The organism is Citrobacter sp. MGH110 (genome assembly GCF_001037515.1).
GTDB classification, from domain to species: domain Bacteria; phylum Pseudomonadota; class Gammaproteobacteria; order Enterobacterales; family Enterobacteriaceae; genus Citrobacter; species Citrobacter portucalensis.
Map to the genome: position 1 here is coordinate 1 of NZ_KQ089832.1, position 52947 is coordinate 52947.

73 protein-coding genes, 1 rRNA gene and 1 pseudogene are annotated in these 52947 nt (G+C 51.6%); 15 read left to right on the forward strand and 60 right to left on the reverse strand.

Going from position 1 to position 52947, the window contains the following annotated elements; genetic code table 11:
• Nucleotides 1-20 precede the first annotated feature (20 nt).
• A 16S ribosomal RNA gene (locus SK38_RS19935) occupies nt 21-1562 on the reverse strand.
• A gap of 474 nt (nt 1563-2036) precedes the next feature.
• Between SK38_RS19935 and SK38_RS19940 the strand changes: the two genes are divergently transcribed.
• On the forward strand, nt 2037-2591 hold the full coding sequence (locus tag SK38_RS19940; RefSeq protein ID WP_003031171.1) for a gamma carbonic anhydrase family protein: 555 nt from the start codon (nt 2037-2039) through the stop codon (nt 2589-2591).
• On the opposite strand, the gene SK38_RS19945 is transcribed toward SK38_RS19940, so the two are convergent.
• The 6 genes from SK38_RS19945 to dprA are packed head-to-tail and all read right to left on the reverse strand — an operon-like array spanning nt 2567 to nt 6359.
• A complete protein-coding gene (locus SK38_RS19945; RefSeq protein WP_008786281.1) occupies nt 2567-2824 on the reverse strand; it encodes a DUF1488 family protein in 258 nt (85 codons plus the stop codon). The two genes, SK38_RS19940 and SK38_RS19945, sit on opposite strands and share 25 nt — an antisense overlap.
• Nucleotides 2821-3642: a shikimate dehydrogenase gene (gene aroE / locus SK38_RS19950; RefSeq protein WP_048236919.1), complete on the reverse strand. Its 822-nt coding sequence runs from the start codon at nt 3640-3642 to the stop codon at nt 2821-2823. The genes SK38_RS19945 and aroE overlap by 4 nt, the downstream gene beginning before the upstream one ends.
• A 1-nt stretch (nt 3643) precedes the next feature.
• Nucleotides 3644-4216 carry an L-threonylcarbamoyladenylate synthase type 1 TsaC gene (gene tsaC, locus SK38_RS19955; protein ID WP_048236920.1) on the reverse strand — a complete coding sequence of 191 codons (573 nt, stop codon included), beginning with the start codon at nt 4214-4216 and terminating at the stop codon, nt 3644-3646.
• Between the two features lie 4 nt (nt 4217-4220).
• The gene (locus tag SK38_RS19960) at nt 4221-4763 is read right to left on the reverse strand and encodes a DNA topoisomerase family protein (protein WP_008786284.1); all 543 of its coding nucleotides are present in this window, start codon (nt 4761-4763) and stop codon (nt 4221-4223) included.
• 26 nt (nt 4764-4789) lie between these two features.
• Nucleotides 4790-5263: a DUF494 family protein Smg gene (gene smg / locus SK38_RS19965; RefSeq protein ID WP_003031162.1), complete on the reverse strand. Its 474-nt coding sequence runs from the start codon at nt 5261-5263 to the stop codon at nt 4790-4792.
• Entirely contained in the window at nt 5235-6359 is a 1125-nt protein-coding gene (dprA, locus tag SK38_RS19970; protein ID WP_048236921.1) for a DNA-protecting protein DprA, read from the reverse strand. Before dprA ends, smg begins: the two co-directional genes overlap by 29 nt.
• A 129-nt stretch (nt 6360-6488) precedes the next feature.
• On the opposite strand from dprA, the gene def reads away from it, so the two are divergent.
• The 5 genes from def to mscL all read left to right on the forward strand — a co-directional run bounded on the left by def (nt 6489) and on the right by mscL (nt 11254).
• Entirely contained in the window at nt 6489-6998 is a 510-nt protein-coding gene (gene def, locus SK38_RS19975; protein WP_003828283.1) for a peptide deformylase, read from the forward strand.
• A gap of 14 nt (nt 6999-7012) precedes the next feature.
• Complete coding sequence (fmt, locus tag SK38_RS19980; protein WP_008786286.1) at nt 7013-7960, forward strand: methionyl-tRNA formyltransferase; 948 nt, start codon at nt 7013-7015, stop codon at nt 7958-7960.
• A gap of 51 nt (nt 7961-8011) precedes the next feature.
• On the forward strand, nt 8012-9301 hold the full coding sequence (rsmB, locus tag SK38_RS19985; protein ID WP_048236922.1) for a 16S rRNA (cytosine(967)-C(5))-methyltransferase RsmB: 1290 nt from the start codon (nt 8012-8014) through the stop codon (nt 9299-9301).
• Nucleotides 9302-9322: 21 nt separating this feature from the next.
• Nucleotides 9323-10699, forward strand: coding sequence for a Trk system potassium transporter TrkA (gene trkA / locus SK38_RS19990; protein ID WP_003031153.1), 1377 nt, complete (start codon nt 9323-9325; stop codon nt 10697-10699).
• A gap of 141 nt (nt 10700-10840) precedes the next feature.
• Entirely contained in the window at nt 10841-11254 is a 414-nt protein-coding gene (gene mscL / locus SK38_RS19995) for a large-conductance mechanosensitive channel protein MscL (protein ID WP_003031152.1), read from the forward strand.
• Here mscL and arfA read toward each other — a convergent pair.
• From arfA to rpsJ, 31 genes are all read right to left on the reverse strand, one after another.
• Nucleotides 11251-11469, reverse strand: a complete 219-nt coding sequence (gene arfA, locus SK38_RS20000; RefSeq protein WP_003828276.1) for an alternative ribosome-rescue factor ArfA — start codon at nt 11467-11469, stop codon at nt 11251-11253. The genes mscL and arfA overlap by 4 nt on opposite strands.
• A gap of 57 nt (nt 11470-11526) precedes the next feature.
• Complete coding sequence (gene zntR / locus SK38_RS20005) at nt 11527-11952, reverse strand: Zn(2+)-responsive transcriptional regulator (RefSeq protein WP_048236923.1); 426 nt, start codon at nt 11950-11952, stop codon at nt 11527-11529.
• A gap of 10 nt (nt 11953-11962) precedes the next feature.
• On the reverse strand, nt 11963-12331 hold the full coding sequence (locus SK38_RS20010; protein ID WP_048236924.1) for a DnaJ family domain-containing protein: 369 nt from the start codon (nt 12329-12331) through the stop codon (nt 11963-11965).
• Nucleotides 12332-12438: 107 nt separating this feature from the next.
• Nucleotides 12439-12822: a 50S ribosomal protein L17 gene (rplQ, locus tag SK38_RS20015; protein ID WP_001216370.1), complete on the reverse strand. Its 384-nt coding sequence runs from the start codon at nt 12820-12822 to the stop codon at nt 12439-12441.
• Between the two features lie 40 nt (nt 12823-12862).
• On the reverse strand, nt 12863-13852 hold the full coding sequence (locus SK38_RS20020; protein WP_003031139.1) for a DNA-directed RNA polymerase subunit alpha: 990 nt from the start codon (nt 13850-13852) through the stop codon (nt 12863-12865).
• A 25-nt stretch (nt 13853-13877) separates the two neighbouring features.
• A complete protein-coding gene (gene rpsD, locus SK38_RS20025) occupies nt 13878-14498 on the reverse strand; it encodes a 30S ribosomal protein S4 (protein WP_003031138.1) in 621 nt (206 codons plus the stop codon).
• Between the two features lie 33 nt (nt 14499-14531).
• Complete coding sequence (rpsK, locus tag SK38_RS20030; protein WP_003031137.1) at nt 14532-14921, reverse strand: 30S ribosomal protein S11; 390 nt, start codon at nt 14919-14921, stop codon at nt 14532-14534.
• A gap of 16 nt (nt 14922-14937) precedes the next feature.
• Complete coding sequence (gene rpsM, locus SK38_RS20035; protein ID WP_003031135.1) at nt 14938-15294, reverse strand: 30S ribosomal protein S13; 357 nt, start codon at nt 15292-15294, stop codon at nt 14938-14940.
• Between the two features lie 146 nt (nt 15295-15440).
• Nucleotides 15441-15557, reverse strand: coding sequence for a 50S ribosomal protein L36 (rpmJ, locus tag SK38_RS20040; protein WP_000868187.1), 117 nt, complete (start codon nt 15555-15557; stop codon nt 15441-15443).
• A 30-nt stretch (nt 15558-15587) separates the two neighbouring features.
• The gene (secY, locus tag SK38_RS20045; RefSeq protein WP_001118864.1) at nt 15588-16919 is read right to left on the reverse strand and encodes a preprotein translocase subunit SecY; all 1332 of its coding nucleotides are present in this window, start codon (nt 16917-16919) and stop codon (nt 15588-15590) included.
• Between the two features lie 7 nt (nt 16920-16926).
• Nucleotides 16927-17361 (reverse strand): 50S ribosomal protein L15, encoded by a 435-nt coding sequence (gene rplO, locus SK38_RS20050; protein ID WP_003031132.1) that lies wholly within the window; start codon nt 17359-17361, stop codon nt 16927-16929.
• 3 nt (nt 17362-17364) lie between these two features.
• Nucleotides 17365-17544 (reverse strand): 50S ribosomal protein L30, encoded by a 180-nt coding sequence (gene rpmD, locus SK38_RS20055; protein WP_001140434.1) that lies wholly within the window; start codon nt 17542-17544, stop codon nt 17365-17367.
• A 3-nt stretch (nt 17545-17547) separates the two neighbouring features.
• Nucleotides 17548-18051, reverse strand: a complete 504-nt coding sequence (gene rpsE / locus SK38_RS20060; RefSeq protein ID WP_003031131.1) for a 30S ribosomal protein S5 — start codon at nt 18049-18051, stop codon at nt 17548-17550.
• Nucleotides 18052-18065: 14 nt separating this feature from the next.
• The gene (gene rplR / locus SK38_RS20065) at nt 18066-18419 is read right to left on the reverse strand and encodes a 50S ribosomal protein L18 (protein ID WP_000358960.1); all 354 of its coding nucleotides are present in this window, start codon (nt 18417-18419) and stop codon (nt 18066-18068) included.
• Nucleotides 18420-18428: 9 nt separating this feature from the next.
• Complete coding sequence (gene rplF / locus SK38_RS20070) at nt 18429-18962, reverse strand: 50S ribosomal protein L6 (RefSeq protein WP_003031129.1); 534 nt, start codon at nt 18960-18962, stop codon at nt 18429-18431.
• A 12-nt stretch (nt 18963-18974) separates the two neighbouring features.
• Nucleotides 18975-19367, reverse strand: coding sequence for a 30S ribosomal protein S8 (rpsH, locus tag SK38_RS20075; protein WP_003031127.1), 393 nt, complete (start codon nt 19365-19367; stop codon nt 18975-18977).
• A 30-nt stretch (nt 19368-19397) separates the two neighbouring features.
• Nucleotides 19398-19703, reverse strand: coding sequence for a 30S ribosomal protein S14 (gene rpsN, locus SK38_RS20080; protein ID WP_003031125.1), 306 nt, complete (start codon nt 19701-19703; stop codon nt 19398-19400).
• A 14-nt stretch (nt 19704-19717) separates the two neighbouring features.
• Nucleotides 19718-20257, reverse strand: coding sequence for a 50S ribosomal protein L5 (rplE, locus tag SK38_RS20085; protein WP_003031123.1), 540 nt, complete (start codon nt 20255-20257; stop codon nt 19718-19720).
• Nucleotides 20258-20271: 14 nt separating this feature from the next.
• A complete protein-coding gene (gene rplX / locus SK38_RS20090; protein ID WP_003031122.1) occupies nt 20272-20586 on the reverse strand; it encodes a 50S ribosomal protein L24 in 315 nt (104 codons plus the stop codon).
• Between the two features lie 10 nt (nt 20587-20596).
• Nucleotides 20597-20968 carry a 50S ribosomal protein L14 gene (gene rplN, locus SK38_RS20095; RefSeq protein WP_000613954.1) on the reverse strand — a complete coding sequence of 124 codons (372 nt, stop codon included), beginning with the start codon at nt 20966-20968 and terminating at the stop codon, nt 20597-20599.
• A gap of 163 nt (nt 20969-21131) precedes the next feature.
• Nucleotides 21132-21386: a 30S ribosomal protein S17 gene (gene rpsQ / locus SK38_RS20100; RefSeq protein WP_003031120.1), complete on the reverse strand. Its 255-nt coding sequence runs from the start codon at nt 21384-21386 to the stop codon at nt 21132-21134.
• Nucleotides 21386-21577, reverse strand: coding sequence for a 50S ribosomal protein L29 (gene rpmC / locus SK38_RS20105; RefSeq protein WP_000644742.1), 192 nt, complete (start codon nt 21575-21577; stop codon nt 21386-21388). The genes rpsQ and rpmC overlap by 1 nt, the downstream gene beginning before the upstream one ends.
• Nucleotides 21577-21987: a 50S ribosomal protein L16 gene (gene rplP, locus SK38_RS20110; RefSeq protein WP_000941208.1), complete on the reverse strand. Its 411-nt coding sequence runs from the start codon at nt 21985-21987 to the stop codon at nt 21577-21579. The genes rpmC and rplP overlap by 1 nt, the downstream gene beginning before the upstream one ends.
• A 12-nt stretch (nt 21988-21999) precedes the next feature.
• Nucleotides 22000-22701, reverse strand: coding sequence for a 30S ribosomal protein S3 (gene rpsC / locus SK38_RS20115; RefSeq protein WP_000529945.1), 702 nt, complete (start codon nt 22699-22701; stop codon nt 22000-22002).
• A gap of 17 nt (nt 22702-22718) precedes the next feature.
• Nucleotides 22719-23051, reverse strand: a complete 333-nt coding sequence (gene rplV / locus SK38_RS20120) for a 50S ribosomal protein L22 (protein WP_000448832.1) — start codon at nt 23049-23051, stop codon at nt 22719-22721.
• 14 nt (nt 23052-23065) lie between these two features.
• Nucleotides 23066-23344 carry a 30S ribosomal protein S19 gene (gene rpsS, locus SK38_RS20125; RefSeq protein ID WP_001138115.1) on the reverse strand — a complete coding sequence of 93 codons (279 nt, stop codon included), beginning with the start codon at nt 23342-23344 and terminating at the stop codon, nt 23066-23068.
• A gap of 16 nt (nt 23345-23360) precedes the next feature.
• Nucleotides 23361-24182, reverse strand: a complete 822-nt coding sequence (rplB, locus tag SK38_RS20130) for a 50S ribosomal protein L2 (RefSeq protein WP_000301869.1) — start codon at nt 24180-24182, stop codon at nt 23361-23363.
• Nucleotides 24183-24199: 17 nt separating this feature from the next.
• Nucleotides 24200-24502: a 50S ribosomal protein L23 gene (gene rplW, locus SK38_RS20135; RefSeq protein ID WP_000617546.1), complete on the reverse strand. Its 303-nt coding sequence runs from the start codon at nt 24500-24502 to the stop codon at nt 24200-24202.
• Complete coding sequence (rplD, locus tag SK38_RS20140; protein WP_003031119.1) at nt 24499-25104, reverse strand: 50S ribosomal protein L4; 606 nt, start codon at nt 25102-25104, stop codon at nt 24499-24501. Before rplD ends, rplW begins: the two co-directional genes overlap by 4 nt.
• 10 nt (nt 25105-25114) lie before the next feature.
• Nucleotides 25115-25744, reverse strand: coding sequence for a 50S ribosomal protein L3 (rplC, locus tag SK38_RS20145; RefSeq protein ID WP_003031117.1), 630 nt, complete (start codon nt 25742-25744; stop codon nt 25115-25117).
• 32 nt (nt 25745-25776) lie between these two features.
• Nucleotides 25777-26088 (reverse strand): 30S ribosomal protein S10, encoded by a 312-nt coding sequence (gene rpsJ / locus SK38_RS20150; RefSeq protein WP_001181005.1) that lies wholly within the window; start codon nt 26086-26088, stop codon nt 25777-25779.
• A gap of 379 nt (nt 26089-26467) precedes the next feature.
• Here rpsJ and SK38_RS20155 point away from each other — a divergent pair, with 379 nt between their 5' ends.
• The gene (locus tag SK38_RS20155) at nt 26468-26935 is read left to right on the forward strand and encodes a prepilin peptidase (RefSeq protein WP_032945174.1); all 468 of its coding nucleotides are present in this window, start codon (nt 26468-26470) and stop codon (nt 26933-26935) included.
• On the opposite strand, the gene bfr is transcribed toward SK38_RS20155, so the two are convergent.
• The 11 genes from bfr to fkpA all read right to left on the reverse strand — a co-directional run bounded on the left by bfr (nt 26932) and on the right by fkpA (nt 35139).
• Nucleotides 26932-27408, reverse strand: a complete 477-nt coding sequence (bfr, locus tag SK38_RS20160) for a bacterioferritin (protein WP_003827773.1) — start codon at nt 27406-27408, stop codon at nt 26932-26934. The two genes, SK38_RS20155 and bfr, sit on opposite strands and share 4 nt — an antisense overlap.
• Before the next feature lie 71 nt (nt 27409-27479).
• Nucleotides 27480-27674: a bacterioferritin-associated ferredoxin gene (bfd, locus tag SK38_RS20165; RefSeq protein WP_003031111.1), complete on the reverse strand. Its 195-nt coding sequence runs from the start codon at nt 27672-27674 to the stop codon at nt 27480-27482.
• A 185-nt stretch (nt 27675-27859) separates the two neighbouring features.
• Nucleotides 27860-29044 (reverse strand): elongation factor Tu, encoded by a 1185-nt coding sequence (tuf, locus tag SK38_RS20170; RefSeq protein ID WP_003031109.1) that lies wholly within the window; start codon nt 29042-29044, stop codon nt 27860-27862.
• 69 nt (nt 29045-29113) lie between these two features.
• Nucleotides 29114-31228 (reverse strand): elongation factor G, encoded by a 2115-nt coding sequence (gene fusA / locus SK38_RS20175; protein WP_003023659.1) that lies wholly within the window; start codon nt 31226-31228, stop codon nt 29114-29116.
• Between the two features lie 96 nt (nt 31229-31324).
• On the reverse strand, nt 31325-31795 hold the full coding sequence (gene rpsG, locus SK38_RS20180) for a 30S ribosomal protein S7 (RefSeq protein WP_003023657.1): 471 nt from the start codon (nt 31793-31795) through the stop codon (nt 31325-31327).
• Between the two features lie 95 nt (nt 31796-31890).
• Nucleotides 31891-32265, reverse strand: coding sequence for a 30S ribosomal protein S12 (gene rpsL / locus SK38_RS20185; protein ID WP_003023654.1), 375 nt, complete (start codon nt 32263-32265; stop codon nt 31891-31893).
• Between the two features lie 125 nt (nt 32266-32390).
• Complete coding sequence (gene tusB / locus SK38_RS20190) at nt 32391-32678, reverse strand: sulfurtransferase complex subunit TusB (RefSeq protein WP_008786292.1); 288 nt, start codon at nt 32676-32678, stop codon at nt 32391-32393.
• Nucleotides 32679-32685: 7 nt separating this feature from the next.
• Nucleotides 32686-33045 (reverse strand): sulfurtransferase complex subunit TusC, encoded by a 360-nt coding sequence (gene tusC / locus SK38_RS20195; protein WP_048236925.1) that lies wholly within the window; start codon nt 33043-33045, stop codon nt 32686-32688.
• Complete coding sequence (tusD, locus tag SK38_RS20200) at nt 33045-33431, reverse strand: sulfurtransferase complex subunit TusD (RefSeq protein ID WP_048236926.1); 387 nt, start codon at nt 33429-33431, stop codon at nt 33045-33047. The genes tusC and tusD overlap by 1 nt, the downstream gene beginning before the upstream one ends.
• Entirely contained in the window at nt 33431-34153 is a 723-nt protein-coding gene (locus SK38_RS20205; protein WP_003023643.1) for a helix-turn-helix transcriptional regulator, read from the reverse strand. Before SK38_RS20205 ends, tusD begins: the two co-directional genes overlap by 1 nt.
• A 167-nt stretch (nt 34154-34320) precedes the next feature.
• A complete protein-coding gene (gene fkpA, locus SK38_RS20210; protein ID WP_003827768.1) occupies nt 34321-35139 on the reverse strand; it encodes an FKBP-type peptidyl-prolyl cis-trans isomerase in 819 nt (272 codons plus the stop codon).
• Nucleotides 35140-35371: 232 nt separating this feature from the next.
• Here fkpA and SK38_RS20215 point away from each other — a divergent pair, with 232 nt between their 5' ends.
• Entirely contained in the window at nt 35372-35590 is a 219-nt protein-coding gene (locus SK38_RS20215; protein ID WP_003023639.1) for a protein SlyX, read from the forward strand.
• Between the two features lie 113 nt (nt 35591-35703).
• Here the strand turns inward: SK38_RS20215 and slyD are convergent, their stop codons facing one another.
• The 4 genes from slyD to kefG all read right to left on the reverse strand — a co-directional run bounded on the left by slyD (nt 35704) and on the right by kefG (nt 38976).
• Entirely contained in the window at nt 35704-36315 is a 612-nt protein-coding gene (slyD, locus tag SK38_RS20220) for a peptidylprolyl isomerase (protein ID WP_008786294.1), read from the reverse strand.
• A gap of 94 nt (nt 36316-36409) precedes the next feature.
• Nucleotides 36410-36610: a YheV family putative zinc ribbon protein gene (locus tag SK38_RS20225; RefSeq protein ID WP_003023632.1), complete on the reverse strand. Its 201-nt coding sequence runs from the start codon at nt 36608-36610 to the stop codon at nt 36410-36412.
• Nucleotides 36611-36619: 9 nt separating this feature from the next.
• Nucleotides 36620-38425: a glutathione-regulated potassium-efflux system protein KefB gene (gene kefB / locus SK38_RS20230; RefSeq protein ID WP_003827759.1), complete on the reverse strand. Its 1806-nt coding sequence runs from the start codon at nt 38423-38425 to the stop codon at nt 36620-36622.
• Nucleotides 38425-38976, reverse strand: coding sequence for a glutathione-regulated potassium-efflux system ancillary protein KefG (gene kefG, locus SK38_RS20235; RefSeq protein ID WP_003023629.1), 552 nt, complete (start codon nt 38974-38976; stop codon nt 38425-38427). Before kefG ends, kefB begins: the two co-directional genes overlap by 1 nt.
• A gap of 132 nt (nt 38977-39108) precedes the next feature.
• Between kefG and SK38_RS20240 the strand changes: the two genes are divergently transcribed.
• Nucleotides 39109-41010 carry an ABC transporter ATP-binding protein gene (locus SK38_RS20240; protein ID WP_003827754.1) on the forward strand — a complete coding sequence of 634 codons (1902 nt, stop codon included), beginning with the start codon at nt 39109-39111 and terminating at the stop codon, nt 41008-41010.
• Between the two features lie 52 nt (nt 41011-41062).
• Here SK38_RS20240 and SK38_RS20245 read toward each other — a convergent pair whose 3' ends face one another.
• Nucleotides 41063-42553, reverse strand: a complete 1491-nt coding sequence (locus tag SK38_RS20245; protein WP_048236927.1) for a nicotinate phosphoribosyltransferase — start codon at nt 42551-42553, stop codon at nt 41063-41065.
• A 14-nt stretch (nt 42554-42567) separates the two neighbouring features.
• The gene (gene prs / locus SK38_RS20250; RefSeq protein ID WP_048236928.1) at nt 42568-43428 is read right to left on the reverse strand and encodes a ribose-phosphate diphosphokinase; all 861 of its coding nucleotides are present in this window, start codon (nt 43426-43428) and stop codon (nt 42568-42570) included.
• 191 nt (nt 43429-43619) lie between these two features.
• On the opposite strand from prs, the gene SK38_RS20255 reads away from it, so the two are divergent.
• The 4 genes and pseudogenes from SK38_RS20255 (at nt 43620) to SK38_RS20270 (ending at nt 46581) form a co-directional block, all read left to right on the forward strand.
• Complete coding sequence (locus tag SK38_RS20255) at nt 43620-44339, forward strand: NUDIX domain-containing protein (RefSeq protein WP_008786298.1); 720 nt, start codon at nt 43620-43622, stop codon at nt 44337-44339.
• A gap of 35 nt (nt 44340-44374) precedes the next feature.
• Nucleotides 44375-45443 (forward strand): annotated as a pseudogene (locus SK38_RS20260) (hydrolase).
• Nucleotides 45440-45658, forward strand: coding sequence for a YheU family protein (locus SK38_RS20265; protein ID WP_003023615.1), 219 nt, complete (start codon nt 45440-45442; stop codon nt 45656-45658). Before SK38_RS20260 ends, SK38_RS20265 begins: the two are co-directional and overlap by 4 nt.
• A gap of 53 nt (nt 45659-45711) precedes the next feature.
• Nucleotides 45712-46581 carry a phosphoribulokinase gene (locus SK38_RS20270; protein WP_008786301.1) on the forward strand — a complete coding sequence of 290 codons (870 nt, stop codon included), beginning with the start codon at nt 45712-45714 and terminating at the stop codon, nt 46579-46581.
• A gap of 93 nt (nt 46582-46674) precedes the next feature.
• Here the strand turns inward: SK38_RS20270 and SK38_RS20275 are convergent, their stop codons facing one another.
• Nucleotides 46675-47082 (reverse strand): OsmC family protein, encoded by a 408-nt coding sequence (locus tag SK38_RS20275; protein ID WP_003827750.1) that lies wholly within the window; start codon nt 47080-47082, stop codon nt 46675-46677.
• Between the two features lie 308 nt (nt 47083-47390).
• Between SK38_RS20275 and crp the strand changes: the two genes are divergently transcribed.
• Nucleotides 47391-48023, forward strand: a complete 633-nt coding sequence (gene crp / locus SK38_RS20280; protein ID WP_000242758.1) for a cAMP-activated global transcriptional regulator CRP — start codon at nt 47391-47393, stop codon at nt 48021-48023.
• Between the two features lie 51 nt (nt 48024-48074).
• On the forward strand, nt 48075-50162 hold the full coding sequence (locus SK38_RS20285) for a YccS/YhfK family putative transporter (protein WP_048236930.1): 2088 nt from the start codon (nt 48075-48077) through the stop codon (nt 50160-50162).
• A gap of 91 nt (nt 50163-50253) precedes the next feature.
• On the opposite strand, the gene argD is transcribed toward SK38_RS20285, so the two are convergent.
• From argD to SK38_RS24435, 4 genes are all read right to left on the reverse strand, one after another.
• Nucleotides 50254-51471 (reverse strand): bifunctional acetylornithine/succinyldiaminopimelate transaminase, encoded by a 1218-nt coding sequence (gene argD, locus SK38_RS20290; RefSeq protein WP_048236931.1) that lies wholly within the window; start codon nt 51469-51471, stop codon nt 50254-50256.
• Between the two features lie 85 nt (nt 51472-51556).
• Nucleotides 51557-52120, reverse strand: a complete 564-nt coding sequence (gene pabA / locus SK38_RS20295) for an aminodeoxychorismate synthase component 2 (protein ID WP_048236932.1) — start codon at nt 52118-52120, stop codon at nt 51557-51559.
• 31 nt (nt 52121-52151) lie between these two features.
• On the reverse strand, nt 52152-52754 hold the full coding sequence (locus SK38_RS20300; RefSeq protein WP_005121664.1) for a putative adenosine monophosphate-protein transferase Fic: 603 nt from the start codon (nt 52752-52754) through the stop codon (nt 52152-52154).
• Entirely contained in the window at nt 52744-52911 is a 168-nt protein-coding gene (locus tag SK38_RS24435; protein ID WP_065772013.1) for a YhfG family protein, read from the reverse strand. Before SK38_RS24435 ends, SK38_RS20300 begins: the two co-directional genes overlap by 11 nt.
• Between the last annotated feature and the right edge of the window lie 36 nt (nt 52912-52947).

Below are 52947 nucleotides of genomic sequence, written 5' to 3' on the forward strand. Positions count from 1 at the left end.
CAAAGGTCGGTTCTTTAAGGTAAGGAGGTGATCCAACCGCAGGTTCCCCTACGGTTACCTTGTTACGACTTCACCCCAGTCATGAATCACAAAGTGGTAAGCGCCCTCCCGAAGGTTAAGCTACCTACTTCTTTTGCAACCCACTCCCATGGTGTGACGGGCGGTGTGTACAAGGCCCGGGAACGTATTCACCGTGGCATTCTGATCCACGATTACTAGCGATTCCGACTTCATGGAGTCGAGTTGCAGACTCCAATCCGGACTACGACATACTTTATGAGGTCCGCTTGCTCTCGCGAGGTCGCTTCTCTTTGTATATGCCATTGTAGCACGTGTGTAGCCCTACTCGTAAGGGCCATGATGACTTGACGTCATCCCCACCTTCCTCCAGTTTATCACTGGCAGTCTCCTTTGAGTTCCCGGCCTAACCGCTGGCAACAAAGGATAAGGGTTGCGCTCGTTGCGGGACTTAACCCAACATTTCACAACACGAGCTGACGACAGCCATGCAGCACCTGTCTCAGAGTTCCCGAAGGCACCAAAGCATCTCTGCTAAGTTCTCTGGATGTCAAGAGTAGGTAAGGTTCTTCGCGTTGCATCGAATTAAACCACATGCTCCACCGCTTGTGCGGGCCCCCGTCAATTCATTTGAGTTTTAACCTTGCGGCCGTACTCCCCAGGCGGTCGACTTAACGCGTTAGCTCCGGAAGCCACGCCTCAAGGGCACAACCTCCAAGTCGACATCGTTTACGGCGTGGACTACCAGGGTATCTAATCCTGTTTGCTCCCCACGCTTTCGCACCTGAGCGTCAGTCTTTGTCCAGGGGGCCGCCTTCGCCACCGGTATTCCTCCAGATCTCTACGCATTTCACCGCTACACCTGGAATTCTACCCCCCTCTACAAGACTCTAGCCTGCCAGTTTCGGATGCAGTTCCCAGGTTGAGCCCGGGGATTTCACATCCGACTTGACAGACCGCCTGCGTGCGCTTTACGCCCAGTAATTCCGATTAACGCTTGCACCCTCCGTATTACCGCGGCTGCTGGCACGGAGTTAGCCGGTGCTTCTTCTGCGAGTAACGTCAATTGCTGCAGTTATTAACCACAACACCTTCCTCCTCGCTGAAAGTACTTTACAACCCGAAGGCCTTCTTCATACACGCGGCATGGCTGCATCAGGCTTGCGCCCATTGTGCAATATTCCCCACTGCTGCCTCCCGTAGGAGTCTGGACCGTGTCTCAGTTCCAGTGTGGCTGGTCATCCTCTCAGACCAGCTAGGGATCGTCGCCTAGGTGAGCCGTTACCCCACCTACTAGCTAATCCCATCTGGGCACATCCGATGGCAAGAGGCCCGAAGGTCCCCCTCTTTGGTCTTGCGACGTTATGCGGTATTAGCTACCGTTTCCAGTAGTTATCCCCCTCCATCGGGCAGTTTCCCAGACATTACTCACCCGTCCGCCACTCGTCACCCAAGGAGCAAGCTCCTCTGTGCTACCGTTCGACTTGCATGTGTTAGGCCTGCCGCCAGCGTTCAATCTGAGCCATGATCAAACTCTTCAATTTAAAAGTTTGATGCTCAATGAATTAAACTTCGTAATGAATTACGTGTTCACTCGTTGAGACTTGGTATTCATTTTTCGTCTTGCGACGTTAAGAATCCGTATCTTCGAGTGCCCACACAGATTGTCTGATAAATTGTTAAAGAGCAGTTGCGACGCGCTTTAGCGCTCTGTCGCGAGGTGGCGTATATTACGCTTTCCTCTTTCAGAGTCAACCCTCATTTTCAGGTTTTTCTCTTCAACCGAACCGGCTGTTTGCGTGAAGTGATTCACATCCGCCGTGTCGATGGAGGCGCATTATAGGGATCCCATTTTTTAGCACAAGTATTTTTTGGATCTTTTTTTCTGAATGCTTGTTTTTCACTCCTTTCGCTACATTCCTGCGCAATTTGGCTGATTTTTGATAGCTAAACCACTTGCACAGTCTTAATAATCCAACCAAAGTCTTCATTACTGCTCTATTTTCGTTGAGGTAAACATGTCTGATGTACTGCGTCCTTATAAGGATCTTTTCCCACAGATCGGAAATCGCGTGATGATCGACACCAGCAGTGTCGTCATTGGTGATGCTCGTTTGGCTGATGATGTCGGAATTTGGCCACTGGTTGCCATTCGTGGCGACGTTAACTATGTGCAAATTGGTGCCCGTACAAACATTCAGGACGGCAGCGTTCTCCATGTCACACATAAATCCACGTCTAATCCGCAGGGTAATCCATTGATCGTGGGTGAGGATGTAACGGTCGGTCATAAGGTCATGCTACACGGCTGTATCATTGGCAACCGCGTATTAGTCGGCATGGGTTCGATTCTGCTGGATGGCGTGGTAGTAGAAGACGACGTTATGATTGGGGCTGGGAGCCTGGTTCCCCAAAACAAACGCCTGGAAAGCGGGTATCTGTACCTGGGAAGCCCGGTTAAACAAATCCGTCCATTAAGCGATGAAGAGAAAGCAGGCTTACAATATTCAGCTAACAACTATGTTAAGTGGAAAGATGAATATTTAAGTCAGAGTAACCACACCCAACCTTGAGCATCTTCCTGCTGGGCCTGGATCAATCCTTCAGCTTCTTCTTCCAGATCCCAGCGATGCTGTTGAAAGATTTCTAACCACTGTTCAGGCGTGTCGCCGCCAAAGCGGGACGCCAGCATCTCTCCAGATATGGCACATGTTAACTGCATACCATGAACCATCGCCGGAAACACAACGGCGTTGACATCCGTGCGCCATTCTTCTCGATCGGGAAACTGGATCGCCTGATTCATGCCGACAATTCCTGCTGCATGCTTTTAATGACGGGTTCAATCTGCGGCAAAACCCCATGCCAGAGTAAAACGGCGTGCGCTGCTTGCCCCACCAGCATACCCAGGCCATCAGCATATTGTTTCGCCCCATGTTCGGCACACCAGGAGAGGAACGGTGTATCTCCTTTCTGATAAAACATGTCATAACAATAGACAGATGGGTGAATAAGAGATGTCGGAATAGCCGGTATCTCACCGCTAATTCCGCTGGATGTCGCGTTAATAATCAAATCAAAACTGTAATTATCAAGCTCGTCCATTCCTACCGCCTGTACGCTGCCGGTATGGGAGAAGATTTGTGCCAGCTCTTCAGCGCGCGAAGCGGTACGGTTAACAATAGTCACCGCACAATCCATAGAAAGAAGAGGTAATAAAACTCCACGGGATGCACCACCCGCACCAATCAGCAGAACTCGCGATCCGGGACGAATGAAAGATAAACGCTCAAGATCGCTCAACAAGCCGATACCATCCGTGTTGTCTCCCAGTAAACGCCCATCCTCCAGCCGTTTAAGGGTGTTGACCGCTCCAGCAAGCGATGCCCGCTCCGTTAGTTCATCGGCGCGTGCAAATGCCTCTTCTTTAAAAGGCACGGTGACATTTGCCCCCTTCCCGCCCTCAGCAAAAAAAGCGTACAGGGTATTCACAAAATCATTGATGGGTGCCAATACACGCCCGTAGGAGTGATCAATCTTCAGCTGCTCTGCAAATTGCAGATGAATAAAGGGCGATTTACTGTGCGCTATCGGATTACCAAAAACAGCATAGGCTTCTTTCATATTACCCCTGTCGAAACTGTTCACCTGTCAGAGCATCACGGATCTCCGAAGGATTCAAACGCCCCCCGGTCTCCCCTTCAACCACGGGAAAGTCTGTACCGAACTGTGCGCGAACTTCCTCTACCGTTCTGCAAGGCGGTAAGCCACTCAAATTAGCACTGGTAGAAACTAACGGTTTGCCATAAGCCTGGCACAACACAACCACCAGCGGGTGATCGGTGACGCGAACAGCCAGAGAATCAAAGCGCCCGGTCAACCAGCGTGGCGTTGTCGCAAGCGCTGGGAAAACGAAGGTAACAGGACCAGGCCAACGGGCGAAAACAGCGTCACGTTGAGCATCGGTGAGCATGCTATCGTCGATATACGGTTTAAGTTGTTCAAAGTTTGACGCGATTAAAATTAACCCTTTATCGACCGGACGTTGTTTTAGCGCCAACAAACGGGTTACAGCCGTTTCGCTATCGGGGTCGCAGCCGACACCAAATACAGCTTCAGTTGGATAGGCGATGACTTTTTCTTGTTTCAGAACCGCTATCGCCGCAGCGATAGCGTCTGTGGGCAGGCTATTATTCACTTTTTTATTCCGCCGAAATCGGCTTTCCACATTGTTTACTGGCACAGAAATGCTTCACACCCTGCGCGGTTTTCTTTTCGATGAGAAGCGGATAATGACACTCAGGACATTCTCCGGCTAACGGTTTGAAGTTAATGACAAACTGGCACTCCGGATAGCGATCGCAGGAGTAAAAGGTTTTGCCATAACGGGAACGCCGCTGGACAAGATGACCAGTCTGGCATTGAGGACAGACTATTGCTGTTTCATCAGGCTTGTCGATGAGCTCGGTGTGATCGCACGCAGGATAGTCACTGCATCCAATAAACATACCAAATCGTCCCTGTCTCAGCACCAGCTCAGCGCCACATGCAGGACAAAGCTTACCCTCCAGAACTTTGACAACATGTCCGTCCGCGGAAGATTTCAGCGGACGGATGTAATCGCATTCTGGATAGTGTGAACAACCGAGAAACGGACCGTGTTTCCCGGAACGAATAACCAGTTCAGCCCCGCATTGTGGGCAGGGCTCGTTTTTACGCACCGTGAACAGTGCTGATTTAGCCATAACAACTCATACTGAATGAAGATTGATTAATGCAGCATACCTTCATTCACTTCAAAGAGTAATTCTTCCATTTGCTGATAGGCATTTTCACAACCTGGAATGTTGAATAGCACCATCAGAATCACCCACTTCAGGTCTTCCAGATCGAACTCTGCCGTATCTAGCGCGAGTACGCGCTCAATAACCATTTCTCGCGTTTCGAGGTTTAGCACCTGAATCTGCTCCAGGAATAGCAGGAATCCTCTACAGCTTGCATCCAGTCGGTCGCACTCTTCCGCAGTATAAATACGTATAGAAAGAGGGTCCGATGCCAGCTGCATAGGTTCAGCAAGACCATCCTGATAGTCAGCAAGCTTCTCCAGCCAAAGTAACGCGTTGTAAATGTCTTCACGATCAAAACCAGCGTCGGTAAGATCCCGTTCCAGTTTGTCCTGATCCACACGCAGCTCAGCTTCGTTATGGATATATGTCTCAAACAAATACATTAGTACGTCGAACATGGCATGCCCTCCTCAATCGGACATAGCCGCCGGGTACAGCTGCGATCCACCCTGCTAACTCCAGTTCGAGCAGTTGAGCCACTACCTCTGGCACAGGTTGGCCGGCACGTTCAGCGACGACGTCAACAGGTGTTACCTCATCTCCTACGTTAGCCAGGAGCTCCGGAAATGGCAATGCCACCTCTTCGTGATCTGGCGAATAAATTGATTTTTCAGGTTCATCTGGCAACCATTGCAGCCCATATTGCAAATTTTCAAGAATTTCCTCTGGTGTCGTCACAAGCATGGCTCCCTGCTGAATAAGCCAATGCGGGCCTTCACTTCCCGGGCTCCCAATCGGCCCAGGTAAAGCAAACACCTCTCGCCCTTGTTCAATTGCACAGCGAGCAGTAACCAGCGACCCGCTACGCTGTGCAGCTTCGACAACCAGTACACCTTTACTTAGACCACTGATAATGCGATTTCGTCGGGGAAAATTGCGCGGCAAAGGGAGCATATCTAATGGGAACTCAGACACCAGTGCGCCCCCTGCCTCAATCAGTCGCTCCGCAAGACGGATATGCTGTCGTGGGTGAATGGTCTCAAGTCCATTTCCCAGCACCGCAATACTTGTGCCTTGTCGATTTATCGCAGCATTGTGCGCCACGCCATCAATCCCCCGGGCCAGACCGCTGGTGATCGTCACCCCACATGCAGCAAGCTTTTCACAAAACAACCGTCCCCAGCGTTCGCCATACCATGAGTGTTGTCGACTACCGACAACGGCAACTTGAAATGAGTGGAGGCATGCGGTAGCTCCTGCAACAAAAAGCACCCCAGGATAATCCTCAATCGCACGGAGCTGTGGCGGATAATGCTCGCTGTCGGCAACCACAAAATGGTGGTTAGGCTGTTCAAGCCAGCGCAGCGTTTTTTCCAGCGTCAGATCTGAAAAGGTTAAAAAGCGTCTTGCCTGGCGTGGAGAGAATCCTGCCTGCAAGAGTACCGCGTTGTTAATGCACGGTTGAGTGTTGAGCCAGTGAGCAACGCGCACTATCTCATCACCATACAGTTCATTCACTTGCGCTAAACGTAGCCAAATTTCGATTTGGGTCATCCCTGTTCCCCTGCCACAAGCAGTCCTGGCAATCTTTGCGATTGGTCACTGATGCTGTCAATCAGAGGGGGTTTTGTCTAGAATAGAGGTAATAATCTTTTCAACTCCTGAACACAACTCTGGATAACTATGTCAGTTTTGCAAGTGTTACATATTCCGGACGAGCGGCTTCGCAAAGTCGCAAAACCGGTTGAAGAAGTGAATGCAGAAATTCAGCGTATCGTTGATGATATGTTCGAAACGATGTACGCCGAAGAAGGTATCGGTCTGGCAGCAACACAGGTCGATATTCATCAGCGCATCATTGTTATTGATGTCTCTGAAAATCGCGATGAGCAGTTGGTACTCATTAACCCAGAACTGCTGGAAAAAGACGGCGAAACCGGCATTGAAGAAGGCTGTCTGTCTATTCCTGAACAGCGTGCGTTAGTACCGCGTGCAGAGAAAGTAAAAATTCGTGCGCTCGATCGCGACGGCAAATCTTTTGAACTGGAAGCCGATGGCCTGCTCGCTATCTGCATTCAACATGAAATGGATCACCTGGTCGGTAAACTATTTATCGATTATCTGTCTCCGTTGAAGCAACAACGCATTCGTCAGAAAGTTGAAAAACTCGACCGCCTGAACGCCCGAGCTTAAGGACAAGGATCAACGTGTCAGACTCACTACGTATTATTTTTGCGGGTACACCTGACTTTGCAGCGCGTCATCTCGACGCGCTGCTGTCTTCTGGACATAACGTCGTTGGCGTGTTTACCCAACCGGACCGCCCGGCGGGACGCGGTAAAAAGCTGATGCCCAGCCCGGTAAAAGTGCTGGCAGAAGAAAAAGGGATACCGGTCTTTCAACCCGTCTCTCTTCGCCCTCAGGAAAACCAGCAGTTGGTTGCTGATTTACACGCAGACGTGATGGTGGTGGTGGCATATGGCCTGATTCTGCCAAAAGCCGTACTGGAAATGCCGCGCCTGGGTTGTATCAACGTTCACGGTTCCCTGCTTCCGCGCTGGCGGGGTGCAGCACCGATCCAGCGCTCACTGTGGGCAGGCGACGCCGAAACCGGTGTTACCATCATGCAGATGGATGTTGGCCTCGACACCGGTGATATGCTGCTGAAGCTGTCCTGCCCAATTACGGCAGAAGATACCAGCGGTTCGTTATATGACAAGCTGGCAGACCTGGGGCCTCAGGGGCTGATTGAAACGCTAAAACAGCTGGCTGCAGGTACAATAAAACCGGTGGTACAAGACGAATCACTGGTTACGCATGCAGAAAAACTCAGCAAAGAAGAGGCCCGTATCGACTGGTCGCTTTCGGCTGTTCAATTGGAACGCTGCATCCGCGCCTTTAACCCCTGGCCAATGAGCTGGCTTGAAATCGATGGTCAGCCAGTGAAAGTCTGGCAAGCTTCGGTTATTGCTGTAAACACCCAGGCCGAGCCAGGCACCATTCTAGAGGCGACAAAGCAGGGTATCCAGGTCGCAACAGGCGACGGCATTCTGAATCTTATCTCTTTGCAGCCTGCCGGTAAAAAAGCCATGAGCGCGCAGGATCTACTTAATTCGCGCCGGGAGTGGTTCGTGCCCGGAAACCGTCTGGCCTGACGGTTCATCTCTTTAAGCCCGGTGTCTCCGGGCATTTTTATTTTTGCGCTTATGAAAAAACATCTTAATTTACGCAGTATGACGGCCCAGGCCGTCGAACAGGTTGTCGAGAAAGGACAATCACTAAGTAACGTGCTGCCCGCCATGCAGCAAAAAGTTGCCGATAAAGACAAAGCACTGTTACAGGAACTTTGCTTCGGCGTATTGCGTACACTCTCTCAACTGGAGTGGATGATCCAGCAACTGATGGAACGTCCAATGACGGGCAAACAGCGCACCGTTCACTACCTGATCATGGTGGGCTTCTACCAACTGTTGCATACTCGTATTCCAGCACACGCTGCGTTAGCTGAGACCGTAGAAGGCGCGGTCGTTATTAAGCGTCCACAGCTGAAAGGGCTGATCAACGGCGTACTGCGCCAGTTTCAACGCCGTCAGGATGAACTGCTGGCCGAGTTTGCGCAAAGCGATTTGCGCTTCTTACACCCTTCCTGGCTGGTGAAACGTATTAAGAGTGCGTATCCGCAGAAGTGGGAAGCCATTCTTGAAGCCAATAACCAGCGACCGCCGATGTGGCTACGAGTCAATCGTAATCACCATACTCGCGACGCCTGGCTAGACCTGCTTACCGAAGCGGGTTTGACAGGTTTCCCGCATCCAGACTACCCGGATGCAGTGCGTCTGGAAACACCGGCTCCAGTTCACGCCCTCCCTGGTTTTGACGAAGGTTGGGTCACCGTTCAGGATGCTTCCGCTCAAGGATGCGTAAATTATCTGTTGCCGGAGGACGGTGAGCAGATCCTCGACCTGTGCTGTGCGCCGGGCGGTAAAACTACTCACATTCTGGAAGTTGCTCCGCTAGCTAACATCATGGCCGTCGATGTGGATGAAAAACGCTTATCGCGCGTTTACGACAATCTGAAACGTCTGGGCATGAAGGCAACCGTAAAACAAGGGGATGGCCGCTATCCACAGCAGTGGTGCGGTGAACAACAGTTTGACCGTATTTTGCTGGACGCCCCTTGTTCTGCTACCGGGGTGATCCGTCGCCATCCGGATATCAAATGGCTGCGCCGCGACCGGGATATTGCCGAACTTGCCCAATTACAGGCTGAGATCCTGAATGCTACCTGGTCACATCTTAAATCTGGCGGCACGCTGGTGTATGCAACGTGTTCTATCCTGCCAGAAGAGAACCAGCAGCAAATTGCCGCCTTCCTGGCACGCACACCGGATGCGGTATTAAGCGAAACCGGTACGCCGGAAAAACCCGGACGTCAGAATTTACCGGGTGCGGAAGATGGTGATGGCTTCTTTTACGCTAAGCTAATCAAAAAGTGATGAGATAACGGGTCGCGACTGATGAAAATTATCATTCTGGGCGCAGGGCAAGTTGGCGGTACGCTGGCTGAAAACCTGGTCGGAGAGAACAACGATATCACGGTAGTCGATACCAATGGCGAACGCCTGCGCAGCCTGCAGGACAAGTTTGATCTCCGTGTCGTGCAAGGGCATGGTTCGCATCCCCGCGTATTGCGTGAAGCCGGTGCCGACGATGCCGATATGCTGGTTGCCGTAACCAGCTCAGATGAAACAAATATGGTTGCCTGCCAGGTAGCTTATTCACTGTTTAATACGCCTAATCGCATCGCCCGTATTCGTTCACCAGATTACGTTCGCGATGCCGACAAGCTGTTCCAATCCGATGCGGTGCCAATCGATCATCTGATTGCACCTGAGCAACTGGTTATCGATAGCATTTATCGCCTGATTGAATATCCGGGCGCATTGCAGGTGGTGAATTTTGCCGAAGGTAAAGTCAGTCTGGCAGTAGTAAAAGCCTATTACGGCGGGCCGCTTATTGGTAATGCGCTGTCAACAATGCGTGAGCATATGCCGCACATCGACACCCGCGTTGCAGCGATTTTCCGTCATGACCGACCGATCCGTCCGCAAGGTTCTACGATCGTTGAAGCGGGTGATGAAGTCTTCTTTATTGCGGCATCACAGCATATACGCGCCGTAATGAGTGAACTGCAGCGTCTGGAAAAGCCGTACAAACGCATTATGTTAGTGGGTGGCGGTAATATCGGTGCGGGTCTGGCACGTCGTCTGGAAAAAGATTACAGCGTCAAACTGATCGAACGTAATCAACAACGCGCATCCGAACTTGCAGAGAAACTACAAAATACGATCGTCTTTTTTGGTGATGCTTCGGATCAAGAGTTACTGGCCGAAGAACATATCGATCAGGTCGATCTGTTCATCGCAGTGACCAACGATGATGAAGCAAATATCATGTCGGCGATGCTTGCCAAACGGATGGGTGCCAAGAAAGTAATGGTGTTGATCCAGCGCAGAGCATACGTCGATCTGGTGCAAGGCAGCGTGATCGATATTGCGATTTCACCGCAGCAGGCGACCATCTCCGCGCTGCTGAGCCACGTGCGTAAAGCTGATATTGTTGGCGTTTCTTCACTTCGCCGTGGCGTCGCGGAAGCCATTGAAGCCGTCGCACACGGGGATGAAACGACGTCGAGAGTTGTAGGGCGTTCAATTGATGAAATTAAACTTCCGCCCGGAACCATTATTGGCGCCGTTGTACGTGGTAACGATGTCATGATTGCCAACGATAACCTGCGCATTGAGCAGGGCGATCACGTAATTATGTTCCTGACAGATAAAAAGTTTATTACCGACGTCGAGCGACTATTCCAGCCAAGTCCTTTCTTCCTGTAATAATTTGGGCGCTAATACAGCGCCCTTTTTATTTCCCTTTATTTTTCATGGTCTAATAAATTTTCCTTTCGGCAATACATAAATGGAAATTGCCTAAACATTTGTTAAACTTATAAACGTCAGCTGCATAGGGAGAATAAAATGAGCATTATTAAAGAGTTTCGCGAATTCGCGATGCGCGGGAATGTTGTCGATTTGGCAGTGGGTGTCATTATTGGTGCGGCATTCGGTAAGATTGTTTCATCACTGGTTGCCGATATCATTATGCCGCCGCTGGGGCTGTTAATTGGTGGAATTGATTTTAAACAGTTTGCTTTAACGCTACGTGATGCACAGGGAGACATCCCTGCCGTGGTCATGCATTACGGTGTATTTATTCAAAATGTATTCGATTTCATTATTGTTGCGTTTGCTATCTTTATGGCAATCAAACTGATCAACAAACTGAACCGTAAAAAAGCGGAAGAGCCGGCAGCACCGCCAGCTCCATCGAAAGAAGAAGTATTGCTAAGTGAAATTCGTGACCTGCTGAAAGAACAGAATAATCGCTCTTAAGCACTCACTGAAACTAGAAGGCCAGTGGTAAAAAAGTTAATTACTTTCTTGCCACTGGCCTCCCAGTTACCCCGATTGCCATGTTTGCCTTTTCGCAGATAACTTCCTTTCCCTTTCTTATTTTTCTCAACGCGCTGTCTGAACAGTGGGTCATGCAGAAGCGCCTCAATGGCGTTGTCCTTTATCTGCCCTTTGGTGTGCTGATAACGACTCATAATATCTCCAGTTTGTAGTAATTTACGCCGCGAGTGTAGACCTGGCAGTTCAAGAAATCAACATCCTGTCGTTGTTCCACTAGCGCCTTGCTCAAGAGCTTCAAGAATAGAGCAGTACACGCTGCTGTGTGCCTTGCCGCAGCATGCATCATTCAATCGCTGCAGTGACCGCTGCATCGTCTGAAGTTCAGCAATGCGGGCTTCGACTTCTTGCAGTCTTTCCTGGACGATCCCTTTTGACTCCTGACAGGTATGGTGTTCGGGATCAACCCGGATCGAAAGCAATTCACGGATCGACTCCAGAGTGAAACCAAGCTGCCGGGCATAACGAATAAACTTCAAGCGCTGAAGATCGCTTTCTGTATAGAGGCGAAATCCACCTTCAGTACGCACTTCATGCTCCATCATCTGCTGCTTTTCATAGTAGCGGATAGTATCTGGCGTGACGTCAGCCAGTTTCGCTATTTCACCAATTCGGTACATGCTCTCTCCGCTATTCATCGTTGATCTTTTTTAGCAGCTTATCTGCGTAGTCACCGCGCAAAAACTCGGTGCTGAGTCCAGCCTGCCGAAGTTTAAGTTCCAATAGCGACAATCTTCGGCTCATCTCCGGATAACTGGGATCATCTTTGCGGATCCCCGCGAGTATTTCAAGCAGCTGTATTGCCTCTCTGCGTTGCTCGAGCTCAGGAGGAAGGCAACCTGCATTTTTTAATAAACGGTATCCAGCTCGGAGTTCAGGCGGGACATGGGAGTCATCGTCAAGAGTCAGCGGTTCGCCCGTTCCCGGTAAATCATCAAACTCGCCTTTAGACTGTGCATCAATAATATGGCGCTCTGCCCACTGGTCAAGTAACCACATACAGCACTCCAGGGGATGAACAAAAAGAGTACAGATATTGTAGATAAGTGGGGATATGACGGATATAAAAAAACCCGCCGAGGCGGGTTTTTTTACGTTACTACAGATTACTCTGCAGCAGCTTCTGTTTTCTCTGAACGATCAACCAGCTCGATGTATGCCATCGGCGCGTTGTCGCCTGCACGGAAACCACACTTCAGAATGCGAGTGTAACCACCGGCGCGGCTCGCAAAACGCGGGCCCAGTTCGTTAAACAGTTTTGCCACGATCTCGTTATCACGAGTACGGGCGAATGCCAGACGACGATTAGCTACGCTATCAGTCTTGGCAAGAGTAATCAGCGGCTCAACTACGCGACGCAGCTCTTTCGCTTTCGGCAGAGTCGTCTTGATGATTTCATGACGAACCAGTGAACCTGCCATATTGCGGAACATAGCCTGGCGATGGCTGCTGTTGCGGTTCAGTTGACGACCACTCTTACGATGGCGCATGACCTTATCCTTCTCAGTAAAACCTTAACCTGTGATCCGGTTACTCGTCAGCGATGCTTGCCGGTGGCCAGTTTTCCAGGCGCATGCCCAGAGACAGTCCACGGGAAGCCAGCACGTCTTTAATCTCGGTAAGAGATTTTTTACCAAGGTTAGGCGTCTTAAGAAGCTCAACCTCAGTACGCTGTACCAGATCACCGATATAGTGGATAGCTTCTGCTTTGAGGCAGTTAGCAGAGCGGACAGTCAATTCCAGATCGTCAACAGGGCGCAGCAGGATCGGATCGAATTCTGGTTTCTCTTCTTTAACTTCCGGCTGACGTACATCACGTAAATCAACGAAAGCTTCCAGTTGTTCAGCCAGAATGGTTGCCGCACGACGAATCGCCTCTTCAGGATCGATTGTGCCGTTGGTTTCCATTTCGATGACCAGCTTGTCCAGGTCGGTACGCTGTTCTACACGCGCTGCTTCAACATTGTAGGCAATACGCTCTACAGGGCTGTAGCATGCGTCGACCAGCAGACGGCCGATTGGGCGCTCATCTTCTTCCGAATGAATTCGGGTAGAAGCCGGCACATAACCACGACCGCGCTGAACTTTGATACGCATGCTAATAGATGCATTCTCATCGGTCAGGTGGCAGATCACGTGCTGTGGCTTGACGATTTCGACATCACCATCATGGGTAATGTCGGCTGCAGTCACAGGGCCAATGCCAGATTTATTCAAGGTAAGAATAACGTCATCTTTACCCTGAACTCTCACCGCCAGCCCTTTCAGGTTGAGCAGGATTTCCAGGATATCTTCCTGAACGCCTTCTTTGGTGCTGTACTCATGTAGTACACCATCAATCTCAACCTCGGTCACCGCGCAACCCGGCATCGATGAGAGCAGAATACGGCGCAGTGCGTTACCCAAAGTATGGCCAAAGCCACGCTCTAAAGGCTCAAGGGTCACCTTGGCGTGCGTCGAACTCACTTGCTCGATATCTACCAGGCGCGGTTTTAGAAACTCTGTCACAGAACCCTGCATTGTGTCCTCTCTTTGGTACTAAGCTTTACTTGGAGTAAAGCTCGACGATCAGGTGTTCGTTAATGTCCGCAGACAGATCAGAACGCTCCGGCTTACGCTTGAACGTACCTTCCATCTTGCCAGCATCAACTTCCAGCCAGGTTGGCTTTTCACGCTGCTCAGCCAGCTCCAGAGCGGCTTTCACGCGAGACTGCTTCTTCGCTTTCTCACGAATGCTAACAACGTCATTCGGACTAACCTGATAAGAAGCGATGTTAACAACACGACCGTTTACCATAATTGCTTTATGGCTGACCAGCTGACGTGCTTCTGCACGAGTGGCACCGAAGCCCATACGGTATACAACGTTGTCCAGACGACCTTCCAGCAGACCCAACAGGTTTTCACCGGTGTTGCCTTTCAGACGTGCTGCTTCTTTGTAGTAGTTACGGAACTGACGCTCCAGCACACCGTAGATACGGCGAACTTTTTGCTTTTCACGCAACTGCACACCATAGTCAGACAGACGCGGTTTACGCGCACCGTGCTGGCCAGGAGCTTGTTCAATTTTACACTTGGTATCGATCGCGCGAACGCCAGACTTAAGGAATAAGTCAGTGCCCTCACGACGGCTCAGCTTGAGCTTAGGACCCAAATATCTTGCCATTTTCTTTCTCCAACAATCCTAGAAACGACGGCGTTATACGCGACGTTTTTTCGGCGGACGACAACCGTTATGAGGGATCGGAGTCACATCAGTAATATTAGTGATGCGGAAACCAGCGGCGTTCAGAGCACGAACAGTAGATTCGCGACCTGGACCCGGTCCTTTGACCATAACTTCCAGATTCTTGATACCGTATTCTTTTACGGCTTCAGCGCAACGCTCTGCTGCAACCTGAGCTGCAAACGGAGTGGATTTGCGAGAACCACGGAAACCGGAACCACCGGCTGTTGCCCAACCCAGTGCGTTACCCTGACGATCAGTAATGGTAACGATGGTGTTGTTAAAAGAAGCATGGATATGAGCCACGCCGTCAGAGACTTGTTTTCTTACACGTTTACGTGCACGAATTGGTGCCTTTGCCATTATTCAATCACCCCGATTATTTCTTGATCGGTTTGCGCGGACCCTTACGGGTACGTGCGTTGGTCTTGGTACGCTGACCGCGAACCGGGAGACCACGACGATGACGCAAACCGCGATAGCAACCAAGGTCCATAAGGCGCTTGATGCTCATGCTAACTTCACGGCGCAGATCACCTTCAACGACAAATTTGGCAACTTCGTCACGCAGCGTGTCGATTTGTTCTTCAGACAGCTCACTGATCTTAACATCTTCAGCGATACCCGCGGCAGCCAGAATGGCTTTAGAACGGGTCTTGCCGACGCCGTAGATCGAAGTTAATGCGATCACAGCATGTTTCTGATCAGGAATGTTAATGCCTGCTATACGGGCCACTATGCACTCCTACTATTTAATATGTACGCACCATGCTGAAAAGCCCGTTTTCAGGATACTCAAATGGAAACGCACAGACATACAAAAGATTGGCTGGCTAATCTAGCCAGCTCAACCCAACTTTGCAAGAAAAATATGCGAATAAATCAGCCTTGGCGCTGTTTATGCTTCGGCTCGGCACTGCAAATCACACGGATGACACCATCACGCTTAACGATTTTGCAGTTACGGCATAATTTCTTGACGGAAGCACGAACTTTCATTTTTACTCTCCGTAACTTCTCGGGCGACTGTTAACGGCCGTAGCCTTTCAGATTCGCCTTCTTCAATGCAGACTCGTACTGACTTGACATCATCAGAGTTTGCACTTGAGCCATAAAGTCCATAATCACGACAACAACGATAAGCAGTGAGGTCCCACCGAAGTAGAACGGTACTTTCATTGCATCACGCATGAACTCCGGGATCAGGCAGATAAAGGTAATGTAGAGCGCACCAACCAAAGTCAGGCGGGTCATTACTTTATCGATATACTTCGCCGTTTGCTCTCCCGGACGAATTCCTGGTACAAATGCACCGGACTTCTTCAGGTTATCTGCTGTTTCACGCGGGTTGAAAACCAACGCCGTGTAGAAGAAACAGAAGAATATGATTGCAGACGCATAGAGTAACACATAAAGCGGTTGCCCAGGCTGCAAATACAGCGAAATTGTTGTCAGCCAGTTCCAACCAGTCCCACCCCCGAACCATGACGCGATGGTCGCCGGGAACAGAATAATACTGGAAGCGAAGATTGCCGGGATTACCCCCGCCATATTCACTTTCAGCGGTAAATGTGTGCTCTGTGCAGCATAGACACGACGACCTTGCTGACGTTTTGCGTAGTTTACCACAATACGGCGTTGACCACGCTCAACAAATACAACAAAGAACGTCACTGCGAATACTAATACTGCAACCAACAGCAACACGAGGAAGTGCAGGTCGCCTTGACGCGCTTGCTCGATAGTATGGGCAATGGCTGGCGGGAGTCCCGCGACAATACCGGCGAAGATAATGATTGAGATACCGTTGCCGATACCACGTTCAGTAATCTGTTCGCCCAACCACATCAGGAACATCGTCCCTGTAACCAGACTTACAACAGCGGTGAAATAGAATGCAAAGCCTGGGTTCATCACCAGGCCCTGCATACCAGGCATATTCGGCAGACCGGTAGCAATACCGATCGACTGGAATATTGCCAGCACCAGAGTACCGTAGCGGGTGTACTGGCTGATCTTACGACGACCAGACTCCCCTTCTTTCTTAATTTCTGCCAGCGTTGGATGAACCACCGTCAGCAGCTGGATAATGATCGACGCCGAAATATACGGCATGATCCCCAGAGCAAAGATAGAAGCACGGCTGAGAGCACCACCAGAGAACATGTTAAACATTTCAATGATGGTGCCTCGCTGTTGCTCAAGCAGTTTGGCAAGTACAGCGGCATCAATACCAGGGATCGGAATGAAAGAGCCAATACGGAACACAATCAGCGCGCCGATTACAAACAGCAGTCTGCGTTTCAGCTCGCCTAAGCCACCTTTGGCACTTTGAAAATCTAATCCCGGTTGTTTAGCCATCTGCTACTTATTCCTCGATTTTACCGCCAGCAGCTTCGATAGCAGCACGAGCGCCTTTAGTAACACGCAGGCCACGAACAGTTACCGGAGTAGTGACTTCACCAGCCAGGATCACTTTCGCGAACTCGATCTGGATACCGATAATGTTAGCTGCTTTCAGCGTGTTCAGGTCTACAACACCGCCTTCAACTTTAGCCAGGTCAGACAGACGAACTTCGGCTGTAATCGCTGCTTTACGTGAAGTGAAGCCGAATTTCGGCAGACGACGGTACAGAGGCATCTGACCACCCTCGAAACCGCGACGTACGCCACCGCCAGAACGAGACTTCTGACCTTTGTGACCACGACCACCGGTTTTACCGAGGCCAGAACCGATACCACGACCCAGGCGGCGAGCCGCTTTTTTAGAGCCTTCGGCCGGAGACAGAGTATTTAAACGCATCTCTTACTCCTCAACTTTAACCATGAAGGAAACCGCGTTGACCATACCACGAACAGCAGGAGTATCCTCGCGCTCTACGGTGTGACCAATACGACGCAGACCCAGGCCAAGCAGCGTTGCCTTGTGTTTCGGCAGACGACCGATTGCACTGCGGGTTTGAGTAATTTTAATAGTCTTTGCCATGGTTTATTTCCCCAGAATTTCTTCAACGGATTTACCACGCTTGGCAGCGACCATTTCCGGAGATTTCATATTTTCCAGGCCATCGATAGTTGCACGAACCACGTTAATCGGGTTAGTGGAACCATACGCTTTAGCCAGAACGTTACGAACTCCAGCGACTTCCAGAACGGCGCGCATTGCACCACCGGCGATGATACCGGTACCTTCGGAAGCCGGCTGCATGAATACACGAGAACCCGTGTGAGTACCCTTAACCGGGTGCTGCAGGGTGCCGTGGTTCAGCGCGACGTTAATCATATTGCGACGGGCTTTTTCCATCGCTTTCTGGATCGCTGCTGGAACTTCACGCGCTTTACCGTAACCAAAACCAACGCGACCGTTACCATCACCAACTACAGTCAGAGCTGTGAAGGAGAAAATACGACCACCTTTAACGGTTTTAGATACGCGGTTAACCGCGATCAGCTTTTCCTGCAGTTCGCCAGCTTGTTTTTCGATGTGAGCCATCTTACACCTCTACCTTAGAACTGAAGGCCAGCTTCACGGGCAGCATCTGCCAGTGCCTGGACACGACCATGATATTGGAACCCGGAACGGTCAAAAGAAACATCTTTGATGCCTTTTTCCAGAGCGCGTTCAGCAACAGCTTTACCTACAGCTGCAGCAGCGTCTTTGTTACCGGTGTACTTCAATTGTTCAGCGATAGCTTTTTCTACAGTAGAAGCAGCTACCAGAACTTCAGAACCGTTCGGTGCAATTACCTGTGCGTAAATATGACGCGGGGTACGATGTACCACCAGGCGAGTTGCACCCAGCTCCTGGAGCTTGCGGCGTGCGCGGGTCGCACGACGGATACGAGCAGATTTCTTATCCATAGTGTTACCTTACTTCTTCTTAGCCTCTTTGGTACGCACGACTTCGTCGGCGTAACGAACACCCTTGCCTTTATAAGGCTCAGGACGACGGTAGGCGCGCAGATCTGCTGCAACCTGACCGATCAGCTGTTTATCAGCGCCTTTCAGCACGATTTCAGTCTGAGACGGACATTCTGCAGTGATTCCCGCAGGCAGCTGATGGTCAACTGGGTGAGAGAAACCTAAAGCCAGGTTTACTACATTCCCTTTAACCGCTGCACGATAACCTACACCAACCAGCTGAAGCTTCTTAGTGAAGCCTTCGGTAACACCGACAACCATTGCATTCAGCAGGGCACGCGCGGTACCAGCCTGAGCCCATCCATCTGCGTAACCATCACGCGGACCGAAGGTCAGTGCATTATCTGCATGATTTACTGCAACAGCATCGTTGAGAGTACGAGTCAGCTCGCCGTTTTTACCTTTGATCGTAATAACCTGACCGTTGATTTTTACATCAACGCCGGCAGGAATAACGACCGGTGCTTTAGCAACACGAGACATTTTTTCCTCCGATTAGGCTACGTAGCAGATAATTTCGCCACCAAGACCAGCCTGGCGCGCTGCACGATCAGTCATAACACCTTTAGAGGTAGAAACAACTGCGATACCCATGCCAGCCATAACTTTCGGCAGCTCGTCTTTACGCTTATAAATGCGCAGACCTGGGCGACTGACACGCTGAATGCTTTCTACAACAGCTTTACCCTGGAAATACTTGAGAGTAAGTTCCAGTTCCGGCTTGGTGTCGCCTTCAACTTTAAAATCTTCAATAAAACCTTCTTCCTTCAGCACGTTGGCAATTGCCACTTTCAGCTTGGAGGAAGGCATGGTGACCGCAGCTTTATTCGCGGCCTGACCGTTACGGATACGGGTCAGCATATCCGCGATCGGATCTTGCATGCTCATCTGTCTTTACTCCCGTGATTCAATTGGTAATTACCAGCTAGCCTTTTTCAAGCCTGGTACTTCACCGCGCATGGCGGCTTCACGCAGTTTGATACGGCTCAACCCGAACTTGCCCACATAGCCATGCGGACGACCTGTTTGACGGCAGCGGTTACGCTGACGGGACGGGCTGGAATCACGCGGCAGAGACTGCAGCTTGAGAACTGCGTTCCAACGATCTTCGTCGGTCGCGTTCACATCAGAGATAATAGCTTTCAGTTCAGCGCGTTTTGCGAAGTACTTATCAGCTAAAGCTACGCGCTTTACTTCGCGTGCTTTCATTGATTGCTTAGCCATTCAGTAACCCTACCTTACTTGCGGAACGGGAAGTCAAAGGCAGCCAGCAGAGCACGGCCTTCTTCATCAGATTTCGCAGTAGTGGTAATGGTAATATCCAAACCACGCACGCGGTCGACTTTATCGTAGTCGATTTCTGGGAAGATGATCTGCTCACGGACACCCATGCTGTAGTTACCACGACCGTCGAAAGACTTAGCGGACAAGCCACGGAAGTCACGGATACGTGGAACAGCAATAGTGATCAGGCGCTCAAAGAACTCCCACATGCGTTCGCCACGCAGAGTTACTTTACAGCCGATCGGATAGCCCTGACGGATTTTGAAGCCTGCAACTGATTTGCGTGCTTTGGTGATCAGCGGTTTTTGACCGGAGATTGCTGTCAGGTCAGCTGCTGCGTTATCCAGCAGTTTCTTGTCAGCGATCGCTTCACCAACACCCATGTTCAGGGTGATCTTCTCGACCCGAGGGACTTGCATGACAGAATTGTAGTTAAACTCAGTCATGAGTTTAGCGACTACTTCGTCTTTGTAGTAATCATGCAGTTTCGCCATCGTACTACTCCAAATTACTTGATAGTTTCGCTGTTAGATTTGAAGAAACGGACTTTTTTGCCGTCTTCGAATCTAAAGCCTACACGGTCAGCCTTGCCGGTTGCCGCGTTGAAGATAGCAAGGTTAGAGATCTGAATAGCTGCTTCTTTCTCTACGATGCCGCCTGGTTGGTTCAGGGCCGGAACCGGCTTCTGATGTTTCTTAACCAGGTTGATACCTTCAACAATGACCTTGCCGGAAGACAGGACATTCTTAACTTTACCGCGTTTACCTTTATCTTTACCGGTTAACACGATAACTTCGTCATCACGACGGATCTTCGCTGCCATGATTCGCTCCTTAGAGTACTTCTGGTGCCAGAGAGATAATTTTCATGAACTTCTCGTTACGAAGTTCACGAGTTACCGGCCCAAAAATACGCGTACCGATAGGTTGCTCGCTGTTATTGTTTAAAATAACGCATGCATTACCATCGAAGCGAATGACAGAACCGTCCGGGCGACGAACACCCTTCTTGGTGCGCACCACTACCGCCTTCAGCACATCACCTTTTTTGACCTTACCACGCGGAATTGCTTCCTTGATGGTGATCTTGATGATATCGCCGACGCCTGCGTAGCGACGGTGCGAGCCACCCAGAACCTTGATACACATTACGCGACGTGCACCGGAGTTGTCGGCGACGTTCAGCATAGTCTGTTCTTGGATCATTTTAGTGCTCCGCTAATGTCAACTACTACTGAGACCCGAAAATCAGGTCGTTAAAAAAGCCCCATATCGGGGGCGCGGCATTATAACACCGCTTCAACGATATGGGTAGAAAAAATAAACGGCTCATCGCTGAGCCGTTTATTCGTTGAGAATGCCTACTGTATTACAGAACGGCTTTCTCTACAACGCGAACCAGCGTCCAGGACTTAGTCTTGGACAGCGGACGGCATTCGCGGATTTCAACCACGTCACCAGTACCGCATTCGTTGTTCTCGTCATGTACGTGCAGTTTGGTCGTACGCTTAATGAATTTACCGTAGATCGGGTGTTTCACAAAACGTTCGATAGCAACAACGATGGATTTCTCCATTTTATCGCTAACAACGCGACCTTGCAGAGTACGGATTTTATCGGTCATTACGCACCCGCCTTCTCAGTCAGTAAAGTCTTAACGCGTGCGACGTCACGACGCACTTGCTTCAACAGGTGAGACTGTTGCAGCTGGCCACTTGCAGCCTGCATACGCAGGTTGAACTGCTCACGCAGCAGATTCAGCAGCTCGGTGTTCAGCTCTTCAACACTCTTCTCACGCAGCTCTTTTGCTTTCATTACATCACCGTCTTAGTTACAAAGGTGGTTTTAATCGGCAGTTTCGCTGCTGCCAGCTTGAATGCTTCACGGGCCAGCTCTTCCGGTACGCCGTCCATTTCATACAGGACTTTACCCGGCTGAATCAAGGCAACCCAATACTCCACGTTACCTTTACCTTTACCCATACGCACTGCCAGCGGCTTTTCAGTGATCGGTTTGTCCGGGAATACACGGATCCAGATCTTACCTTGACGCTTAACTGCACGGGTCATAGCACGACGTGCTGCTTCGATCTGACGGGCAGTCAGACGACCACGGCCAACAGCTTTCAGACCGAAGCTGCCGAAGCTAACATCCGCGCCAGCAGCCAGACCGCGGTTACGGCCTTTGTGCATTTTACGGAATTTTGTACGCTTTGGTTGTAACATCAGCGACGCTCCTTATTTACGGCCTTTACGCTGCTGCTTTTTAGGTTGCGCAGCCGGTTTTTCCGGTTGTTCAACAGCAGCCATACCACCCAGGATCTCGCCTTTGAAGATCCACACTTTAACGCCGATTACACCGTAAGTGGTGTGCGCTTCAGAGGTGTTGTAGTCGATGTCAGCACGCAGAGTGTGCAGAGGTACGCGACCTTCGCGGTACCATTCGGTACGTGCGATTTCCGCGCCGCCCAGACGGCCGCTAACTTCAACTTTGATACCTTTAGCGCCCAGACGCATTGCGTTCTGTACAGCACGCTTCATAGCACGACGGAACATAACACGACGTTCCAGCTGAGAAGTGATGCTGTCAGCAACCAATTTTGCGTCCAGTTCAGGCTTACGCACTTCGGCGATATTGATCTGAGCAGGAACGCCAGCAATATCCGCTACGACTTTGCGCAGTTTTTCTACGTCTTCGCCTTTCTTACCGATAACGATACCCGGGCGAGCGGTGTGAATGGTCACACGGATGCTCTTAGCCGGACGCTCGATAACGATACGAGATACAGACGCTTTCGCCAGTTCCTTAGTCAGGTACTGACGTACTTTAAAATCGCTGTCCAGGTTGTCAGCGAATTCTTTGGTGTTCGCAAACCAGGTTGAGTTCCATGGTTTTACAATACCCAGGCGAATACCATTAGGATGTACTTTCTGACCCATTGCTAGTCTCCAGAGTCTCAGCGATCGGACACAACCACAGTAATGTGGCTGGTGCGCTTCAGGATGCGATCTGCACGACCTTTTGCACGCGGCATAATGCGCTTCATGCTCGGGCCTTCGTCTACGAAAATTTTCGTAACTTTCAGATCGTCAATGTCAGCGCCATCGTTGTGTTCAGCGTTAGCAATGGCAGATTCCAGGACTTTCTTAACCAGTACAGCCGCTTTCTTATTGGTGTAGGTCAGAATATCCAGAGCCTGCGACACTTTCTTACCGCGAATCAGGTCTGCAACAAGGCGAACCTTCTGAGCAGAAGAACGAGCATGGCGATGTTGAGCTAAAGTTTCCATCTCTTCCTCCTACCTTATTTCTTCTTCGCTTTTTTATCAGCAGCGTGGCCGCGATAAGTACGAGTCGGTGCGAATTCACCCAGTTTGTGACCGACCATTTCGTCGGAAACAAATACCGGAACGTGCTGACGACCATTATGGACAGCGATGGTCAAACCGATCATGTTAGGAAAGATCGTTGAACGACGGGACCAAGTGCGCAGGGGCTTCTTGTCTCCGCTTTCCACCGCTTTCTCTACCTTCTTCAGCAAGTGCAGGTCAATAAAAGGACCTTTCTTGAGAGAACGTGGCATGGCTTATCCTCTAAAATTATTTGCTACGGCGACGTACGATGAATTTATCAGTACGCTTGTTGCTGCGGGTCTTCTTACCTTTGGTCTGAACGCCCCACGGAGTTACCGGGTGCTTACCAAAGTTACGACCTTCACCACCACCATGTGGGTGGTCGACTGGGTTCATCGCAGTACCGCGAACGGTAGGACGAACACCACGCCAGCGTGCAGCACCTGCTTTACCCAGAACGCGCAGCATATGCTCAGCATTGCCAACTTCGCCCAGAGTTGCACGGCAGTCTGCTTCGACTTTACGCATTTCACCAGAACGCAGACGCAGGGTGACATAAGCACCATCACGAGCAACGATCTGAACGTAAGTACCAGCGGAACGTGCCAGCTGACCGCCTTTACCTGGTTTCATTTCTACGTTATGAACGGTAGAACCAACCGGGATATTGCGCATCGGCAGGGTGTTACCTGCTTTGATTGCAGCATCAACGCCAGACTGAATCTGGTCGCCAGCTTTCAGGCCTTTAGGGGCCAGGATGTAACGGCGTTCACCGTCTTTGTACAGAACCAGCGCGATGTTCGCGGAGCGGTTCGGATCGTACTCAAGACGTTCAACAACTGCCGGGATACCGTCTTTGTTGCGTTTGAAGTCAACAATACGATAAGCCTGCTTGTGACCACCACCGATGTGACGAGTGGTGATGCGGCCATTGTTGTTACGACCACCGGATTTGCTGTTTTTTTCAACCAGCGGAGCAAAAGGTTTGCCCTTGTGCAGCTCTGGGTTGACCACTTTAACAACGTGGCGACGACCCGGAGATGTCGGTTTACATTTAACAACTGCCATTGTATTACTCCTCCGACTTACTCAGCGCCGCCGACGAAGTCCAGATTCTGGCCTTCCTTCAGGGTGACGTAAGCTTTTTTCCAGTCGCTACGACGACCGATACGCTGTCCGTGACGTTTAACTTTCCCTTTAACTACCAGGGTGTTAACGACTTCGACTTCGACTTCAAACAGTTTCTGCACAGCAGCTTTGATTTCTGCTTTGGTCGCGTCTTTAGCAACTTTGAGAACGATGGTGTTAGTTTTTTCCATCGCAGTAGACGCTTTTTCAGAAACGTGCGGTGCGCGCAGCACTTTCAGCAGACGTTCTTCACGAATCATGCCAGCATCTCCTCAACTTGCTTAACAGCATCAGCAGTCATTACGACTTTGTCGAAGGCGATCAGGCTAACCGGGTCGATACCAGTTGCATCGCGTACGTCAACCTTGTGCAGGTTGCGCGCAGCCAGGAACAGGTTTTCGTCCAGCTCACCGGTGATGATCAGCACATCTTCCAGAGCCATGTCTTTCAGTTTCTGTGCCAGCAGCTTAGTTTTAGGCGCTTCTACAGAGAATGATTCGACAACGATCAGACGATCCTGACGTACCAGTTCGGACAGAATGCTTTTCAGCGCGCCGCGGTACATCTTTTTGTTAACTTTTTGACTGTGGTCCTGTGGACGAGCAGCGAAGGTCACGCCACCTGAACGCCAGATCGGGCTCTTGATAGAACCTGAACGCGCACGGCCGGTACCTTTCTGGCGCCACGGCTTTTTGCCTGAACCAGTTACTTCAGCACGAGTCTTCTGAGCACGAGTACCCTGACGAGCACCAGCTGCATAAGCAACAACAACCTGGTGAACCAGCGCTTCGTTGAAATCACGACCGAAGGTAGTTTCGGAAACAGTCAGCGCGCTCTGCGCGTCTTTCAATACTAATTCCATTGCTATCCCCTTACGCCTTCACAGCTGGTTTAACGATCAGGTCGCAACCGGTCGCACCCGGAACACCACCTTTAACCAGCAGCAGGTTGCGCTCAGCGTCAACACGTACTACGTCCAGGCTCTGAACGGTTACACGTTCGTTGCCCAGCTGACCTGCCATTTTCTTGCCTTTGAACACTTTGCCCGGAGTCTGGTTCTGACCGATAGAACCCGGAACGCGGTGAGACAAGGAGTTACCGTGAGTAGCGTCCTGGGTACGGAAGTTCCAGCGCTTAACGGTACCAGCGAAACCTTTACCTTTAGAGGTACCGGTTACGTCAACTTTTTTAACGTCAGCAAACAGTTCAACGCTAATGTTCTGACCAACGGTGTATTCTTCACCATCTGCCAGACGGAATTCCCACAGGCCGCGGCCAGCTTCTACGCCAGCTTTAGCAAAGTGGCCAGCTTCCGGCTTAGTTACACGGTTAGCTTTTTTAGCACCGGTGGTAACCTGAACAGCGCGATAGCCATCGTTAGCCAGATCTTTAACCTGAGTAACGCGGTTTGCTTCAACTTCGATAACGGTTACTGGGATAGATACGCCATCTTCAGTGAAGATGCGGGTCATACCCACTTTTTTACCGACTAAACCAATCATTGTATCAACCTCTCAATCGCTCGATGACCTGATTAACCCAGGCTGATCTGCACGTCTACACCGGCAGCCAGGTCCAGACGCATCAGAGCATCAACGGTTTTTTCAGTTGGCTCAACGATGTCAACCAGACGCTTGTGAGTACGGATCTCGTACTGATCACGCGCGTCTTTGTTGACGTGCGGGGAGATCAGAACGGTGAAACGCTCTTTGCGGGTCGGCAGCGGGATCGGACCACGAACCTGCGCACCAGTGCGCTTGGCAGTCTCGACGATTTCCGCGGTTGATTGATCGATCAGACGATGATCAAACGCTTTCAAACGGATACGGATTCTTTGGTTCTGCATGAGACCAGAGCTCCAATTATTTTATAGACGAAATAGTTACTCCTCAAACCCATTACGATTGATGGGAGAGTGTAACCGTTCTTACAGAGTTCCCCGATTGGGAACATTGTCTGGTATTGCTTTCGCAGTACCGGTGGCTCATATCGAACCGCTGTCAATATTAGACAAGCCCGCGCATTATACGTAAATCTCAGTCTTAAGCAAGTGCCGCGTAGAAATTAATCACTCGTTCACCAATGCGGCGCTCCTTCCATTCTGATTGTAAGTCCTGTGATGCAACGCGTTTTCCGTGGAAGAGAGCATCCATAACCCACATCCCGGGCTTGTAGGGCCGCCGGGTTTACCTGAAGGTAAACTCTTTACCAGATAAGGCTTGCCCATGTACATCGACCTCCCCTTTCTGTTGATTTATGTTTCGCTATCAGGGTTGCTCTTAGTCCATGACCTACGTACCGGGTTGCTGCCCGACAAATTTACCTGCCCTCTTTTGTGGGGCGGTCTTATTTATCATCAATGCTGCAGACCTGCACAGTTATCCGACGCGCTTTGGGGGGCCGTAGCGGGCTATGGGGTATTTGCTTTGTTCTACTGGGGGTATCGTTTGATATGCCGACAGGAAGGATTAGGCTTTGGCGACGTCAAATTTCTTGCCGCGCTAGGCGCATGGCATCGCTGGGAATCATTACCACTTTTGGTTTTACTTGCCGCGGGCATGGCATGTTGCCTTACCGGGATTTCCTGCGTCCGTTACGGGAAACAGGTACTAAAAAACCCGCTGCCATTTGGGCCATATCTGGCGGCTGCGGGTTTTGTTATTGGCTTGGTAAGTATGATACAGGGCGGTTAGTCACTGACTTTAATTTGCGATTGCAGATAATTTTGTAAGCCAAGTTTTGCAATCAGGTCCAGCTCGGTTTCGAGCCAGTCAATATGCCCTTCTTCTTCAGTCAGGATCTCAATCATCATATCCCGGCTGACATAATCATGAACGCTATCGGCATAGGCAATGGCTTCACGTAAGTCTTTAGCACCATCGAGTTCGAGTCGAAGATCGGATTGCAGCATCTCTTCAACGTCTTCGCCAATACCCAACTTGCCAAGATCCTGCAAGTTAGGGATCCCTTCTAAGAATAAAATACGCTCGATATATTTATCAGCGTGTTTCATCTCATCGATAGATTCATGGTACTCAACATCATTGAGGCGAGTCAGTCCCCAGTTTTTAAACATACGAGCATGGAGAAAATACTGGTTGATCGCGACAAGCTCATTTCCCAATAGTTTATTGAGATAATTTATGATTTTAACATCACCTTTCATTTTATAGTCCCTCCGCTTCCACTCTTAGAGCGTAGATGGGGCTACAGGGATGTCAAAAAAAAGAGTGTGACTTAGGCGATCTCTTTAAATTCTGGCATTTGTGTTAATTCATCCTGCATGACCTCGCGGGCAGCACGAATGCATTTACCGCATTGATTTCCAACAGGAATAAATTTACGTAATTGCTGAAAGGACTGAGGATGAAACTGGCGAACAGCCTGACGTATTTTTTTATCACTTATCGCATTACACAAACAAACGTACATGATCGCTCCCGTTCAATTTCTGCGCAAAGTGTAAATGAGAATAGTTATGATTACAATAGCACAACGCGATTTACGCGGCGGGAGAATGAATAAAAAATGCGAATAAATATGACAACGACTAAATTGCAGGTAGCAAAAAGGGCGCCGAAGCGCCCTTTTTAAGCTCAAAGCTAATTAATCAATAATTAGCTCATTACTTTAGCAACAACGCCCGCACCAACAGTACGGCCGCCTTCACGGATTGCGAAACGCAGACCGTCGTCCATCGCGATCGGGTGGATCAGGGTAACAACCATTTTGATGTTGTCGCCCGGCATTACCATCTCTACGCCTTCTGGCAGTTCGATGGTACCAGTCACGTCAGTAGTACGGAAGTAGAACTGCGGACGGTAGCCTTTGAAGAACGGAGTATGACGGCCGCCTTCGTCTTTGGACAGAATGTACACTTCAGATTCGAACTTGGTGTGCGGCTTGATAGAGCCCGGCTTAGCCAGTACCTGACCACGTTCGATTTCTTCACGTTTGATACCACGCAGCAGAACACCAACGTTCTCACCAGCACGGCCTTCGTCCAGCAGTTTGCGGAACATTTCAACGCCAGTACAGGTAGACTTAGCAGTCTCTTTGATACCAACGATTTCAACTTCTTCACCAACTTTGATGATACCGCGCTCTACACGACCGGTAACAACGGTACCACGACCGGAGATGGAGAATACGTCTTCGATAGGCAGCAGGAACGGCTTGTCAATCGCACGCTCTGGTTCTGGGATGTAAGAATCCAGGAAGCCAGCCAGTTCGATGATTTTCGCTTCCCACTCTGCTTCGCCTTCCAGCGCTTTCAGAGCAGAACCACGAACGATCGGAGTGTCGTCGCCCGGGAAATCGTACTGAGACAGAAGTTCACGAACTTCCATTTCTACCAGTTCCAGCAGCTCTTCGTCATCAACCATGTCGCATTTGTTCAGGAACACGATGATGTACGGAACGCCTACCTGACGACCCAGCAGGATGTGCTCACGAGTCTGCGGCATCGGGCCGTCAGTCGCAGCAACAACCAGGATCGCGCCGTCCATCTGCGCAGCACCGGTGATCATGTTTTTAACATAGTCGGCGTGGCCCGGGCAGTCTACGTGTGCGTAGTGGCGAGTCGGGGTGTCATATTCAACGTGAGAAGTGTTGATGGTGATACCACGAGCTTTTTCTTCCGGCGCGTTATCGATCTGGTCGAATGCACGAGCAGCACCGCCGTAGGTTTTAGCCAGTACGGTAGTGATTGCAGCGGTCAGGGTAGTTTTACCGTGGTCAACGTGGCCGATGGTGCCGACGTTAACGTGCGGTTTTGTACGTTCAAATTTTTCTTTAGACACGGCTATATTCCTTACTATAGTGCTCTCCCCTATGGAGAGAGCACGGGACTTAGGTTTTAATCCTGTGGATTATTTACCACGGGCTTCAATAACGGCCTGAGCAACGTTGTTCGGCGCATCGTCGTACTTCAGGAACTCCATGGAGTAAGAAGCACGGCCTTTGGTCAGAGAACGCAGCTGGGTTGCATATCCGAACATTTCAGACAGCGGAACTTCAGCATGGATAACAACGCCAGTGACGTTGGATTCCTGACCACGAAGCATACCACGACGGCGGCTCAAGTCACCGATTACGTCACCGGTGTTCTCTTCCGGAGTCTCTACTTCAACCTTCATGATAGGCTCAAGCAGAACTGGTTTCGCTTTCTTAAAGCCATCTTTGAAGGCGATAGAAGCGGCCAGTTTAAACGCCAGCTCAGAGGAGTCAACGTCATGGTAAGAACCGAAGTGCAGACGCACGCCCAGATCAACAACCGGGTAACCAGCCAGCGGGCCAGATTTCAGCTGTTCCTGGATGCCTTTATCAACGGCCGGGATGTATTCGCCAGGAATTACACCACCTTTGATGTCGTTGATGAACTCGTAGCCTTTCGGGTTTGAACCCGGCTCCAGCGGGTACATGTCGATAACAACATGACCGTACTGACCGCGACCACCAGACTGCTTAGCGTGTTTACCTTCGATATCGGTAACTTTCGCGCGAATCGCTTCACGGTAAGCAACCTGAGGTTTACCGACGTTCGCTTCAACGTTGAATTCACGCTTCATACGGTCAACGATGATGTCGAGGTGCAGCTCACCCATACCAGCGATAATGGTCTGGTTAGATTCTTCGTCAGTCCATACGCGGAATGACGGGTCTTCTTTAGCCAGACGGCCCAGAGCCAGACCCATTTTTTCCTGGTCAGCTTTGGTTTTCGGTTCTACCGCGATGGAAATTACCGGCTCAGGGAATTCCATACGTTCCAGAATGATCGGGTGATCCGGGTCACACAGAGTGTCACCAGTGGTCACGTCTTTCAGACCGATTGCAGCAGCGATATCGCCCGCGCGAACTTCTTTGATCTCTTCACGTTTGTTAGCGTGCATCTGTACGATACGGCCGAAACGTTCACGTGCAGTTTTCACGGAGTTCAGGATGGTGTCACCGGAGTTAACCACACCAGAGTACACGCGGAAGAAGGTCAGGTTACCCACGAACGGGTCGGTAGCGATTTTGAATGCCAGAGCAGCAAACGGCTCGTCATCGCTAGCATGACGCTCAGCAGGAGTATCTTTACCGTCGTCCAGAATACCGTTGATCGCAGGTACGTCTACTGGGGATGGCAGGTAATCAATTACCGCATCCAGCATCGCCTGAACACCTTTGTTCTTGAACGCAGAACCACAGGTTACCAGGATGATTTCGTTGTTCAGAACACGCTGACGCAGAGCTTTTTTGATCTCTTCTTCAGTCAGTTCTTCACCACCCAGGTATTTCTCCATCAGCTCTTCTGAAGCTTCTGCAGCGGACTCGATCAGATTCTGGTGCCATTCTTCAGCCAGTTCCTGCATGTCAGCCGGGATATCTTCATAAGTGAAGGTTACGCCTGCATCTTCTTCGTTCCAGTTGATGGCTTTCATTTTCACCAGGTCAACAACACCGGTGAACGCTTCTTCAGCGCCAATTGCCAGCTGCAGCGGAACAGGGTTCGCGCCCAGACGGGTTTTGATCTGACCAACAACTTTCAGGAAGTTCGCACCCATACGGTCCATTTTGTTAACGAACGCAATGCGCGGAACTTTATATTTGTTTGCCTGACGCCATACGGTTTCAGACTGAGGCTGAACACCACCAACTGCGCAGTAAACCATTACTGCACCATCAAGCACACGCATGGAACGTTCTACTTCGATAGTGAAGTCAACGTGCCCCGGGGTGTCGATGATGTTTACGCGATGTGGTTCATACTGCTTAGCCATACCAGACCAGAATGCAGTAGTCGCTGCGGAGGTGATAGTAATACCACGTTCCTGCTCCTGCTCCATCCAGTCCATGGTGGCTGCGCCGTCATGAACTTCACCGATTTTATGGTTTACACCGGTGTAGAACAGAATACGTTCGGTAGTAGTGGTTTTACCGGCGTCGATGTGCGCACTGATACCGATGTTACGGTAGCGCGCGATGGGTGTTGTACGAGCCATTTGATTCCTCGTTTATCTTTTAGGCGTTCAATTTAAGTAGCCCAAAGCGGGCTGCTTACTAGAAGCGCCCGCCTGGTGACTAAAACTCCGAAGGGATTACCAACGGTAGTGTGCGAACGCCTTGTTGGCTTCTGCCATACGGTGAACGTCTTCACGTTTCTTAACTGCAGTACCTTTGTTTTCTGCAGCATCAGAAAGTTCGTTCGCCAGGCGCAGAGCCATGGATTTATCACCGCGTTTACGAGCAGCTTCAACGATCCAACGCATTGCCAGGGCATTACGACGGACCGGACGGACTTCAACTGGTACCTGATAAGTAGAACCACCAACGCGGCGAGACTTAACTTCGACAGTCGGGCGCACGTTTTCGAGAGCTACTTCGAAAGCTTCCAGTTCGTTTTTACCAGAACGCTGAGCCAGGGTCTCCAGCGCGCTGTATACGATAGTTTCGGCAGTAGATTTTTTACCATCTACCATCAGGATATTTACAAATTTAGCCAGCAGTTCTGATCCGAACTTCGGATCCGGCAGAATTTTACGCTGACCAATGACGCGACGACGTGGCATGGAAATACTCCGTTGTTAATTCAGGATTGTCCAAAACTCTAAGAGTTTAGTTTGACATTAATATAAAACGTTTGGCCTTACTTAACGGAGAACCATTAAGCCTTAGGACGTTTCACGCCATACTTGGAGCGTGATTGCTTACGGTCTTTAACGCCGGAGCAGTCAAGCGCACCACGAACGGTGTGGTAACGAACACCCGGGAGGTCTTTTACACGACCGCCACGGATCAGGATCACGGAGTGCTCCTGCAGGTTGTGACCTTCACCACCGATGTAGGAAGTCACTTCAAAACCGTTAGTCAGACGAACACGGCAAACTTTACGCAGTGCGGAGTTCGGTTTTTTAGGAGTGGTAGTATATACACGAGTACATACGCCACGTTTCTGCGGGCATGCTTCCAGCGCAGGCACGTTGCTTTTTGCAACTTTGCGTGCACGTGGTTTGCGTACCAGCTGGTTAACTGTTGCCATTAAATAGCTCCTGGTTTTAGCTTTTGCTTCGTAAACACGTAATAAAACGACCTCATACAATATGAGGACGCAGAATTTTAGGTCGGTGTCGAAAAGGTGTCAAGAAATATACAACGATCCCACAATTACCAGGACATCTGGCTGGGATGCTTCACCGTAAGTCTGACGAAGTCAGTATAGCTAACCCTGACGACACTGTCTGAAATTTGACCACTCAAACCGCGAGCCTTAATGTCTTCTTCCAGTACATAGACCTTAATGGAGGCATTTTGCAGACTTTCAAGGAAACGGCTGCCTTCTATTGCCGCCGTCACGCCATCCTGGAGCAATAAAAGCTCATCGTCTTTATCTACCAGGCGAAGAAGAGAGGAGAAATCGGTAAGCCACGCGGAGCGATGTAGTGTGTGCAGCATGAGGGTCTCAAAACCTTAAAATGACGTCAAAGTTGCCTAACTCACGGCGTAAATCTTCCGGTTCAAGCGCTGTCGCATCGACCACAAAATTAACACTCTGCTGAAGGCCTCGCTCGCGTAATGAGGCAGCGCAGAGCCAACATTGATCGATATCGTACAACCCTAACAGCTTGAAGGTTGCGATATAGTCTCGCGCCAGCACGACATCCGGTTGTTGTCCCTGGAGGATTTGAAAGACGCCATCGCCGATAAAAAACACGCCGAGGTCTTCCGTTAATGCAGATGTCGCTAGCAATGCATCTAATCCTTCACGGCCAGATGCGCTGCCATGCGGCACGGTAGAAAAGACAAAAGCAACACGTTTCATCAGAACTGCACCACGCGATCGCAGGTCAGGGATGCCTCAGCCAGCGATCCAAGCCCGCTGAGGTTAAAACCTGACTGTAAATTAGCCCCTGTCAGTCCCAGCCGCTTTGCCTCAGTTTCATCAACAACGCCGCGACGCAACGCCGCCGCCACGCAGATATTCAGCGTTACACCATGCTGTTGGTTCAGCTGTTGCCAGGCCCGCACCAGATCATATTCATCACTGGCGGGTGAAGTCAGTAAGTTGGCGTTATATACACCTTCTCGATAGAAAAAGACGCTGCATAACTCATGCCCTTCTTCGAGAAGCGCATGTGCAAATTGCAACGCGCTACTCGCCTGCTGCGTGCCATAAGCAGGCCCTGTCACCATGATGGCAAAACGCATTACTTGTCTTGCCCCTGGAAATCGCCGCTTTTGAACTGACGAATATAGAGGTAGACCGTATGTTTGGAGATGTTCAGCCGATCGGCGACCTGGTTGATGGCATCTTTAATATCGAAGATGCCTTTCTCATATAAATTCAGGACGATCTGGCGGTTCTTCGCGTTGTTGGAAACATTGCGATCGGCATTCACTTCTTCGATCGTGAATTCCAGCGTCTGGGTAACCAGATCTTCCACCGAAGAAGCAAAGTTGACGGCAGAGCCCACTTCCGGGGTTTCCGGTGGGATAAAGGTATTCATTATCTGCGAGAAAGGAACATCAAGGTTCATGTTGATGCACAGCAGACCAATCACGCGATGCTCACGGTTGCGAATGGCAATCGTCACCGACTTCATCAAGACACCGCTTTTCGCACGTGTGAAGTAACACTTCGACACGCTGCTATCCGCACCCGTCATATCATGCAGCATACGCAACGCAAGGTCGGTAATCGGTGAGCCAATTTTACGGCCCGTGTGTTCACCGTTAGCAATGCGGATGGCCGAGCATTTCAAATCCTGCAAAGAGTGCAATACGATTTCACAATGGGAACCAATGAGCATCGCCAACCCGTCCACTACCGCTTCGTAGGATTTGAGGATATCGAAGTCGGTTTGATCGAAAGGACGTTGATCCAGCAAATCTAGCTCACTGGTTTCGTTGGTTAAAAGCGACCTGGACATGAAAAAAAGCACTCCTTTTCAGGAGCCTGTCGTTATGTTGTCAGGGCAGGCTCATCACTATTATAGGGGCATCTAAAGTAATACAGCGCACAAGGCGCTTTCCAGTATTAATTATATCCTGTCGATAATAAAAAACCGCCGCCCTGTGGGCGGCGGTTTCTGTTAGCTTATTTTTTGCTGCTGTCTGCAGCCTTATCTGCCGGTGCAGCATCTGGCTGCGCGTCAGCTTTCGGTGCCGGTTTGATGTCTAACAGTTCAACATCAAAGACCAGCGTAGAGTTGGCCGGAATACCCGGGACGCCCGTTTTGCCGTAAGCCAGATCCGGTGGGATAACCAGCTGGATTTTGCCGCCTTTCTTGATGTTTTTCAGGCCTTCAGTCCAGCCAGGGATGACACCGTCAAGACGGAAAGACAGCGGCTCACCACGGGTGTAGGAGTTATCAAACTCTTTACCATCGATCAGCGTACCTTTGTAGTTGACTACCACGGTATCGCTGTCTTTCGGTGCAGCGCCAGTACCTTCTTTCTCTACTTTGTAGACCAGGCCAGTAGAAGAGGTTTTAACGCCTTTCTCTTTAGCAAATTTCTCGCGGTAAACTTTACCTTTGGCTTCGTTGTCAGCCGCGTCTTTTTCCATTTTCGCCTGAGCGGAGCTCTTCACGCGCGCTTCAAACGCCTGCAGAGTTTGTTCGATTTCCTGGTCAGACAGTTTGCTCTTGTCTGCAAACGCATCCTGAACACCAGCGATCAGCTGATCTTTATCCAGTTTGATGCCCAGTTTTTCCTGCTCTTTCAGAGAGTTTTCCATATAACGACCCAGGGACGCGCCCAGCGCGTAAGCGGCTTTTTGGTCGTCATTCTTGAATGCTGCTTTGCTGTCAGCAGTAGCGGCTGGTTTCGCAGCATCAGCAGCGAAGGTGATCGGGGCATGCAGAGCAACAGCCATTGTGGTCGCCAGCAGCGTTACTTTAAACAGTGATTTCATCCATATCTCCAGGGCCGGGGCATCTCACCCCAGGGTTAGCTAACATAAAAATGTACTATAAAGCGTTGCAGAACAAATCAACATACAGGCACGCCCTATTATCACCACTTTTCAGACTCTTTTTGTTTAAATTAGTTTCGTTACCGAAGATTGAGTGCTGTGCAAACAGGCAAAGTTAAGTAGAATTCGCCGCAGTCCGCGATCTGCCGGAGAAAAAAGAAAGAGGTGAATCATGCAGGATACAACAATGGAAACTCGCCTGGCTGAACTGGAAAGTCGCCTGGCATTTCAGGAGATCACCATTGAAGAGCTCAACGTGACGGTGACCGCGCATGAACTGGAAATGGCCAAACTGCGCGACCATCTGCGTCTGCTGACGGAAAAGCTCAAAGCAACGCAGCCGTCCCACATTGCGTCGCAGTCTGAAGAGACCCCGCCGCCACATTATTGAGACGTAAAAAAAGCGGGGATATCCCCGCTTTTTTGTGCCGGATGACGACGTAAACGTCTTATCCGGCCTACGGTAGGCCTGATAAGCGTAGCGCCATCAGGCAATCATACCGATCAGTGGCAACCGCAGCCGCCGCCGTTACCTTTACCGCCACCGCCGCAGCAGCCTTCGCCGCCGTGCTCGTGACCATGGTCGTGACCGTGGCCGTGACCACCGCAGCAACCGTCATGACCGTGGTCATGATCGTGGTCGTGACCGTGCGCACCGTGAACGTGGCCGTGAGCCAGTTCTTCTTCGGTCGCTTCGCGGATAGCAACAACTTCTACGTTGAATTTCAGATTCTGGCCAGCCAGCATGTGGTTACCATCAACCACAACGTGGTCGTCTTCCACTTCGGTAATTTCTACCGGTACTGGACCCTGGTCAGTTTCAGCCAGGAAACGCATGCCAACCTGCAGTTCGTCAACGCCCATGAAGACGTCTTTAGGAACGCGCTGCACCAGGTTTTCGTCGTACTGACCGTATGCGTCGTTTGCGCCAACAGCAACATCGAATTTGTCGCCAACTTCATGACCGTCCAGCGCTGTTTCCAGGCCAGAAATCAGGGAACCGTGACCATGCAGGTAGTCCAGCGGTGCACTCACCGGAGACTCATCAACCAACACACCGTCTTCTGTACGTACCTGATAGGCCAGGCTGACCACCAGGTCCTTTGCTACTTTCATGATATCTCCTGAGCATGGAAAGAATAGTGGCGCAGATTGTAGCGGAATTCTGCACCCGTGTACCCTCTAGCTTAAAAAAAGCTGCGCCATATCGCTAGTCCGGATGAAAAATCCCGATCACTTGCTCTTCTTTGCGAACGTGCTCGCGCGCCTCTTTATCTGCTTCCCGCATCTGATGACCGCACTTAACACACTCAACAATATCGATATTATTTTCGCGCCACATCGCCAGCGTATCCTGCGACTGGCAGGACGGACATTTTGCACCTGCGATAAAACGTTTACGAATTGCCATGGTTATCCTCTACTCAAATTCATCCCAGCCATCCAGCTGACGTCGCTCTTGCTGCATCTCTCGTTGGAAAATTTCCTCCAGCTCGCGCCGGGCTTCCCTGGCTCGAGAGATTTGTACCGTATCTGTATGCATGGGGATCAGTTCCCGCAGCATGCGCATATCCAGCCGCCGAAAATGCAGCTGAGCACGCTGAGCCTGGTGCGGATGCATTCCCAGTGTAACCAGCGTTTTACGCCCCAACTCCAGCGCACTGGAGAACGTTTCGCGGGAAAACTGCGTCACACCAGCCTGTAATAACTCATGCGCTTCTACACGTCCGCGCGCTCGCGCAAGAATATGCAAATGCGGAAAATACTGTTGGCACAGTTCCACCAGTTTCATGGTGTCTTCAGGCTCATTACAGGTAATAACAATAGATTGCGCCGCCTCTGCCCCTGCGGAGCGCAACAGTTCCACCTGCGTGGCATCACCGTAATAAACCTTATAGCCATATTTACGCATCAGATTCACCGCGCTGATATCCCGCTCCAGAACGGTAATGCGCATTTTATTGGCCATCAACAGGCGACCAATAACCTGACCAAAACGCCCAAACCCCACCACAATCACCTGCGGTTTATCATCTTCCACCCAGGGTTTTTCATCTTCCTCATCCGTGCCGTTAAACTGGCGGGAGAGCCATTTATCAATCAGCTTCATCACCAGCGGCGTGGTCATCATCGACAGCGTGACGGTCACCAGCAGCAACGCCATTTGGTCGCCCTGAAACAGCCGTTGCGAGGATGCCGTTGAAAACAGCACGAAAGCGAATTCACCACCCTGACTTAAAACCCCGGCAAATTGCATCCGTTCAGAGCTTCTCATGCCGTTAAGACGTGCCAGCACATACAGCACCAGCATTTTTACGACCACCAGCACGATCACGCTCGCTGCCACCCACAGAATATGGGTGTAGAGCACGCCGAGGTTGAGCGACATGCCAACGGAGATAAAAAACAGCCCGAGTAACAGGCCTTTAAACGGATCGATTGCCGTTTCCAACTCATGTCGGTATTCGCTTTCCGCCAGCAGCACGCCCGCGATAAACGTTCCCAGCGCCATTGACAGCCCCAGCGCATCCATAAATAAAGCAGAACCCAGCACCAACAGCAGCGTGGCAGCGGTGAACACTTCCCGCACGCCAGAATCCGCAATAAAGCGGAAAACCGGACGCAGCAAATAGCGACCGCCAATCAGCATGCCGGCAAAGGCCAGCACCTTCATTCCCACTTTGATCCAGTCAAAATGTTCGTCAGCAGAACCCGCCAGCAGCGGAACCAGTGCCAGCGCGGGGATCACCGCCAGATCCTGAAACAGCAGCACCGAAAAACCCAGTTGTCCGGATTCACTGCGGTTCATGCCTTTTTCGCGCATCAACTGTAGCGCCATAGCGGTCGATGACATCGCCAGACCAATGCCGCCAACCACTGCCGCCTGCCAGGAGAACGCAGTGAGCATCAATAATCCGGCCAGCACCACCGCGCTCAGCATCACCTGCGCGGCACCGACGCCAAAAATTGAACGCCGCAGTTGCCACAGTTTGGCGGGATTAAGTTCCAGCCCAATGATGAACATCAGAAAGACTACGCCCAGCTCGGAAAAATGCAGGATTTCATCCACATCGCTGATAAATCCTAATCCCCACGGGCCGATAGCAATACCCGCCAGCAAGTAACCCAGCACCGGACCGATACCCAGCTTTGAGGCCAGGGGAACTGCGGCCACCGCCGCGAAGAGGAACAACACTCCCGCTGTCAATAAATCAGAACCTTCCATCAGCGGCCTCCCACAGGGATCGGATTCGCCAGCCAGTCACCATACGCTTTCGCATGGCTGTCCAGCTCCTGCTTCGTTTGCCGTCTGGCCCAGTAAACGATAATTGGGCTCATCCAGTGCATGCGGCACATACCGGCCGTTAGCTCGAAAGGACGCAGCACATCGCTCATTGGATAACGGTTTAGCGCGTCATAGCGGTAGGCACTTTCCGGTTCTCCGGTAGTGATAACGCTACGCCAGTACTTTCCCGCCAGTTGATTCCCTCCGGGACCGCTGGCAAATCCGCGGCTCAGTACGCGGTCAAGCCATTCCTTTAACAGCGCCGGACAGCTATAGGTATAGAGTGGGTGCTGAAAAACAATCACATCATGCTCACGCAGCAGCGCCTGTTCATGCGGAATATCGATAAAAAAATCAGGATAGTGCGCGTAAAGGTCGTGCACGGTAACATTGCTGAGCTGCATGGCCGGTTTAAGCAGAACACGGTTCGCGACCGAGTCCTGAGATTCCGGATGGGCATACAGCAGCAAGACTTTCGCTGGCTGGAACATCATCCCCCTCCCGGTTTTGTCTTTTGTCTATTTTCGACGTTTTGGGCTACCATTGCGCCTCGGTGCGGCAAACGGCCCGCACATTACATTATCATAATGATAAATTAACATAGTCTGAACATACGGCGCCTTATGATTGTTTTCTCATCGTTACAAATTCGTCGCGGCGTGCGCGTCTTGCTGGACAATGCCACGGCCACCATTAATCCAGGGCAGAAGGTTGGCCTGGTGGGTAAAAATGGCTGCGGTAAATCTACCCTGCTGGCATTGCTGAAAAATGAACTCAGCGCCGACGCTGGAGGATTTACCTATCCGGGAAACTGGCAGCTCGCGTGGGTGAATCAGGAAACGCCTGCGTTGCCACAGCCCGCGCTGGAGTATGTCATTGACGGCGACCGCGAGTATCGTCAACTGGAAGCGCAGTTGAACGACGCCAACGAACGTAACGATGGACATGCCATTGCCACCGTCCATGGCAAGCTGGATGCCATCGACGCCTGGACCGTGCGCTCACGCGCCGCCAGCCTGCTGCATGGCCTCGGCTTCTCCAACGAACAGCTTGAGCGCCCGGTCAGCGACTTCTCCGGTGGCTGGCGTATGCGTCTCAACCTGGCCCAGGCGCTGATTTGCCGTTCAGACCTACTGCTGCTCGATGAACCCACCAACCACCTCGATCTCGACGCGGTGATCTGGCTGGAAAGATGGCTGAAAAGCTATCAGGGCACGCTGATTTTGATCTCCCACGATCGCGACTTCCTCGATCCGGTGGTAGATAAAATTATTCATATCGAACAGCAAACCATGTTCGAGTACACCGGCAACTACAGCGCGTTTGAAATCCAGCGTGCGACCCGCCTCGCACAGCAACAGGCAATGTACGAAAGCCAGCAGGAGCGCGTGGCGCATCTGCAAAGCTATATCGATCGTTTCCGCGCTAAAGCAACGAAAGCGAAGCAGGCACAGAGCCGTATCAAAATGCTGGAACGCATGGAGCTGATTGCCCCAGCGCACGTGGACAACCCGTTCCACTTCAGCTTCCGTGAGCCGGAAAGCTTGCCAAACCCGCTGCTGAAGATGGAAAAGGTTAGCGCAGGCTACGGCGATCGCGTCATTCTCGATTCGATCAAACTGAATCTGGTGCCGGGTTCCCGCATCGGCCTGCTCGGTCGCAACGGCGCGGGTAAATCGACGCTGATTAAGCTGCTGGCCGGCGAACTGGCCCCAATCAGCGGTGAGATTGGCCTGGCGAAAGGCATCAAACTGGGCTACTTCGCGCAGCACCAGCTGGAGTTTTTACGCGCCGATGAATCACCCATTCAGCATCTGGCACGCATGGCGCCGCAGGAACTGGAGCAGAAACTGCGTGACTACCTGGGTGGATTCGGCTTCCAGGGCGATAAAGTCAGCGAAGAGACACGCCGCTTCTCCGGTGGCGAAAAAGCGCGTCTGGTACTGGCGTTGATCGTCTGGCAGCGCCCTAACCTGCTGCTGCTCGATGAACCAACCAACCACCTGGACCTGGATATGCGTCAGGCGCTGACCGAGGCGCTGATCGATTTTGAAGGCGCACTGGTTGTCGTCTCGCACGACCGTCACCTGATCCGCTCCACCACCGACGACCTCTATCTGGTACACGACAAGAAAGTCGAGCCGTTTGATGGCGATCTGGAGGATTATCAGCAGTGGCTGAGCGATGTCCAGAAACAGGAAAACCAGGGCGACGAACCGGCGAAAGAGAGCGTTAACAGCGCCCAGGCGCGTAAAGACCAGAAGCGCCGCGAAGCGGAACTGCGCTCCCTGACGCAGCCGCTGCGTAAAGAGATTACCCGTCTGGAAAAAGAGATGGAGAAACTGCACGCACAGCTGGCGCAGGCGGAAGAAAAACTCGGCGACAGCGAACTGTACGACCAAAGTCGCAAAGCCGAACTTACCGCCTGTTTGCAGCAGCAGGCCAGTGCGAAATCCGGGCTGGAAGAGTGTGAAATGGCCTGGCTGGAGGCTCAGGAACAGCTTGAGCAGATGTTGGCCGAGTAGTCATCATTGCCGGATCCGACGCCAACACGTCTCATCCGGCATTTTTGTTGAATTATCCCTGTGTCGCCAGACGCTGGCGGATTTCTTCGAAATGCTCGCGGTTAAACAGCTTGCCGTTGAGAAAACGAGTTTTCAGCTCCCCTTCCTGCTCTTGCTCCCAGGTCTGTTCGTCATGCAGACGCAGTTCCCCTTGCTCATCACGTGTGACGCGAAGCAGACCACGGGCTGAACGTTTCAGACCATTATCAGTTTTCGGTTCTTTAAAAATCGTCCGGCCTTTGCCGTCGACTTCTCCCCACGTCGCTTTCATCGCAAAACCAAAGGTGTCACGTGTGTTGTATTGATAAGTAAAAGAACCAACGCCAAACACGACGTTTGAACTGGCAAATCCTTTCGCTTCCAGACGACGCAGGATCTCATTCGCTCGCTCAAGGGTGATGGAGTCGCCATAAATCAGTCCGACATGCGGGTCGAGCACCTTGTAACCTTTGGCGTTAATCGTGCCGCCAAAAATCTCCCACAGCACTTCCACGGACCCTTTCTCCTGAGCGGTACGATCGCTGCGGGTATCCTCATCTGCACCAGTACCACACAGGATCTCAACCGGGTTGCCGCTATCCGGACGGAATACCACCCGACCTTCACGCGCCAGAATGATGTTCTTCAGTTCACGGGTATATTCCGTCAGCACCTGCCAGTAGTCCCAGGTATCAGAGACTATCGATACAAATCCTTGCGGGTAGAGATCGGCAATCAGGCGGCGGAAGGTTTCAATCTCATGCTCGCGCTCGCCCATACACATCACGCTGTGTTCAGTAGCCGGAATGCTGGCGCCGATAAAATAGGGCTCGCCGTCGGTGTAGTAATCGCGGACGTACAGCAGAGATGGAATACTGTCGGTCCCTTTAAAGCTCAACAAATGCCCACTGCCCGCCTGCATGGTGTCCTGTAATCCGGACATACCGCGAAATGAAAAGTCATGGCACTGGAAGTCAAGGTGCGTCAGGTCGCTACAGGTTTGCTCTGCCCAGCGAGCGCAGATTTTGCGGTAGTGGTGAGCTATCGTGGCATTTGTTGACGCCTTCCACAGCTCCGCCGACAGCACGGTCTCCAGGTAATTCACCAGCCAGAAAAACTCGGGTTGGGTGTTGATGATAGTTAAAACCGGTACCGCCATCGGGACTTTGCTGCCTTCATCCAGCGCCTTGATGTGCAGCGGCAGATAGCCCAACTGATGCAGTGCACGAATATGGTCCACCGCCACCGCATCTTTGCCCAGATAGCTGTCCATGACCTGTTTGTATTCGCTGACCACCTCGTCTTCCGGGCGGGCAAAGAACGCCTCATTAAACAGGTCGACTAAAAACCACTGCATAAAACCCTGCAGGCCGAAGAATACCAGTTTGCCATCCGCCAACGGCGAGGAGAAAAAGCGATCGCTGCGCGGGGTAAAGTTGGAATACACGCGATGGGTACCCTGCGGATACTGTACGCGATGAGAAACTTTGTAGCCGTCAATAGCCAGAATCGGGTTCATTTTCATAATCAGTCTCTCCCTCAGGCGCGGTAAATCGCGTCAATATCGATAAGCTCAAGCTGCGGATGTACCAACGCTGGGGCAGCTAAAGAGGTGGTGGTGTAGATAGCGTCAATACCGTTTGCAAACAGGTGATCAACGCCCTTAGAAAAGATACCGTGGGTGACATACAGGCTGACACTGCGGGCGCCAGCATCACGTAACACCTGTGCAGAGCCTATAAACGTACCGCCTGCGTCACACAGATCGTCAACAATCAGCAGATCCCTCCCCCTGACGTCTCCAGCCAATAACGCAAATCCCGTCAGGCTGCCGCTTGCCACATCACGTTTTTTACTCAGGATGGCGTACTGCTCCACACCGGCTACTCTGGCTACAGCATCAATCTTCTTCAGCGATCCCGCATCGGGAGCAACCAGCATCAGCGCGTTTTGCTGAAACAGCCGCGATAATGACGCGCTTTGCATCAGGCAGACCTCCTGGGGGATCGCCACGAAGTTGTCGATTGCAGCAGCCGCCACATCGCTGTGCGGGTCGAGCACGTTGACCTTGTCAAATTTCAACGTATTGAGCTGACTGGCGAAGACTTTCAGCGCAAAGCTGTCACCCGATACCATATGTCTGTCCTGACGCGCCCACGGCAGCCAGGGAAGGTCGAGATGGCTGACCAGTACATCGGTCTGATGACGTACCGCCTCAACCAGTTGCGCCAGCAGCATAAAATCGTTCATATCGCGCATAGCCGTGGCACGGATGCGCATCAGGCGAGCAAAGGTTGGCAACGCATCGGTGACTTTTAACCAGACAGCACCATCAGGAAAAACACCGCTGGCAACGGCATAGGTCTGGTCGTCCAAAGTTAGTGTCAATTTTATGTTCATCGCGCTCACCCCTTAATCGTGTCCCTTCGACACAATTAATAATGTCCCTATGACACATATTAAGCAAGCATAAAATGAATTATTTTTAAGCCGTGAGCTAATCCACTGATAAGCAATGAGAAAAAACGAACCTTGCCCCCCGGTGTCGGGCTGGTACACTTGTCAGCGTTACAAATCATCGTGAGTACCTTATGACCACCGAAGCCGACTACCTGAATCAGTACGACGCCAGCCGCTTCCCTTCACCTCTGGTGACGGTAGATAGCGTGTTATTTACCCTGCATCAGCAGGCGCTGTGCGTATTACTGGTCGAGCGGGCAAACCAGCCGCAAAAAGGGCGTTGGGGATTACCCGGCGGCTTTATTGATATCGAAAACGATGATTCAACCCGCGCCACCGCGCTGCGCAAACTCACCGAAAAAACAGGCGTTTCGCCTTCGTGGCTGGAACAACTGGATACCTTTTCCGGCCCTGATCGTGACCCGCGCGGCTGGAGCCTGACGGTCACCTGGTTTGCACTAATCGCCTGGGTAGACTGCGCGCCCCATATCGCCAGCGTCAGCAATGCCCGTTGGGTGCCGGTTGATGAACTGAAAAACTATTCACTCGCGTTTGATCACGAGAAAATCATTACCGCGGCGCTACACCGCTTACGGCAAAAAACGATGTACTCGCTCCTGCCCGTATACTGCTTGCCGGAAACATTTACCCATGGGCAACTGCTCGAAGCCACTGAGGTGATCCTCGGCCAGTCGATCCAGCGTAAAAGTCTGATTCGTCGCTTTGAAGCGTCAGGAATGTTTGAAGATACCGGAGAAAGCGTGGCGACAGGGACGCGTAAAGCCCGCCTGTGGCGACGTAAACCCAACGTCGATTTTCATCTTTTCTCGCGTAACCTGCTGACTGACTAGCGACAAAATCACATATTGGCTAACCCGCACGCGCTGTGCGCGGTATAGTTATTCTTTCCGATTATTAATTGCTCCGGTGTTATGGTTGAAATCACGTCCACAGAAATGACCCCACCTACCGACGATTCGCGAGAATTCCGCCCGATGCGCGGTATCAGTAACCGCCATCTGCAGACGATGCTGCCGCGTTTAATTCGCCGCAAGGTGAAGTTCGACGCCCACTGGCAGCGTCTGGAATTGCCTGACGGTGATTTCGTCGATCTGGCGTGGAGCGAAGATCCGCAACAGGCGAAACACAAACCGCGCCTGGTGGTTTTTCACGGTCTGGAAGGCAGTCTGAACAGCCCCTACGCACATGGCCTGATTGAAGCAGCACAAAAGCGCGGCTGGCTGGGTGTGGTAATGCATTTTCGCGGTTGCAGCGGCGAACCCAATCGTCTGAACCGTATTTATCACTCCGGTGAAACAGAAGATGGCACCTGGTTTTTACACTGGCTGGAGCGTGAGTTCGGTCGCGTACCGACCGCGGCGGTAGGTTATTCACTCGGTGGAAATATGCTGGCTTGCCTGCTGGCAAAAGAAGGCAACGATATTCCGATAGATGCGGCGGTTATCGTTTCTGCGCCTTTCGTGCTGGAAGCCTGTAGTTACCATATGGACAAGGGCTTCTCCCGGGTCTACCAGCGCTACCTGCTCAATCTGTTGAAAGCCAATGCCTCACGGAAGCTTGAAGCTTATCCAGGTTCGCTGCCGGTGAGTCTGGCCCAGTTGAAATCTTTGCGCCGCATTCGCGATTTTGACGATCTAATCACCGCCAAAATTCACGGTTTCGCCGATGCTATAGACTATTACCGCCAGTGCAGCGCCATGCCGTTGCTCAATCAGATCGCCAAACCAACGCTGATTATCCATGCGAAAGACGATCCGTTTATGGATCATCATGTGATCCCGAAACCGGAAAATCTGCCCTCACAGGTGGAGTACCAGCTTACTGAACACGGCGGCCACGTCGGATTTATAGGTGGCACGGTGCGCCGTCCTGAGATGTGGCTGGAATCAAGAATCCCGGATTGGCTGACAACGTATCTGGAGGCATCATCATGATTATCCCCTGGCAAGATATCTCCCCGGACGCGCTGGACAATTTGATTGAAAGCTTTGTCTTGCGCGAAGGCACCGATTATGGTGAACATGAACGCTCGCTCGAACAAAAAGTCGCCGACGTCAAACGCCAACTACAATCAGGTGAAGCCGTGCTGGTGTGGTCTGAACTGCATGAAACGGTCAACATTATGCCGAGGAAGCAGATTCACGAGTAATCCGTAGCCGCCGGCCGACTTTACTATAATTACAACCATTTCATGGAGTTGTTATGTCTGCCAAACATCCGGTGATTGCGGTAACAGGATCCAGCGGCGCGGGGACCACCACCACCAGCCTCGCGTTTCGTAAAATTTTCGCGCAGTTAAATCTGCGCGCCGCCGAGGTGGAAGGTGACAGTTTTCATCGCTATACCCGTCCGGAAATGGACATGGCGATTCGCAAAGCGCGCGATGCCGGGCGGCATATCAGCTATTTTGGCCCCGAAGCTAATGACTTCGGCTTGCTGGAACAAACCTTCATCGAATACGGTCAGACGGGCAAAGGCCAGTCGCGAAAATATCTGCACACTTACGATGAGGCCGTACCGTGGAACCAGGTTCCGGGGACATTCACGCCCTGGCAGCCGCTGCCTGAACCGACGGATGTACTGTTCTACGAAGGGCTGCACGGCGGTGTCGTCACCCCACAGCAAAACGTGGCCCGGCATGTCGATCTGCTGGTTGGCGTGGTGCCGATCGTAAACCTGGAATGGATCCAGAAGCTGACCCGCGATACCAGCGAGCGTGGACATTCGCGTGAAGCGGTGATGGACTCGGTGGTGCGTTCAATGGACGATTACATCAATTACATCACGCCGCAGTTTTCCCGGACGCATATTAACTTCCAGCGCGTACCGACCGTCGATACCTCCAACCCCTTTGCCGCTAAGAGCATTCCATCACTGGATGAAAGCTTTGTCGTGATTCATTTTCGTAACCTGGAAGGGATCGATTATCCCTGGTTACTGGCCATGCTGCAGGGCTCATTCATTTCCCATATCAATACGTTAGTCGTACCTGGCGGCAAGATGGGTCTGGCGATGGAATTGATTATGCTGCCGCTGGTACAGCGACTGATGGAAGGTAAGAAGATCGAGTGATGTGGTCTTTTGCCGGATGGTGGTTGATGCCTTATCCGGCCTACGCGTTTATATCCTGTAGGCCTGATAAGTGTAACGCCATCAGGCATGGCATCACGCAGCAGCAACCACTTCATAGGAATGGGTAATGTTCACCGCCTTTTCCAGCATCAACGCCACGGAGCAGTATTTTTCCGCTGAAAGATCGACGGCGCGGGAGACAGACGCATCTTTCAGATCGTTACCCGTTACGATGAAATGCAGGTTGATGTGGGTAAACAGGCGCGGCGCTTCATCACGACGCTCTGAAGTCAGCTTCACTTCGCAGTTGGTCACATCCTGACGACCTTTTTGCAGGATCGATACCACATCAATTGCGCTACAACCGCCAGCAGCCATTAATACCATTTCCATCGGGCTCGGCGCTTTATCACCGGAGTTACCGTCCATCAAAATTTGGTGGCCAGAGGCGGACTCACCGAGGAAGGTTAACCCCTCAACCCACTTTACACGCGCTTGCATATTTCGTAACTCCAATGTTTCAATTTTCCTGACAGATTACGCGCACATAACAATTCTCGCAACGGAAGGCGACCTGCGTCATGCTGAAGCGAGACACCAGGAGACACACGGCGAAAGCTATGCTAAAACAGACGGGATGCTACAGTAATACATTGACGTACTGCATGTATGCAGAGGACATCACATTACAGGCTGCAGTATATTTTTGACAGCCCCTTTCCCAGGTAGCGGGAAGCATATTTTTGCAAACCCAGAGGCAGCGTCGTTTTCTGGCTCTGGAGACAGCTTATAACAGAGGATAACCGCGCATGGTGCTTGGCAAACCGCAAACAGACCCGACTCTCGAATGGTTCTTGTCTCATTGCCATATTCATAAGTACCCATCGAAGAGCACGCTGATTCACCAGGGTGAAAAAGCGGAAACGTTGTATTACATCGTTAAAGGCTCCGTGGCAGTGCTGATCAAAGATGAAGAAGGGAAAGAAATGATCCTTTCTTATCTGAATCAGGGCGATTTTATTGGTGAATTAGGCCTCTTCGAAGAAGGTCAGGAACGTAGCGCCTGGGTACGTGCCAAAACCGCATGTGAAGTCGCTGAAATTTCCTACAAAAAATTTCGCCAATTAATCCAGGTCAACCCGGATATTCTGATGCGCCTGTCTTCTCAGATGGCTCGTCGTCTGCAGGTCACGTCTGAAAAAGTGGGCAACCTTGCCTTCCTCGACGTAACCGGTCGTATCGCGCAGACTCTGCTGAATCTGGCGAAACAGCCTGATGCGATGACCCACCCGGACGGCATGCAGATTAAAATCACCCGTCAGGAAATCGGCCAGATCGTTGGCTGCTCCCGTGAGACCGTCGGTCGTATTCTGAAGATGCTGGAAGATCAGAACCTGATCTCCGCACACGGTAAGACCATCGTCGTCTACGGCACGCGTTAACCCCATCGAAGTGGCGCGTTACCCAGTAATGCGCCACTTTTGTTTACTCCGATGTGGCGAAGACTGATATACCACCCAGAGATCAACTACGCACTACGACAAACGCTGGTGCTATGTTTACCTGTGGCTGTTGGTCTGATCATCGGTCAGCTTCATTTGGGGCTTCTCTTTTCCCTCGTCCCTGCCTGCTGCAACATTGCCGGTCTTGATACCCCGCACAAGCGCTTTTTCAAACGCTTAGTCATTGGTGCATCGCTGTTTGCCGGGTGTAGTTTGATCATGCAGCTACTGCTTGCGCAAACTATACCGCTACCATTGATCCTCACCGGCCTGACGCTGATTCTTGGCGTAACCGCCGAGCTAAGCCCTTTGCATGCTCGATTACTGCCAGCCTCGCTTATCGCAGCGATTTTCACGCTCAGCCTGGCCGGGAATATGCCCGTCTGGGAGCCGCTGCTGATTTACGCGCTGGGCACGTTATGGTACGGCCTGTTCAACTGGTTCTGGTTCTGGATGTGGCGCGAGCAACCGCTCCGCGAATCGCTCAGCTTGCTGTACCGTGAATTAGCCGATTACTGTGAAGCCAAGTACAGCATGCTGACCCAGCATGCTGACCCAGAAAAAGCGCTGCCTCCCCTGCTGGTTCGCCAACAAAAGGCGGTGGATCTGATTACTCAGTGCTATCAGCAAATGCATATGCTGTCGGCACATCACAACAACGAATACAAACGCCTGCTGCGTGCCTTTCAGGAGGCGCTGGATTTACAGGAGCATATTTCCGTTAGCCTCCACCAGCCAGAAGAAGTGCAAAAACTGGTTGAGCGTAGCCACGCGGAGCAGGTAATTCGCTGGAACGCGCGAACCGTCGCCGAACGCCTTCGGGTACTGGCCGATGATATTTTGTATCACCGCTTGCCGACCCGTTTCTCGATGGAAAAGCAGATTGGCACGCTGGAGAAAATCGCCAGGCAGCATCCGGACAATCCGGTGGGGCAATTTTGCTACTGGCACTTCAGCCGTATTGCCCGCGTGCTACGGACCCAGCGCCCGCTATATGCCCGTGACTTAATGGCTGACAAGCAGCGTCGGTTGCCGCTGATCCCTGCCCTGAAAAACTACCTGTCGTTGAAATCCCCAGCGCTGCGCAATGCCGGACGCATCAGCGTTATGTTGAGTATCGCCAGCCTGATGGGCAGCGCCTTACACCTGCCAAAGCCTTACTGGATTTTGATGACAGTCCTGTTTGTTACGCAAAATGGCTACGGGGCGACCCGGGTGCGCATCTTACACCGTTCCGTAGGTACGCTCGTTGGACTGGTTATTGCCGGCGTCACGTTGCACTTTCATATTCCCGAAGGTTTCACGCTGGCGGCCATGCTGCTGATCACCCTGGTGAGCTATCTGATCATCCGTAAAAACTACGGCTGGGCTACCGTCGGTTTTACGGTAACGGCGGTATACACCCTGCAACTGCTGACGCTGAACGGGGAAGAGTTTATCGTGCCGCGGTTTGTCGATACGGTCATTGGCTGCTTAATCGCCTTTGGCGGCACGCTCTGGCTGTGGCCACAGTGGCAGAGCGGTCTGCTGCGTAAGAACGCCCACGATGCGTTAGAAGCCGACCAGGAGGCCATTCGTCTGATCCTCAGCAACGATCCACAGGCCACGCCGCTGGCGTATCAACGCATGCGCGTCAACCAGACACAAAACACGCTGTTCAACTCGCTGAACCAGGCAATGCAGGAGCCAGGATTTAACTCGCACTACCTTGCAGACATGAAACTGTGGGTCACGCACAGCCAGTTCATCGTCGAACACATCAACGCGATGACCACGCTGGCAAGGGAACATACGATGCTGACACCGGATTTGGCGCAGCGGTATCTGGAGTCCTGTGAAATTGCACTCCAGCGCTGTCAGCAGCGGCTGGAATATGATGGGCCGGGAAGCTCGGGAGATGTGAATATTCTCGAAGCGCCAGAGATGCTGTCCCATGGTCCGTTAAGCACCCTTGAGCAGCATCTGCAGCGGGTTCTTGGGCATCTGAACACCATGCATACCATTTCGTCGGTAGCATGGCGTCAGCGACCGCACCACGGGATCTGGCTGAGCCGCCGACTACGGGACATGAAAAGTTAAGAGATTTGCCGGATGCGCTACGCTTATCCGGCCAACGAATCACACCTTACCCTGTAGGCCGGATAAGGCGCTCGCGCCGCCTTTCCGGCAATCAGCCCACCACCTTCACTACCGCCTGCGCGAAACGCTGCATCCCTTCATCGATATCCGCCTGCTCTACTACCAGCGACGGCGCGAAACGCATTACGTCCGGCCCAGCGTTCAGCACCATCACCCCTTTGTGCGCGGCGGCATAGAGGAAATCGCGCGCCCGGCCTTTAAACTGCGGCTTCAGCTCAGCGCCAATCAGCAGCCCCATCCCGCGAATATCGCTGAAAATATCGAACTGTTGATCAATCTTGTGCAAATGCTGAACAAACGCCTGACGCCGGGCCTGAATGCCTCCCAGCACGTCCGGCGTGTTGATGATATCAAACGCTGCCCCCGCTACCGCGCAGGCCAGCGGGTTACCGCCGTAGGTGGAGCCGTGCGAACCCACGTGGAACGCGGAGGCAATCTCCTGAGTGGTCAACACCGCACTTACCGGGAAGCCTCCACCGAGCGCCTTCGCGCTGGTGAGGATATCCGGCGTCACGCCGTAGTGCATATAGGCAAACAAATCGCCGGTACGCCCCATCCCGCTCTGCACTTCATCAAATACCAACAGCGCCTGGTGCTGGTCACAAAGTTCACGCAAACCTTGCAGGAATTCCGGCGTTGCCGCAGTGACGCCGCCCTCTCCCTGAATAGGCTCAACCACCACCGCGCAGGTGTGATCGTCCATCACCGCTTTGACCGCATGCAGATCGTTAAACGGGACATGGATGATATCCGCCGGTTTTGGCCCAAAGCCGTCGGAGTATTTCGGCTGCCCACCAACGGATACGGTAAACAGCGAACGGCCGTGAAACGCATTATGGAAGGCAATGATTTTGGTTTTGAACGGGCTATGACGCACGCAGGCATAGTGGCGCGCCAGCTTAAAGGCGGTTTCGTTGGCTTCAGTACCGGAGTTCATGAACAGCACGCGCTCGGCAAAGGTCGCATCAATGATTTTACGGCCTAAGCGCAACGCCGGTTCGTTGGTAAAAACGTTGCTGGTATGCCACAGGGTTTCACCCTGGGTTTTTAACGCCTCAACCAATGCCGGATGGCAATGCCCTAACGCGGTAACTGCAATGCCGCCCGCGAAATCAACATACTCTTTGCCCTGTTGATCCCACACTCGACTCCCTTTTCCTTTTACCGGGATAAACTCAGCCGGTGCATAAATCGGCAGAATCACTTCATCGAATGTCGCGCGCGTAATTGCAGTTTGTTCAGTTTCCATGTCATTACCACCCTGTTAAGCAGAAACGCCAGTGAAATTATAATCACAAAATATGAATAAAAAATCACTGAATAGCAACTACAAATCAGCGATTGAGAAAATTAGCCAGCAGCTGATGCCCCTGTTCGCTGAGAATACTCTCCGGGTGAAACTGTACCCCTTCCATATCCCACTCGCGGTGACGAATGCCCATAATCTCCTGCGTTTCACTCCAGGCTGTCACCTCAAAGCACTCGGGAAGCGTCTCAGGGGCAACCACCAGAGAGTGGTAGCGCGTCACCGTTAATGGGTTAGCGAGTCCCTGAAAAACACCCTGCCCGGTATGGGTAATCGGCGAGGTTTTACCGTGCATCACTTTAGCCGCCCGAACCACGCTCGCGCCAAAGGCCTGCGCCATCGCCTGGTGACCAAGACAAACACCCAACAAGGGAAGCTTACCGGCGAAATGACGAATAACGTCCAGTGAGATACCGGCGTCATCCGGCGTGCATGGTCCAGGGGAAATCACGATTTTTTGCGGGTTCAGCGCGTCGATTTGCGCCAGCGTCAGCTCGTCGTTGCGCCGGACAAGGACATCAGCACCCAGTTCGCAGAAGTATTGGTACAGGTTCCAGGTAAAAGAATCATAGTTATCAATAAGCAGGATCATGGCGGCTCCGGTACATAAGAACCGCGCTATTCTACTCAGTTTCCGGGGCTTCGCTTACCACTTTACGAAATATCGCCCGCAGTGCAGACAGGTCACCCATCGCCCCGCTCTGATTAGCCTGATTCCACTCCTCAACCGGAATGCCATCCCAGCTCAGCATATACCCGGCATGAATCGCTAACTGTTCGAAGAAAATACGCTGCGCCAGGCCACTGCCAATGCGAAACGGATGCAGCACATTGATTTCGCAATAATAGTGCGCAAGACGATCGACAAACTTGTCTTCCGGTAATCCCACCAGCCAGGACTCATCTTCCAGGTCCTGCATCAGCGCATTGCCCTCTTTCTCGATATAGGCGAAGTGGCAAAAGCGAGTATCGCCCTGGTAAATATCGACTTCACGCAGGTGTCCCGCCCAGTCAAAAATATCCCGATACAGCTGGCGATGAATGGCGCACAGGTGCGGTAAGCCCCGTTTAAGCGGCCCCAATTCGATAGTTGCCGCACGCAGCGCTGTCAGTTCATAAGCCGCCTGCGCTAAACGCTGCGCCTGATGAATCCCCAGACGGTTACGCATGACATTCAGGCCCGGATATAAATACGGGTCGCGACCATCACCGAATTTATCGCTCATAGTGCCTCCTCAGCTCTTCAAGACGCGCCTGGGCGTCTTCAGCACTCAGAGTAACCCGTGGAATATCTACGCCTTCCAGCCGTCGGCTGGCCTGGAAATTGGCGTTTCGCCGTTGTTCCCACAGCCTGGACTTTTGTTTATCGGTGAGTTTTTTCACGTGACCTCCCTGAATGAGCCGACACTTGCCACAAGT

Bases quoted from the DNA above. Each gene is read 5' to 3' on its own strand.
- secY (WP_001118864.1), bottom strand. From the start codon at position 16,919: ATGGCTAAACAACCGGGATTAGATTTTCAAAGTGCCAAAGGTGGCTTA.
- rplX (WP_003031122.1), bottom strand. From the start codon at position 20,586: ATGGCAGCGAAGATCCGTCGTGATGACGAAGTTATCGTGTTAACCGGT.
- tusC (WP_048236925.1), bottom strand. From the start codon at position 33,045: ATGAAACGTGTTGCTTTTGTCTTTTCTACCGTGCCGCATGGCAGCGCA.
- SK38_RS20205 (WP_003023643.1), bottom strand. From the start codon at position 34,153: ATGTCCAGGTCGCTTTTAACCAACGAAACCAGTGAGCTAGATTTGCTG.
- SK38_RS20020 (WP_003031139.1), bottom strand. From the start codon at position 13,852: ATGCAGGGTTCTGTGACAGAGTTTCTAAAACCGCGCCTGGTAGATATC.
- rpsD (WP_003031138.1), bottom strand. From the start codon at position 14,498: ATGGCAAGATATTTGGGTCCTAAGCTCAAGCTGAGCCGTCGTGAGGGC.
- rplQ (WP_001216370.1), bottom strand. From the start codon at position 12,822: ATGCGCCATCGTAAGAGTGGTCGTCAACTGAACCGCAACAGCAGCCAT.
- rplW (WP_000617546.1), bottom strand. From the start codon at position 24,502: ATGATTCGTGAAGAACGTCTGCTGAAAGTGCTGCGCGCACCGCACGTT.
- kefB (WP_003827759.1), bottom strand. From the start codon at position 38,425: ATGGAAGGTTCTGATTTATTGACAGCGGGAGTGTTGTTCCTCTTCGCG.
- SK38_RS20225 (WP_003023632.1), bottom strand. From the start codon at position 36,610: ATGGCAATTCGTAAACGTTTTATCGCAGGTGCAAAATGTCCGTCCTGC.
- def (WP_003828283.1), top strand. From the start codon at position 6,489: ATGTCAGTTTTGCAAGTGTTACATATTCCGGACGAGCGGCTTCGCAAA.
- rplD (WP_003031119.1), bottom strand. From the start codon at position 25,104: ATGGAATTAGTATTGAAAGACGCGCAGAGCGCGCTGACTGTTTCCGAA.
- fusA (WP_003023659.1), bottom strand. From the start codon at position 31,228: ATGGCTCGTACAACACCCATCGCGCGCTACCGTAACATCGGTATCAGT.
- rplE (WP_003031123.1), bottom strand. From the start codon at position 20,257: ATGGCGAAACTGCATGATTACTACAAAGACGAAGTAGTCGCTAAACTC.
- SK38_RS20240 (WP_003827754.1), top strand. From the start codon at position 39,109: ATGATTGTTTTCTCATCGTTACAAATTCGTCGCGGCGTGCGCGTCTTG.
- rpsJ (WP_001181005.1), bottom strand. From the start codon at position 26,088: ATGCAGAACCAAAGAATCCGTATCCGTTTGAAAGCGTTTGATCATCGT.
- rplB (WP_000301869.1), bottom strand. From the start codon at position 24,182: ATGGCAGTTGTTAAATGTAAACCGACATCTCCGGGTCGTCGCCACGTT.
- mscL (WP_003031152.1), top strand. From the start codon at position 10,841: ATGAGCATTATTAAAGAGTTTCGCGAATTCGCGATGCGCGGGAATGTT.
- SK38_RS19945 (WP_008786281.1), bottom strand. From the start codon at position 2,824: ATGAATCAGGCGATCCAGTTTCCCGATCGAGAAGAATGGCGCACGGAT.
- rpsS (WP_001138115.1), bottom strand. From the start codon at position 23,344: ATGCCACGTTCTCTCAAGAAAGGTCCTTTTATTGACCTGCACTTGCTG.
- rplR (WP_000358960.1), bottom strand. From the start codon at position 18,419: ATGGATAAGAAATCTGCTCGTATCCGTCGTGCGACCCGCGCACGCCGC.
- rplO (WP_003031132.1), bottom strand. From the start codon at position 17,361: ATGCGTTTAAATACTCTGTCTCCGGCCGAAGGCTCTAAAAAAGCGGCT.
- rsmB (WP_048236922.1), top strand. From the start codon at position 8,012: ATGAAAAAACATCTTAATTTACGCAGTATGACGGCCCAGGCCGTCGAA.
- SK38_RS20245 (WP_048236927.1), bottom strand. From the start codon at position 42,553: ATGAAAATGAACCCGATTCTGGCTATTGACGGCTACAAAGTTTCTCAT.
- bfr (WP_003827773.1), bottom strand. From the start codon at position 27,408: ATGAAAGGTGATGTTAAAATCATAAATTATCTCAATAAACTATTGGGA.
- prs (WP_048236928.1), bottom strand. From the start codon at position 43,428: ATGAACATAAAATTGACACTAACTTTGGACGACCAGACCTATGCCGTT.
- rpmJ (WP_000868187.1), bottom strand. From the start codon at position 15,557: ATGAAAGTTCGTGCTTCCGTCAAGAAATTATGCCGTAACTGCAAAATC.
- rpsH (WP_003031127.1), bottom strand. From the start codon at position 19,367: ATGAGCATGCAAGATCCGATCGCGGATATGCTGACCCGTATCCGTAAC.
- rplF (WP_003031129.1), bottom strand. From the start codon at position 18,962: ATGTCTCGTGTTGCTAAAGCACCGGTCGTTATTCCTGCCGGCGTTGAT.
- rpsC (WP_000529945.1), bottom strand. From the start codon at position 22,701: ATGGGTCAGAAAGTACATCCTAATGGTATTCGCCTGGGTATTGTAAAA.
- rpsN (WP_003031125.1), bottom strand. From the start codon at position 19,703: ATGGCTAAGCAATCAATGAAAGCACGCGAAGTAAAGCGCGTAGCTTTA.
- smg (WP_003031162.1), bottom strand. From the start codon at position 5,263: ATGTTCGACGTACTAATGTATTTGTTTGAGACATATATCCATAACGAA.
- slyD (WP_008786294.1), bottom strand. From the start codon at position 36,315: ATGAAAGTAGCAAAGGACCTGGTGGTCAGCCTGGCCTATCAGGTACGT.
- SK38_RS19960 (WP_008786284.1), bottom strand. From the start codon at position 4,763: ATGGCTAAATCAGCACTGTTCACGGTGCGTAAAAACGAGCCCTGCCCA.
- pabA (WP_048236932.1), bottom strand. From the start codon at position 52,120: ATGATCCTGCTTATTGATAACTATGATTCTTTTACCTGGAACCTGTAC.
- tusD (WP_048236926.1), bottom strand. From the start codon at position 33,431: ATGCGTTTTGCCATCATGGTGACAGGGCCTGCTTATGGCACGCAGCAG.
- rpmD (WP_001140434.1), bottom strand. From the start codon at position 17,544: ATGGCAAAGACTATTAAAATTACTCAAACCCGCAGTGCAATCGGTCGT.
- rpsG (WP_003023657.1), bottom strand. From the start codon at position 31,795: ATGCCACGTCGTCGCGTCATTGGTCAGCGTAAAATTCTGCCGGATCCG.
- SK38_RS20300 (WP_005121664.1), bottom strand. From the start codon at position 52,754: ATGAGCGATAAATTCGGTGATGGTCGCGACCCGTATTTATATCCGGGC.
- rpsE (WP_003031131.1), bottom strand. From the start codon at position 18,051: ATGGCTCACATCGAAAAACAAGCTGGCGAACTGCAGGAAAAGCTGATC.
- SK38_RS20265 (WP_003023615.1), top strand. From the start codon at position 45,440: ATGATTATCCCCTGGCAAGATATCTCCCCGGACGCGCTGGACAATTTG.
- rpsK (WP_003031137.1), bottom strand. From the start codon at position 14,921: ATGGCAAAGGCACCAATTCGTGCACGTAAACGTGTAAGAAAACAAGTC.
- tusB (WP_008786292.1), bottom strand. From the start codon at position 32,678: ATGCTGCACACACTACATCGCTCCGCGTGGCTTACCGATTTCTCCTCT.
- rpsL (WP_003023654.1), bottom strand. From the start codon at position 32,265: ATGGCAACAGTTAACCAGCTGGTACGCAAACCACGTGCACGCAAAGTT.
- zntR (WP_048236923.1), bottom strand. From the start codon at position 11,952: ATGTACCGAATTGGTGAAATAGCGAAACTGGCTGACGTCACGCCAGAT.
- bfd (WP_003031111.1), bottom strand. From the start codon at position 27,674: ATGTACGTTTGTTTGTGTAATGCGATAAGTGATAAAAAAATACGTCAG.
- rpsQ (WP_003031120.1), bottom strand. From the start codon at position 21,386: ATGACCGATAAAATCCGTACTCTGCAAGGTCGCGTTGTTAGCGATAAA.
- aroE (WP_048236919.1), bottom strand. From the start codon at position 3,642: ATGAAAGAAGCCTATGCTGTTTTTGGTAATCCGATAGCGCACAGTAAA.
- SK38_RS20270 (WP_008786301.1), top strand. From the start codon at position 45,712: ATGTCTGCCAAACATCCGGTGATTGCGGTAACAGGATCCAGCGGCGCG.
- fkpA (WP_003827768.1), bottom strand. From the start codon at position 35,139: ATGAAATCACTGTTTAAAGTAACGCTGCTGGCGACCACAATGGCTGTT.
- dprA (WP_048236921.1), bottom strand. From the start codon at position 6,359: ATGACCCAAATCGAAATTTGGCTACGTTTAGCGCAAGTGAATGAACTG.
- rplV (WP_000448832.1), bottom strand. From the start codon at position 23,051: ATGGAAACTTTAGCTCAACATCGCCATGCTCGTTCTTCTGCTCAGAAG.
- rplN (WP_000613954.1), bottom strand. From the start codon at position 20,968: ATGATCCAAGAACAGACTATGCTGAACGTCGCCGACAACTCCGGTGCA.
- SK38_RS19940 (WP_003031171.1), top strand. From the start codon at position 2,037: ATGTCTGATGTACTGCGTCCTTATAAGGATCTTTTCCCACAGATCGGA.
- SK38_RS20215 (WP_003023639.1), top strand. From the start codon at position 35,372: ATGCAGGATACAACAATGGAAACTCGCCTGGCTGAACTGGAAAGTCGC.
- crp (WP_000242758.1), top strand. From the start codon at position 47,391: ATGGTGCTTGGCAAACCGCAAACAGACCCGACTCTCGAATGGTTCTTG.
- SK38_RS20255 (WP_008786298.1), top strand. From the start codon at position 43,620: ATGACCACCGAAGCCGACTACCTGAATCAGTACGACGCCAGCCGCTTC.
- arfA (WP_003828276.1), bottom strand. From the start codon at position 11,469: ATGAGTCGTTATCAGCACACCAAAGGGCAGATAAAGGACAACGCCATT.
- SK38_RS20275 (WP_003827750.1), bottom strand. From the start codon at position 47,082: ATGCAAGCGCGTGTAAAGTGGGTTGAGGGGTTAACCTTCCTCGGTGAG.
- rplP (WP_000941208.1), bottom strand. From the start codon at position 21,987: ATGTTACAACCAAAGCGTACAAAATTCCGTAAAATGCACAAAGGCCGT.
- SK38_RS20010 (WP_048236924.1), bottom strand. From the start codon at position 12,331: ATGTGGTTACTTGACCAGTGGGCAGAGCGCCATATTATTGATGCACAG.
- SK38_RS20155 (WP_032945174.1), top strand. From the start codon at position 26,468: ATGTACATCGACCTCCCCTTTCTGTTGATTTATGTTTCGCTATCAGGG.
- SK38_RS20285 (WP_048236930.1), top strand. From the start codon at position 48,075: ATGTGGCGAAGACTGATATACCACCCAGAGATCAACTACGCACTACGA.
- rplC (WP_003031117.1), bottom strand. From the start codon at position 25,744: ATGATTGGTTTAGTCGGTAAAAAAGTGGGTATGACCCGCATCTTCACT.
- kefG (WP_003023629.1), bottom strand. From the start codon at position 38,976: ATGTTCCAGCCAGCGAAAGTCTTGCTGCTGTATGCCCATCCGGAATCT.
- argD (WP_048236931.1), bottom strand. From the start codon at position 51,471: ATGGAAACTGAACAAACTGCAATTACGCGCGCGACATTCGATGAAGTG.
- rpmC (WP_000644742.1), bottom strand. From the start codon at position 21,577: ATGAAAGCAAAAGAGCTGCGTGAGAAGAGTGTTGAAGAGCTGAACACC.
- trkA (WP_003031153.1), top strand. From the start codon at position 9,323: ATGAAAATTATCATTCTGGGCGCAGGGCAAGTTGGCGGTACGCTGGCT.